Source organism: Aeromonas sp. PS2Canimalfood6 (assembly GCF_048276795.1).
GTDB lineage: Bacteria > Pseudomonadota > Gammaproteobacteria > Enterobacterales > Aeromonadaceae > Aeromonas > Aeromonas caviae.
On record NZ_JBLUXC010000009.1, the window covers coordinates 56505 to 109819 of the forward strand.

At 64.2% G+C, this 53315-nt stretch carries 45 protein-coding genes and 2 pseudogenes; 24 read left to right on the forward strand and 23 right to left on the reverse strand.

The genetic code is table 11. The features are described 5' to 3' along the window. Window positions 1–30: 30 nt before the first annotated feature. Both ACNPAA_RS06025 and ACNPAA_RS06030 read right to left on the reverse strand, forming a co-directional pair. A complete protein-coding gene (locus tag ACNPAA_RS06025; RefSeq protein ID WP_010673427.1) occupies window positions 31–468 on the reverse strand; it encodes a PliI family lysozyme inhibitor of I-type lysozyme in 438 nt (145 codons plus the stop codon). Window positions 469–580: 112 nt separating this feature from the next. Beyond that, a complete protein-coding gene (locus ACNPAA_RS06030; RefSeq protein ID WP_368172420.1) occupies window positions 581–2611 on the reverse strand; it encodes a M13 family metallopeptidase in 2031 nt (676 codons plus the stop codon). A 129-nt stretch (window positions 2612–2740) separates the two neighbouring features. On the opposite strand from ACNPAA_RS06030, the gene tilS reads away from it, so the two are divergent. After that, the gene (gene tilS, locus ACNPAA_RS06035) at window positions 2741–4075 is read left to right on the forward strand and encodes a tRNA lysidine(34) synthetase TilS (RefSeq protein WP_417891645.1); all 1335 of its coding nucleotides are present in this window, start codon (window positions 2741–2743) and stop codon (window positions 4073–4075) included. A 42-nt stretch (window positions 4076–4117) separates the two neighbouring features. Here tilS and ACNPAA_RS06040 read toward each other — a convergent pair whose 3' ends face one another. After that, window positions 4118–5035, reverse strand: a complete 918-nt coding sequence (locus ACNPAA_RS06040; protein ID WP_417891646.1) for a GGDEF domain-containing protein — start codon at window positions 5033–5035, stop codon at window positions 4118–4120. A gap of 187 nt (window positions 5036–5222) precedes the next feature. On the opposite strand from ACNPAA_RS06040, the gene ACNPAA_RS06045 reads away from it, so the two are divergent. Beyond that, window positions 5223–7175: a monovalent cation:proton antiporter family protein gene (locus ACNPAA_RS06045; protein WP_042864254.1), complete on the forward strand. Its 1953-nt coding sequence runs from the start codon at window positions 5223–5225 to the stop codon at window positions 7173–7175. Window positions 7176–7202: 27 nt separating this feature from the next. On the opposite strand, the gene ACNPAA_RS06050 is transcribed toward ACNPAA_RS06045, so the two are convergent. The 5 genes and pseudogenes from ACNPAA_RS06050 to ACNPAA_RS06070 all read right to left on the reverse strand — a co-directional run bounded on the left by ACNPAA_RS06050 (window position 7203) and on the right by ACNPAA_RS06070 (window position 11018). Then, window positions 7203–8363: a patatin-like phospholipase family protein gene (locus tag ACNPAA_RS06050; RefSeq protein ID WP_048208164.1), complete on the reverse strand. Its 1161-nt coding sequence runs from the start codon at window positions 8361–8363 to the stop codon at window positions 7203–7205. Window positions 8364–8480: 117 nt separating this feature from the next. Further along, window positions 8481–9338 carry an alpha/beta hydrolase gene (locus ACNPAA_RS06055; protein ID WP_052814343.1) on the reverse strand — a complete coding sequence of 286 codons (858 nt, stop codon included), beginning with the start codon at window positions 9336–9338 and terminating at the stop codon, window positions 8481–8483. A 72-nt stretch (window positions 9339–9410) separates the two neighbouring features. Continuing rightward, on the reverse strand, window positions 9411–9992 hold the full coding sequence (locus ACNPAA_RS06060) for a TetR/AcrR family transcriptional regulator (protein ID WP_201888666.1): 582 nt from the start codon (window positions 9990–9992) through the stop codon (window positions 9411–9413). A 270-nt stretch (window positions 9993–10262) separates the two neighbouring features. Next, window positions 10263–10337: pseudogene (locus ACNPAA_RS06065) on the reverse strand (DNA-binding response regulator); the annotation flags it as partial. Between the two features lie 36 nt (window positions 10338–10373). Next, window positions 10374–11018 carry a response regulator transcription factor gene (locus tag ACNPAA_RS06070; protein WP_010673435.1) on the reverse strand — a complete coding sequence of 215 codons (645 nt, stop codon included), beginning with the start codon at window positions 11016–11018 and terminating at the stop codon, window positions 10374–10376. 158 nt (window positions 11019–11176) lie between these two features. Between ACNPAA_RS06070 and ACNPAA_RS06075 the strand changes: the two genes are divergently transcribed. Next, on the forward strand, window positions 11177–11803 hold the full coding sequence (locus ACNPAA_RS06075) for a glutathione S-transferase (protein ID WP_010673436.1): 627 nt from the start codon (window positions 11177–11179) through the stop codon (window positions 11801–11803). A 63-nt stretch (window positions 11804–11866) separates the two neighbouring features. On the opposite strand, the gene ACNPAA_RS06080 is transcribed toward ACNPAA_RS06075, so the two are convergent. From ACNPAA_RS06080 to ACNPAA_RS06100, 5 genes are all read right to left on the reverse strand, one after another. Next, a complete protein-coding gene (locus ACNPAA_RS06080) occupies window positions 11867–13990 on the reverse strand; it encodes an alpha-amylase (protein ID WP_052814339.1) in 2124 nt (707 codons plus the stop codon). A gap of 207 nt (window positions 13991–14197) precedes the next feature. After that, window positions 14198–15364: a hypothetical protein gene (locus ACNPAA_RS06085; RefSeq protein ID WP_052814338.1), complete on the reverse strand. Its 1167-nt coding sequence runs from the start codon at window positions 15362–15364 to the stop codon at window positions 14198–14200. Continuing rightward, entirely contained in the window at window positions 15364–15735 is a 372-nt protein-coding gene (locus ACNPAA_RS06090) for a GtrA family protein (RefSeq protein WP_010673439.1), read from the reverse strand. Before ACNPAA_RS06090 ends, ACNPAA_RS06085 begins: the two co-directional genes overlap by 1 nt. After that, the gene (locus ACNPAA_RS06095; protein WP_102948805.1) at window positions 15732–16790 is read right to left on the reverse strand and encodes a glycosyltransferase family 2 protein; all 1059 of its coding nucleotides are present in this window, start codon (window positions 16788–16790) and stop codon (window positions 15732–15734) included. The genes ACNPAA_RS06090 and ACNPAA_RS06095 overlap by 4 nt, the downstream gene beginning before the upstream one ends. 57 nt (window positions 16791–16847) lie before the next feature. Then, entirely contained in the window at window positions 16848–17393 is a 546-nt protein-coding gene (locus tag ACNPAA_RS06100; protein ID WP_104454569.1) for a hypothetical protein, read from the reverse strand. Between the two features lie 309 nt (window positions 17394–17702). Here ACNPAA_RS06100 and ACNPAA_RS06105 point away from each other — a divergent pair, with 309 nt between their 5' ends. The 4 genes from ACNPAA_RS06105 to ACNPAA_RS06120 all read left to right on the forward strand — a co-directional run bounded on the left by ACNPAA_RS06105 (window position 17703) and on the right by ACNPAA_RS06120 (window position 21092). Next, the gene (locus ACNPAA_RS06105; protein WP_417891647.1) at window positions 17703–18470 is read left to right on the forward strand and encodes a substrate-binding periplasmic protein; all 768 of its coding nucleotides are present in this window, start codon (window positions 17703–17705) and stop codon (window positions 18468–18470) included. Between the two features lie 91 nt (window positions 18471–18561). Continuing rightward, the gene (locus tag ACNPAA_RS06110; protein ID WP_045523555.1) at window positions 18562–20043 is read left to right on the forward strand and encodes a L,D-transpeptidase family protein; all 1482 of its coding nucleotides are present in this window, start codon (window positions 18562–18564) and stop codon (window positions 20041–20043) included. Between the two features lie 148 nt (window positions 20044–20191). Next, window positions 20192–20737 carry a DUF882 domain-containing protein gene (locus tag ACNPAA_RS06115; RefSeq protein WP_010673444.1) on the forward strand — a complete coding sequence of 182 codons (546 nt, stop codon included), beginning with the start codon at window positions 20192–20194 and terminating at the stop codon, window positions 20735–20737. A 103-nt stretch (window positions 20738–20840) separates the two neighbouring features. Beyond that, entirely contained in the window at window positions 20841–21092 is a 252-nt protein-coding gene (locus ACNPAA_RS06120) for a hypothetical protein (RefSeq protein ID WP_010673445.1), read from the forward strand. Between the two features lie 94 nt (window positions 21093–21186). On the opposite strand, the gene ACNPAA_RS06125 is transcribed toward ACNPAA_RS06120, so the two are convergent. Next, window positions 21187–21801 (reverse strand): trimeric intracellular cation channel family protein, encoded by a 615-nt coding sequence (locus ACNPAA_RS06125; protein WP_010673446.1) that lies wholly within the window; start codon window positions 21799–21801, stop codon window positions 21187–21189. Between the two features lie 134 nt (window positions 21802–21935). Continuing rightward, a complete protein-coding gene (cysZ, locus tag ACNPAA_RS06130; protein ID WP_010673447.1) occupies window positions 21936–22700 on the reverse strand; it encodes a sulfate transporter CysZ in 765 nt (254 codons plus the stop codon). Window positions 22701–22810: 110 nt separating this feature from the next. Between cysZ and ACNPAA_RS06135 the strand changes: the two genes are divergently transcribed. The 3 genes from ACNPAA_RS06135 to ligA all read left to right on the forward strand — a co-directional run bounded on the left by ACNPAA_RS06135 (window position 22811) and on the right by ligA (window position 29437). Beyond that, window positions 22811–26185 (forward strand): AAA family ATPase, encoded by a 3375-nt coding sequence (locus tag ACNPAA_RS06135; RefSeq protein ID WP_417891648.1) that lies wholly within the window; start codon window positions 22811–22813, stop codon window positions 26183–26185. A gap of 15 nt (window positions 26186–26200) precedes the next feature. Next, window positions 26201–27331, forward strand: a complete 1131-nt coding sequence (gene zipA / locus ACNPAA_RS06140; protein ID WP_053288151.1) for a cell division protein ZipA — start codon at window positions 26201–26203, stop codon at window positions 27329–27331. A gap of 99 nt (window positions 27332–27430) precedes the next feature. Further along, entirely contained in the window at window positions 27431–29437 is a 2007-nt protein-coding gene (gene ligA, locus ACNPAA_RS06145; RefSeq protein WP_417891649.1) for an NAD-dependent DNA ligase LigA, read from the forward strand. 57 nt (window positions 29438–29494) lie between these two features. On the opposite strand, the gene ACNPAA_RS06150 is transcribed toward ligA, so the two are convergent. After that, the gene (locus ACNPAA_RS06150) at window positions 29495–30463 is read right to left on the reverse strand and encodes an ABC transporter substrate-binding protein (RefSeq protein WP_417891650.1); all 969 of its coding nucleotides are present in this window, start codon (window positions 30461–30463) and stop codon (window positions 29495–29497) included. A gap of 439 nt (window positions 30464–30902) precedes the next feature. On the opposite strand from ACNPAA_RS06150, the gene nrdD reads away from it, so the two are divergent. The 4 genes from nrdD to ACNPAA_RS06170 all read left to right on the forward strand — a co-directional run bounded on the left by nrdD (window position 30903) and on the right by ACNPAA_RS06170 (window position 34396). Beyond that, window positions 30903–33020 carry an anaerobic ribonucleoside-triphosphate reductase gene (nrdD, locus tag ACNPAA_RS06155; RefSeq protein ID WP_052814900.1) on the forward strand — a complete coding sequence of 706 codons (2118 nt, stop codon included), beginning with the start codon at window positions 30903–30905 and terminating at the stop codon, window positions 33018–33020. A gap of 112 nt (window positions 33021–33132) precedes the next feature. After that, window positions 33133–33642 carry an anaerobic ribonucleoside-triphosphate reductase-activating protein gene (gene nrdG, locus ACNPAA_RS06160; protein ID WP_052815464.1) on the forward strand — a complete coding sequence of 170 codons (510 nt, stop codon included), beginning with the start codon at window positions 33133–33135 and terminating at the stop codon, window positions 33640–33642. A gap of 57 nt (window positions 33643–33699) precedes the next feature. After that, window positions 33700–33870 (forward strand): YqaE/Pmp3 family membrane protein, encoded by a 171-nt coding sequence (locus ACNPAA_RS06165; protein ID WP_010673454.1) that lies wholly within the window; start codon window positions 33700–33702, stop codon window positions 33868–33870. A gap of 133 nt (window positions 33871–34003) precedes the next feature. Next, window positions 34004–34396 (forward strand): energy transducer TonB, encoded by a 393-nt coding sequence (locus tag ACNPAA_RS06170; protein ID WP_234917507.1) that lies wholly within the window; start codon window positions 34004–34006, stop codon window positions 34394–34396. A 58-nt stretch (window positions 34397–34454) separates the two neighbouring features. Here ACNPAA_RS06170 and ACNPAA_RS06175 read toward each other — a convergent pair whose 3' ends face one another. The 4 genes from ACNPAA_RS06175 to slyA form a co-directional block, all read right to left on the reverse strand. Next, on the reverse strand, window positions 34455–34814 hold the full coding sequence (locus ACNPAA_RS06175; RefSeq protein WP_010673456.1) for an MliC family protein: 360 nt from the start codon (window positions 34812–34814) through the stop codon (window positions 34455–34457). Window positions 34815–34997: 183 nt separating this feature from the next. Further along, the gene (locus ACNPAA_RS06180; protein ID WP_010673457.1) at window positions 34998–36026 is read right to left on the reverse strand and encodes a DUF2955 domain-containing protein; all 1029 of its coding nucleotides are present in this window, start codon (window positions 36024–36026) and stop codon (window positions 34998–35000) included. A 10-nt stretch (window positions 36027–36036) separates the two neighbouring features. Beyond that, complete coding sequence (locus ACNPAA_RS06185) at window positions 36037–37092, reverse strand: HlyD family secretion protein (RefSeq protein WP_201921559.1); 1056 nt, start codon at window positions 37090–37092, stop codon at window positions 36037–36039. Between the two features lies 1 nt (window position 37093). Then, window positions 37094–37567: a transcriptional regulator SlyA gene (gene slyA, locus ACNPAA_RS06190; protein ID WP_010673459.1), complete on the reverse strand. Its 474-nt coding sequence runs from the start codon at window positions 37565–37567 to the stop codon at window positions 37094–37096. Window positions 37568–37825: 258 nt separating this feature from the next. On the opposite strand from slyA, the gene ACNPAA_RS06195 reads away from it, so the two are divergent. Together ACNPAA_RS06195 and ACNPAA_RS06200 are read left to right on the forward strand one after the other, a co-directional pair. Then, window positions 37826–39391, forward strand: a complete 1566-nt coding sequence (locus tag ACNPAA_RS06195) for an ATP-binding protein (protein ID WP_010673460.1) — start codon at window positions 37826–37828, stop codon at window positions 39389–39391. A gap of 3 nt (window positions 39392–39394) precedes the next feature. Then, the gene (locus tag ACNPAA_RS06200; protein ID WP_039039279.1) at window positions 39395–40087 is read left to right on the forward strand and encodes a response regulator; all 693 of its coding nucleotides are present in this window, start codon (window positions 39395–39397) and stop codon (window positions 40085–40087) included. A 114-nt stretch (window positions 40088–40201) separates the two neighbouring features. On the opposite strand, the gene ACNPAA_RS06205 is transcribed toward ACNPAA_RS06200, so the two are convergent. Next, window positions 40202–41110 carry a LysR family transcriptional regulator gene (locus ACNPAA_RS06205; protein WP_202044281.1) on the reverse strand — a complete coding sequence of 303 codons (909 nt, stop codon included), beginning with the start codon at window positions 41108–41110 and terminating at the stop codon, window positions 40202–40204. Between the two features lie 99 nt (window positions 41111–41209). On the opposite strand from ACNPAA_RS06205, the gene ACNPAA_RS06210 reads away from it, so the two are divergent. Next, on the forward strand, window positions 41210–42193 hold the full coding sequence (locus ACNPAA_RS06210) for an aldo/keto reductase (protein WP_417891651.1): 984 nt from the start codon (window positions 41210–41212) through the stop codon (window positions 42191–42193). Window positions 42194–42307: 114 nt separating this feature from the next. Here the strand turns inward: ACNPAA_RS06210 and ACNPAA_RS06215 are convergent, their stop codons facing one another. Next, window positions 42308–43195: a DMT family transporter gene (locus tag ACNPAA_RS06215; protein WP_010673465.1), complete on the reverse strand. Its 888-nt coding sequence runs from the start codon at window positions 43193–43195 to the stop codon at window positions 42308–42310. 96 nt (window positions 43196–43291) lie between these two features. On the opposite strand from ACNPAA_RS06215, the gene ACNPAA_RS06220 reads away from it, so the two are divergent. Beyond that, window positions 43292–44086, forward strand: coding sequence for an AraC family transcriptional regulator (locus ACNPAA_RS06220; RefSeq protein WP_010673466.1), 795 nt, complete (start codon window positions 43292–43294; stop codon window positions 44084–44086). 51 nt (window positions 44087–44137) lie between these two features. Here ACNPAA_RS06220 and ACNPAA_RS06225 read toward each other — a convergent pair whose 3' ends face one another. Next, window positions 44138–45655 carry an aldehyde dehydrogenase family protein gene (locus tag ACNPAA_RS06225; RefSeq protein ID WP_042014628.1) on the reverse strand — a complete coding sequence of 506 codons (1518 nt, stop codon included), beginning with the start codon at window positions 45653–45655 and terminating at the stop codon, window positions 44138–44140. A gap of 290 nt (window positions 45656–45945) precedes the next feature. On the opposite strand from ACNPAA_RS06225, the gene ACNPAA_RS06230 reads away from it, so the two are divergent. The 6 genes and pseudogenes from ACNPAA_RS06230 to ACNPAA_RS06255 all read left to right on the forward strand — a co-directional run bounded on the left by ACNPAA_RS06230 (window position 45946) and on the right by ACNPAA_RS06255 (window position 53078). Beyond that, complete coding sequence (locus ACNPAA_RS06230) at window positions 45946–47622, forward strand: sigma-54-dependent Fis family transcriptional regulator (protein ID WP_417891652.1); 1677 nt, start codon at window positions 45946–45948, stop codon at window positions 47620–47622. A 283-nt stretch (window positions 47623–47905) separates the two neighbouring features. Then, window positions 47906–49192: a sensor domain-containing diguanylate cyclase gene (locus ACNPAA_RS06235; protein WP_053288159.1), complete on the forward strand. Its 1287-nt coding sequence runs from the start codon at window positions 47906–47908 to the stop codon at window positions 49190–49192. 68 nt (window positions 49193–49260) lie between these two features. Continuing rightward, window positions 49261–49670 (forward strand): annotated as a pseudogene (locus ACNPAA_RS06240) (VOC family protein). A 102-nt stretch (window positions 49671–49772) separates the two neighbouring features. Continuing rightward, the gene (gene phoB, locus ACNPAA_RS06245) at window positions 49773–50462 is read left to right on the forward strand and encodes a phosphate regulon transcriptional regulator PhoB (RefSeq protein WP_010673471.1); all 690 of its coding nucleotides are present in this window, start codon (window positions 49773–49775) and stop codon (window positions 50460–50462) included. Window positions 50463–50534: 72 nt separating this feature from the next. Then, on the forward strand, window positions 50535–51830 hold the full coding sequence (phoR, locus tag ACNPAA_RS06250; protein WP_161470785.1) for a phosphate regulon sensor histidine kinase PhoR: 1296 nt from the start codon (window positions 50535–50537) through the stop codon (window positions 51828–51830). 273 nt (window positions 51831–52103) lie between these two features. After that, the gene (locus tag ACNPAA_RS06255; RefSeq protein ID WP_039039286.1) at window positions 52104–53078 is read left to right on the forward strand and encodes a PstS family phosphate ABC transporter substrate-binding protein; all 975 of its coding nucleotides are present in this window, start codon (window positions 52104–52106) and stop codon (window positions 53076–53078) included. Window positions 53079–53315: the final 237 nt, after the last annotated feature.

The following is a 53315-nucleotide window of genomic DNA, read 5'->3' on the forward strand; positions in this document are numbered from 1 at the left end:
AAAACGCCCCGTGATACGGGGCGTGGGGGGTCAGTCGCGGGGGGTCTTGAGGGCCTCAATCACATCGTCACTGGGGGCCAGTCCCTCCACGTGGTTGAAGCTCTCCAGCCCCTCCTGGGGATTGATGGTGAGGGCGTCGGCGCTCAGGTAGCTGCCGCTGCCGGCGCTCTCCACCACGACGATGACTTCAGGCTGCTTGTCGCCGTTGAGATCCAGCAACTTGATCTCCTTGATGCTGCCATCGCGCGGCAGCACCTTGCCGTCGATGAACTGATCCAGCGGAAACTGGGGGTTGGCACCGGAGTAGAGGCGCACGTCGTAGCTGCCGGTGGAGGCGGGCTCGCCGCGCCCTTCGCTGACGGTCACCACCTGGCCGGAGGGGAGCGTCAGCTGCTTGAAGAAGCCATCCGCCGCCTGGCTGGCGAGGGGCAGGGTGAGCAGGCCGAGAGTAAGGAATAAGGCTTTCATGGAGAGGACCCTTGTTGCTGCTTATGTGTCTGTGACGGGCAGGGGACGCTTCCCTGCCACGTCGGAAGCGGGCAGGGGGCCGCTGGTCGGCCGCCCCCTGCCCGGGTTGTCATCACCATATCTTGACCCGTTTGGCCGGGTCCAGATAGAGCTTGTCGCCGGGCTGGATCTTGAACGCCTCGTAGAAGGCGGGGATGTTCGGTACCACGCCGTTGACCCGGTATTCCGGCGGCGAGTGGGGATCCGAGGCGAGCAGCATCTGCATCAGCTCGGGGCGATACATGCCCTTCCACACCTGGGCCCAGCCGAGGAAGAAGCGCTGCTCGCCGGTAAAACCGTCCAGCACCGGGGCCTCCTTGCCATCCAGGGAGAGCAGGTAGGCCTTGTGGGCGATGGTGAGGCCGCCGAGATCGCCGATGTTCTCCCCCAGGGTGAACTGGCCGTTGACGTACTGGCCCTTGATGGGCTCGAAGCGGTTGTACTGGGCCACCAGCCGGCTGGTGCGAAAGCGAAACTCCTTGAGATCCGCCGGCGTCCACCAGTCGCGCATCACGCCGTCACCGTCGGATTTGGCCCCCTGATCATCAAAACCGTGGCCCATCTCGTGGCCGATCACCCCGCCGATGGCGCCGTAGTTGACCGCATCGTCCGCCGTCATGTCGAAGAAGGGGGGCTGCAAAATGGCGGCCGGGAAGACGATCTCGTTGTTGCTCGGGTTGTAGTAGGCGTTCACCGTCTGGGGCGACATGTGCCACTCGTCCCGATCGACCGGCTTGCCGAGGCGCGCCAGGTTGTCAGCGTATTCGAAGGCGCGGGCCCGCTGCAGGTTGCCCACCAGATCGTCGGGGCGAATGGTGATGGCGCTGTAGTCCTTCCACTTGTCCGGGTAGCCTATCTTGGGTCTGAACTTGGCGAGCTTCTCGAGGGCCTGGGTCTTGGTGGCCGGGGACATCCAGTCCAGCTCCTGGATGCTCTGGCCGTAGGCGGTGCGCAGGTTCTCCACCAGCTGCTCCATACGGGCCTTGGCCGCAGGCGGGAAGTAGCGCTCGACATAGAGCTTGCCCACCGCCTCCCCAAGATTGTTGTCCAGTACCCCGAGGGCCCGCTCCCAGGGGGCGCGCTGCTTGGGCGTGCCGCTAAGAGCGGTGCCGAAGAAGGCAAAATTCTGGGCATCGGTCTGGCTGTCGAGGTAGGGGGCGTAATCGGTGATGAGCTGCCACTTGAGGTAGGCCTGCCAGTCAGCGACCGGGGTCTGCTGCATCACCTCGTTCAGGGCCGAGAGGTAGGTGGGCTGGCCGATGACCAGGCTCTGTTGCCCCGCAAGGCCGGCCTGGGCCAGGTAGGCGTCCCAGTCGATGGCGGGGGCGAGGCGCCCCAGCTCGCTCACCGGGCCCTTGTTGTAGTTCTTCTCTCTGTCTCGCAGGGCCACGTTGTCCCACTGGATCTGGGCGAGCCTGGTCTCGAGGGCCAGGATGCGTTTCGCCTTGCCCTGGGCATCCGTCTCACCGAAGCGGGCCAGCATGGCGGCGATGTGTTGCTCGTACTTGTGCAGCAGCGCCTGGCTGTTGGGGTCGCGCTTGAGGTAGTAGTCCCGATCCGGCAGGCCGAGGCCGGCCTGGTAGAGGTAGACGGCATAGCTGTCAGGGGCCTTGGCGTCGGCGTCAATCCAGAAACCGAAGGGGGAGCCGCCACCGGTGCGGGCGCTCTGGGCGAAGGCGCGGGCGAGATCCTGCGGCGTGCTGATCTGCTCTATCTCGCTCAGCATCGGCAGCAGGGGCGTGGTGCCCTTGGCGTTGCGGGCGGCCTGATCCAGATAGCTCTGGTAGAGGTCGTGGATCTGCTGGGCCGGGGTGCCGGCGGCGGCTTTGCCATCCAGCCCCTCCACCAGCACCCGCACGTCCGCCAGGGATTTGTCCCGCAGCAGGTAGAAGGCGCCGTCGGCGGGCCTGTCATCGGGGATCTTGGCCGTGGCGAGCCAGTGGCCGTTCACGTAGCGGAAGAAGTCGTCACCAGGCTTGACGCTGGTGTCCATGTTGGCCAGCGCAAGGCCGGAGTGTTTGTCCGGTTGGCTCGGTGCCTGACTGCAACCGGCCAGCAGGGCCAGCCCGACGAGGGTGGCCAGGATGTGTTTCTTGTTGTTCATTATGGTTTTATTCCAATTCGGGTTATATGGCTTCCTTGCCCACGCAGGGAGCGATTCACTCTAGCAGCCGGGTTAGCGCTTGATAAGCCCGACTCTGCTAAGATCGGCCTGGTCGTATTGGGGAAGCCTATGATTTCTCGTATTTATTCTCGTTTTTGTCAGACCCTGCCCGCGCCGGAAGGTTCCCGCGGTCTGCTGGTGGCTTTCAGCGGCGGGCTCGACTCCACCGTCTTGCTGGTGCTGGCGGCCCGTTTTGCCCGCGCCCACGGCCTCGCCCTGAACGCCCTGCACGTTCATCACGGCCTGAGCCCACATGCCGACGACTGGGTGGCTCACTGCGAAGGGGTGTGCCGGCAACTGGCGGTGCCCCTCATCGTGGAGCGGGTGCAGCTCTGTCGAGGCAACGGGGAGAGCCTGGAGGCCCAGGCGCGGGCGGCGCGTTATGAGCGACTCGCCGCCCACCTGGGGGAGGGGGAGTGGCTGCTCACCGCTCACCATCAGGACGATCAGCTGGAGACCCTGCTGCTGGCGCTCAAGCGGGGTACCGGTCTGCGCGGACTGGCGGGCATGGTGGCGAGCCAGCCTTTTGCCGCAGGCCATCTGTTGCGCCCCTTGCTCGACATGAGCCGGGCCGAGCTGGCGGAAGCCGCGCAGTCACTTCCTTATGGCTGGGTTGAGGATGAGAGCAACGAGGACCCGAGCTATGACCGCAACTTCCTGCGCCAGCAGATCATCCCCCTGCTCAAGGACCGCTGGCCCGCCATGGCCCGGACGACGGCGCGCACCATGGCTCTGTGCGCCGAGCAGGAGGCGCTCATCAGCGAGCTGGCCGAGGCGGACTGGCAGGCGGTGGGTGAGGGAGAAGGGCTGCGCATTGACGGACTCCTCTCCCTCTCCCCCGTGCGGCGCAACAACCTGCTGCGCCACTGGATCCGCCGCCAGGGGGGGGAGATGCCCTCTCGCGAGCTGCTGGGCCTGCTGTGGCAGGAGGTGGCGCTGGCGCGCGATGACGCCAACCCCAGGCTGAGCCTGCAAGGGTTGGCGTGCCGCCGCTATCAGGGGCGCCTGTACCTGGTGGCGCCGGATCTCGCCCCCCGCGAGGAGGTGCTGCCCATCCGGATGGAAGAGACGCTCACTCTGCCGGACGGGCTCGGGCAGTTCAGGCTCTGGAGAACGGATGGCGAAGGGTTGCGGACACCGAGCGGGGACGAGCCGCTCTCGGTGCGTTTTCAGGTCGCCCCCGGCGTCATGCTGAAACCGGTGGGGCGGGTGGGCAGCCGGCGGCTCAAGAAGCTGCTGCAAGAGTACGGGGTGCCCTCCTGGCAGCGGGGGCGCATTCCCATCCTCTACTACGGTGAACAGGTGGCACTGGTGGCCGGGCTCTTTGTCTGCGACGGATTTCTGGCGCCAGAAGAGGGGGTGGCGTGGGAGTGGCGGCCCCCCGTCACCCCGGATGCGGATTGACATCGCAGAGTGACAGGGGGCCGGGAGGTGAAGGGTGATGCCCTATTCGGGCAGGCCGGAGCCCCCGGCTTTCTTGCGGGCGTAAAGATGAGTATCGGCCGTCTCGTAGAGGCGCTGCACATCCATGCCCGACTGCCAGCTGGCGGCTCCCAGGCTGCACCCCACCGAGAAGGCGCTGAGGCTGTGGAGCACATGTTGCAACCGCAGCCAGACCGGGCGCCAGGCCTCGGGGTCCGCGGGTTGCAGCAGCAGGGCAAACTCGTCCCCGCCGAGGCGAAACGCCTGATCCGTCCCGCGAATGCACCCCTGCAGCAACTGGGCGAAGCGGCTTAGCACCAGGTCGCCCACCGGATGGCCCCAGGTGTCGTTCACCTGCTTGAATCTGTCGAGATCCAGCAGCACCAGCACCAGGCCGTGGGGTTCCCGGCTGTGTTGCTCCACCGCCCGGCCGATGGCTTCGTCGAAGTAGGCGCGATTGCCAAGCCCGGTCAGGTGGTCGAGCCGCACCTGCTGCTCCAGCCGATCCAGCCGCAAGTAGAGGGGCAGGGGGAGGCTGAACAGCTGATGATATTGCTCAAGCAACCGCCTCTGGCCGTCGCTCAGAGGGTGCTCCAGCTCGTAGTGCAAGTGGCCGAGCAACTGCTCGTGTCGTCCCCGCAGCTCGAAGCGATAGGCATGCAGGGTCAGCCTGGCCTGGGGCGGGTGCGAGATGAGGGGATGGGGCTGGCCACAGTCGAACTGGAGCGAGTGGATCCGGACAATGTTTGCCACCCGCTCGGCAAAGATTGCCAGCAGGGCGTCAAGATCCCGTTGCCCCAGCAACTGCTCGATCTGCTGATAGCGGTCCTGCCCGGTCAAGGGCGCAAGCCGCTCCATCTGCTGTACCCACTGCTCTATGCCATGTCCGAAGCCGTTCAATGACGATGTGTTTTCCACGTTACAGCCCTTACACCTCTCCATTCATTGCACAGGCTCTTGCAAGCCCTGTGCCTAAAATATGTCCGATGAAAAACAAGGGGGCTGGCTAGGCTTAACGGGATGAAACGGGAGGGGAAATCCCTGCCGCTGAGCGAGTGGCGTGCCATATGGGGAGCGGGCGCTGTGCTTGCAGGGAAGAGGGTGCCGGGCAGATGAAGGAGAGGGATGGGTGTACGCCGATGTGTTGATCCTGCTGATCTTCGCCGTTGTGCTGGTGGCCATTTTCCGGCGCCTCGGCCAGCCGGTGATCCTTGCCTATCTGTTTGCCGGCATGCTGCTCGGCCCCCATGGCGTGGCCATCGTCACGGGTCAGGCCATGATGCAGACCATAGGGGAGCTTGGCATCGTGTTCCTGATGTTCTCCCTCGGGCTCGAGTTCTCCCTGCCGCGTCTGCTCGCCATGCGCAAGCTGGTGCTGGGGGTCGGCAGCCTGCAGGTGCTGCTCACCTCACTGCTGTTTTTCGGGCTCGGCTGGTGGTGGGGGCTGAGCCTGGCCCAGGCGCTGGTGGTGTCAGGCACCCTGGCGCTCTCCTCCACCGCCGTGGTGATCAAGCAGCTCGGCGAGCTCAAGCAGCTCCATACCCGGCGAGCCCAGCTCGGGGTGAGCGTGCTGCTGTTCCAGGATCTTGCCGTGGTGCCCCTGCTGGTGATGATCCCCATCCTGGCCCAGCCCGAGGTGCAGGGCAGCGCCCTGCTGGCGGAGGTGGCCTGGGCCTCCCTCAAGGGGTTGTTTGCGCTCTCCGTGCTGCTGGCGGTGGGGAAGTGGCTGCTGCCCATGCTGTTTTTCGAGGTGGCGCGCGCACGTTCAGACGAGCTCTTCGTACTGAGTGCCCTGCTGGTTGCATTGCTGGCGGCCTCCCTGACCCAGTGGATGGGGCTCTCCATGGCGCTCGGTGCCTTTCTGGCGGGTATGATGCTGGGGGAGTCCCACTATCGTCATCAGCTCGAAGTGGACATCAAGCCGTTTCGCGACGTGTTGATGGGGCTCTTCTTCATTACCATCGGCATGACCATGGACTGGGCGCTGGTGGCGGACGCCTGGTGGCAGGTGCTGGCCTGTGTGACGGGGCTCATCCTGTGCAAGTCGCTGCTCATATTGCTGGCGGGCCGCCTGATGGGGGAGCGCAAGCGCGACGCCATGGCCGCCGGCATCATGTTGAGCCAGGTCGGGGAGTTCGGTTTTGTGCTGCTGGCGCTGGCGAGTCATCACGGCTTGCTGGATCACCAGCTGGTCTCTCTGCTCATCGGCATCGGTGTCATCTCCATCGCCCTCACCCCCTGGCTGGTGTTGCGGGCGCTGGGACTTGCCCACTCCCTCACCGACAGTGCCCTGCTCTCTCGCGCCGAGGTGGCCCAGTCGGGCCTGAGCAAACACCAGCACGTCATCATCGCCGGGTTCGGACGCACCGGCCAAACCTGTGCCCGCTTTCTCAAGCTCGAAGAGATCCCCTTCCTGGCCCTGGATCTCGATCCCGAGCGGGTGAGCGAGGCGAAGCTCGCGGGGGAGCAGGTGGCGTTCGGCGATGCCAGCCGGCGCGACATCCTGCTGGCGGCCGGTCTGTTGCGGGCGCGGCTGGTGATCATCACCTTCGACGATCGCAAGCGGGTCGATGCCATGCTGACGCTGATCCGGGAGCTGGCGGGGGAGATCAAGGTGCTGGTACGCACCCGGGATGACAGCTTCCTCGAACACTACAAGCAGGCCGGCGCCTTCGAGGTGATCCCCGAATCCCAGGAGGGAGCCCTGATGCTGGTCTCCCATCTGCTGCTCAACTGCGACATTCCCATCGGCCGGGTGATCCGGCGCATGGAGCACGAGCGCAGCAGCCAGTATCGCTTTCTGCACGGTTTCTACTGGGGCGGCAAGAGTGCGGGCAATCTGGAGACGGATCAACTGCTCGAGCGGCTGCATCCCGTGCTGCTGCACGACCAGGCCTGGGCGGTGGGACACAGGGTACGGGATCTCGCCCTGGGAGAGGTGCGCATCAAGGCGATTCATCGCGGGGAGCGCAGCCTGGATCCCAGGCGCGAGCTGGTGCTGGCGGCGGGAGATACCCTGGTGCTTTTCGGCACGGCCGTGGCCATGGAACAGGCCGAGCAGCGCCTGCTGGAGGGACGCTAGGATCTCCTTGCCATGGGATAAGGCCCCTCAGGCCTCTTCGCGAAACTGCTCCTGCCTCCCGCTGCCCGGCAGGTCGAGGAAGGCCTCGATGCGCTGGCGGTGATCCAGCGCGTCCTGGTATCCCAGCTTGATGAGCCGCTGGCAATAGCCGGGGTCAAACATCAGGAAGCTGGCCAGGCTGCTGCTCTCTTCGCCGTTGACCCCGAGCACCCGCAGCAGACGGCGCAGCTGGGTCGGCAACCGTGGGAGGTATTCGAGGGCGATGAGGTCGAGATCCTGGCTGGGGCGGATCACGCAGGTCTCCACCTGGCGCAGTTTCAGCCGACTGCGCTCCCGTGCCGGAATGAGGGAAAGGGTCTGGTTGATGCGCCCGAGCCGCTCCAGATCCGAATTGAGGGTGTCGGAGAAGACGGTGTTGAGCAGATGGCTCGCGATGTTGGAGCTGGTCAGGTGCCCCTGGCGGGGCGTCGGGTTCTCCCTGTGAGGGGAGTCCAGGGTCACCAGCAGGATCCGCTCCGCCCCCAGGTGGATGGCGGGGCTGAGCGGGCTTAGCTGGTGGATGGAACCATCCCCGTAGACGCGATCGCCGATGGGGGTGGCGGGAAAGACAAAGGGCAGCGCCGACGAAGCCAGCAGATGATCCGAGGTGAGCAGGGTTCGCAGGCCACGTCGTCTGGCGCGCTCCCAGGGCTGATGTTCGGCCCGCCCCTGGAAGAAGGTGGTGGAGAGGCCGTCATCGTAGTCGGAGGCCGTGATGGCGATGGCCTCCAGGCTGCCGTAGAGGATGTTGTCATCGATGCGGTGATAGTCGATGAGCTGATCCAGCAGACGGCGCAGGGGGGCGTTGTCAAACAGGTGAAAGGCTCGGTTGCTCTGGGGGGTGATGAGGCCGGCCGAGCCCTGATAGAGGGTGCGCCACAGCAGTTGGCAAGGGTGGAAGTCGAAGATGTGGTGGGTCTCGAATCGTCGCCAGACCCACTCCAGCTTGCGCACCCCCAGATGGAAACAGGAGGCGTAGCACGCCAGCGCCGTGATGTTGAGAGCCCCCGCCGAGGTGCCGCACAAAATGGGGAAGGGGATGCCGATGTTGCGGGGGTAGAGTTCGGCCACCGCCTTGAGTACGCCGACCTGATAGGCGGCGCGGGCACCACCACCAGTCAGCAGAAGAGCAGTATTGGGTCTGGCCATGAGGGTGCGCCTTATCGTGATCGCCAGGGCGGGTTGCCACCGCGCAATTCAACTATAAGACGTTGTATACCGGATAAAAATGGGCCGCACGCTCAATTTTTGCGGCCCGTTTCATTTTCAGTTTGCCAAAGGCGTCTGGCTCAGTTGATCGAAGGCGGCGAAGGCTGGAGGGCTTGCCAGAATACGGCCATGGCCGAGCCCCCGGGTGCTCACCAGCCGGGTTCTGCCATCCTGGGCCGCGCGCAGGGAGTCCCGGTGGGGGGCGAAGCGGTCTTCCTCATCGTGAACGATGAGGGCGGCGCCGCTGCGCCGGGCGAGCCGGCCAAGGGGGTCAACCGTGCTGAGCGGGTGCTGGTATTCGTGTTCTATCTCCTTGACCACCGCATCGAACAGCCGGATGGAGTAGCCGGAGCGCGCCACCATGCCGTAGAGCTGGGGCACGTAGTCGAGCACCGGGGAGATGAGCAGCAGCGGCAGCGTATCGATTGCCGGGTGACGGCTGCTGAGGGTGACGGCGCCCCCCATGCTGTGGGTGATGACGCCCTGGACGGGGCCGACCCGCTCGAGGAGCTCGTCGAAAGCGCGCACGAAGCGGGGCAGGTGACCCCTGTTCCCTTCGCTCCGGCCGTGGGCGGGGTGATCGTAGGCGAGGGCCGTATAGCCCTGGGCGGCGATGTGGCTCATCAACGGATAGAACTGGCTGGCACTGCCTGACCAGCCGTGCATCAACAGCCAGACCGGCCCCTGCCCGAGCCGGTAGCTCATCAGGGTCCCTTCACTGGTGTGGATGGCCTGCTCGACCAGGCCAGCTGGGGCTGCGACGCCCCGGGTCGCCCGCTGCGGGGTGAGCAGCAGCTTGCTGGCGGTGCGCTTGGCGTGGGTGGGCGCGAGCACGTGATGCAGGCGGGTGCCGAGGCCCAGCAGCAACTTGCTTGGGCTGAAGCGGCGTGTGTTGAAGTAGATCTTGCTGCTCATGGTCATCCTGTGTCTTTTGTGTGCGAACGATCGTGCTTTTTTGCGAATTTTTAAAAAGAAGAGCCCGTCGGGTCAGCGCCAGCTGGTCAGCAATTGTTCCACCTCGGGCCAGAAGTGGCGGGCCGGATCCTCGCTGAGCGCCAGGGCATGGAACACCTGATCCCCGAGATAGAGGCCATAGAGGCGATAGACGGCGCGCCAGGGATCGAGATCGCTGCGCCACTCCCCGCTGGCTTGCCCCTGCACTACCTGGCGTGCCAGGTAGTCGAGCCAGAAACGGACCAGCTCGCGTGCCGCCTGCTGGACCTCACCCTCCTGGGCGGAGGTCCAGGCATCGAGGAACATGCAGCGGCCGGCAAAACTCTGGTTCCAGGCCAGCCAGGCCTGCAACAGAGCGAGCAGTTTCTCCTGCTGGGTGGCGTACCCCTGTTGGCGCACCGGCTGGATCACCCGCTCCCGAAATACCTCGGCGGAATGGGTGAGCACGGCGATCTGTAGGTTGTCACGGGACTGGAAGTGGGCGAACAGACCGCTTTTTGACATCTCGCAGGCCGTTGCGAGGGAGCCTATGGTGAGGCTCTCCAGCCCCTGCTGGCTCGCCTGCTCGAATGCAGTCTGCAAAATGGTGTCGCGGGTCAGACGTCCCTTGCTCATCCGGCTCTCCTCTCTCTGGGCTGGCAGCATAAAGTACGACCGTGCTAATTGTCGAGCCGCAAATGGTGCAGGGAGGCCGTTTCCGGCTGCCGCGGGGGGCCAGAGAGTCTTCTGGGAGGCGGTTGTGGCTGGCTTGTTACGAGCCAGCCGGGGACGAGCTCAGTCGTCCTTGATGCCCATTTGCTGCAGGGCGATGACTGCCTGGGTGTGGTTCTTGACCCCGAGTTTGCGGAAGGCGGAGTGATATGGGCTCTGATGGTGACAAGGTGCTCAACTGTCCTTGATATCCATCTGCTGGAGGGCGATGACCGCCTGGGTGCGGTTCTTGACCCCGAGTTTGCGGAAGGCGGAGTGATATGGGCTCTGATGGTGGCAAGGGGCTCAACTGTCCTTGATATCCATCTGCTGGAGGGCGATGACCGCCTGGGTGCGGTTCTTGACCCCGAGTTTGCGGAAAATCGCGGTGATATGGGCCTTGATGGTCGCCTCGGAAACGTTGAGCTCCCAGGCGATCTGTTTGTTGAGGCTGCCATCCCGCAACATGATGAGCACCTTGTATTGCTGGGGGGTGAGGCTGGCCAGCTTGGTGGCGAAATCGGGCCCTTCGCTGGGCTCGGGATGGAGGGAGATCCCCTCGGGCACCCAGTTGTCCCCCCCGATCACCGTATTGAGGGCGCTGACCAGCTCTTTCATGGGGACGGACTTGGGAATGAAGCCGAGCGCGCCCAGGCGCAGCACCTGCTGGATGATGGCGGGATCCTCGGAGGCCGAGACCACGACGATGGGGAGATCCGGGTGATGTCCGCGCAGATAGGCCAACCCCTCGAAGCCGTTGGCCCCCGGCATCTTGAGATCCAGCAGCAGCAGGTCGACGTCGGGATGTTCATCGAGCAGGTGGCTCAGGCTGTCGATGGAGTCAGCCTCCAGCAATCTGGCGTCGTCGATGGCCATGTGCACCGCTTGATAGAGGGCGCCCCGAAACAGGGGGTGGTCATCTGCGATGACGATGGTAAATTGGCTGTCCATAGCTCACATTGTTGCTAACCGATTGTTTTGAAAAATCAAACTAGCACTGCTACCCAAGTGGGTCAAACCCGCCAGTACGCAAATGTGAGGTGGTCATCGGATGTCGTGCCACGGGGCCGGCGGGATGGCCAGTAAACAACCCATGCAGGAGGCAATCGATGGGATCCCTGGTTTTGACGGTGGGCACGGGCTCCACCTGGGCAATGAGAACGGCGCTGGTGCTGGCCATGAGCGGGCTCAAGTGGCAGGAGCAGGTCTTCGATCTGGAAGATGCCAAGGAGCTGCAACGGCTCAAGCGCACGGCCCCCGCCGGCCTGGTGCCCTGGCTCGACGACGGTGAGCTGCGTATTCACGACTCTCTGGCCATCGCCGAATATCTCCACGAGTGTTGCCCGGAGCGCCACCTTTATCCGGTGGACAAGGCCGAACGGGCCCTGGCCCGCAGCCTGTGCGCCGAGCTGCACGCCGGTTTTCGTCAGATCCGCACCCTGCTGCCCTTCTTCCTGGGGGCGCCCACCCAGAGTGAACCGCCGGTGGAGGTCATCGACGAGCTGGCCCGGTTGCAGACTCTCTGGTCCCAGGCGCGGGGGCCCTTCTATTTCGACGAGGCGAGCATTCTGGATGCCTTCTATGCGGTGATGGCCTATCGACTGGCAAGCTATGGCATTTCGCTGCCCGGTCAGGCTGGCGCCTATCAGCAGGCCTTGCTGGCCTGGCCCCTGTGGCAGGAAACCCTGCTCAGGGCGAGGTTGCAGTGGCCAAAGGCGGCCCGCCAGTCTGATTGATGCGGGCGTCTGCAAGACAAAAAAGGGGAGCCATCGGCTCCCCTTTTTATTCAGGCCAGGTCGCTATTTCTGCCGACCCGCGAAGACCACGACCACTTTGTCTTCTCCTTTCTCCCGCACGAAGCCATAGGGGACATCGGAAATCTTCTTGTGGCTGCCCGCCGCGATGGCAGGGTGGGCGGCACGGAACTGGCCGAGCCGTTGCCAGTGCTTGACCAGCTCCGCCTTCTCGCCACTCGCCAGCTCCTGCCAGTTCATGTCCGAGCGCACGCTCTGATCGAACACGCCCCCATCCTTGGCCAGTCCCCGGCCGGACTCGTCGCCATAGTAGATCTGGATGCCCCCCGGCAGCAGCATGAAGCTGTTGGCCACCCGCCGTTGCAGCGCCACGTCCTGATAGTCGCCGAAGAAGAGCTTGGTGTCGTGGGAGCTGATGTAGCTCAGCACGTTGAACTCGGGATCCTGGTTGATGCGGCTGGCATAGCTCGCATAGGTGGGCTCTGCCCCTGCCATGCACTGGGCCTGGGGCAGGGCGAATTCACGCTGGTAGTCGAAGTTGATCAGGGAATCGAAGCCGTGCTGGTACCAGAAGTCCTTGGCGACCCCGTGATCCCACACCTCGCCCACCATGTAGAAGGGAAGGTCATCGAGGGCCTTGCCCGGGTTGGCGGCCTTCCACTCCTTGAGCGCGTCGGTGCCCGCCTGCTTGAGCCTGGCCCAGACCGCGGGCTCCAGGTGCTTGACGGTGTCGGCACGGAAGCCGTCGATGCCGAAGCGGCGCACCCAGTCGGTGTGCCAGGCAATGAGGTAATCGCTCACGGTGGCGTTGGGCAGGGCCTTGGCCCTGGTGTCTTTTTTGGCAGCGAGCAGCGGTGGCAGCCCCACCGATCTGGTGGATTCGGTCAGGAAGTCCGGCAGTCCCGCCACCGAGCCGGTGACGTCGTCGGTGCCGGGTTGCGGGTAGCCGGGCAGGCCTGCGCGCACCCAGTCAGGGCCCCACCACTTGTCCCAGTGGGATGACTGGTAGTCGATGAACTGGTTGTAGCCATGCCAGTTGAGGCCGCCGCTTGGGCGCCATTCGTTCCAGCGACTCGGCAGCTTGCCGGTGTTCTGGGTGAGATCGGTGAGCCCCAGATCCTGCAAGTCGGCGAGGGTGGCGTAGCCTGCGTGGTTCATCACCACGTCGAGGATGATCCGCATGCCGCGCTTGTGGGCCTCGTCCACCAGGGTTTTCAGGCTCTCTTCGTCGCCGTAGTTGGGGTCGATTTTGGTGAAGTCGAGCGCCCAGTAGCCGTGGTAGGCGTAGAAGGGGAAGTTCCCCTGTTCGCCACCGCCGATGAAGCCGTGGACCTGTTCCACCATGGGGGTGATCCAGATGGCGTTGATGCCGAGTTGCTTGATGTAGTCGAGCTTCTCGGTCAGCCCCTTGAAGTCACCGCCATGCCAGGTGGCCACTTCGTCCTGACCATCCTTCTGACGACCGAAGCTGTGATCATTGGCAGGATCGCCGTTGTGGAAGCGGTCGGTCAGCAGAAAATAGACGCTCGCCTGATCCCAGCTGAAGGGAGCAGGCTTGGCGGCCTTGACCGGCTCGAGCAGCAGCAGGCCGCCGCTCTCCTTGCTCGGTGTCAGGGTGATCTTGCCGCCCTTGACCACGGCTTCCTGTCCCGAGTAGGCATCCCGCAACCGTGTGCCGTCGGGCCAGACTCCCTTGAGTGATGTCGTGACCGGGCCGCCATCCCAGCTGATGCAGGGCTCTTCCGGAGGCTGGCGTTTGAACTCGCTCTTTTTGGTTGCCCGCAACACCTTGAGGCTGGGGGTATCGGGGTTGAAGGTGAACTCGTAGTCCCCCGCCAGCATCACCCTCAGATTGAAGTCTGTCCCCTTGCTGCACTTGTCCATGGGCTGGGCGGTGCCGAAGGGAAGGGGCTTGGCCTCGGTTGGCCCGAAGCTGGTGCCGCAGCTGTTGCCCGCATCGCTGATGCGGATCTGGTGGCTCCCCTTGTCCAGTCTGTGGGTCAGGGTGACGGTGCCCTTGTCCAGCGTCAGCGCCTCGGCTACCGGTTTGCCATCCACATGGAGATAGACCTCGGGGGCGGCCATCGCCTGACCGATGAACAGCGGTGTGGCGAGCACGGCCAGCCACAGGGGTGATGGGCGAAGAGCGGGGCGCGAAGAGAGACGCATAAGCCATTCCTTGAGCAGAGTGTGAGGAGCAGGATCCGTTGAGGCACTCATTCTAGGGCGCGCTGGGGCAGGCTTGGACCGGTAAAATACCGATTTGTGACGTCAGTTCAAATGGTTACGTTTTCAAGAATGGAAAAGTGTGAACCGGGTGTCGCGGCCATGAAAAAAGCCGGTCAGTTGACCGGCTTGTAGGCATTCGGGGTGGCGTCACACGGTGAAGAACTTGAAGTTGACGAAGGCCACCGCGATGAAGGAGGCAACCATGCCGCTGATGCAGAGCACCGCAGGGCGGATGGCAGGCCAGCGATGGGCCAGCAGCACGATGGCCAGCAGGGTCGGATAGAGGCCGAACATGTAGCGGGGCATGGCGTTGAGTCCGGTCATCAGGGGGATGGTGCAGCAGATGAACATCAGGGTTGCTTCGGCCCAGCGTTTCTGGCTGAACAGGTAGCCATTCAGGCACCAGCCGAAGATCACCATGATGGAGAGATAGGCCTTGCGCCCCCCCAGCTCGAAGCCGCTCAGCCACCAGTCCAGGGGGCTGTCCATATAGCGGCCCCAGGCCACCTGGATGTGCTTGAAGGCCAGGGCATCCCCGGTGAGGTGATAGAGATAGACCATGTAGGAGAAGAGGCCGAGGGGAATGAGCCAGAGGGTGAACACCACCTTGAAGGCCCGCTCGGTGAAGCGGAAGAACTCGCGCCAGCCGTAGGCCTGCAGGGCCAGGATCAGCACCGGGAACACCATCATCACCCCCAGGTTGCGGGTGGCGGAGATGAAGATGCCGAGGAAGGCGACCATGAGCCACTGTTCGCGGTAGGCGAACAGGAACATTCCCAGCATCAGCGCCATGAACATGGGCTCGGTATAGCCGGAGACGAAATAGGCGGAGAAGGGGGAGAAGGCCAGCAGCCAGACCCCGAAGCGGGCTGTGTCGTCCCCCAGCTTGAGCTGGTGCAGCACCAGCAGCATCAGGGGCAGGCTGATGAAGAAGGCGATGTTGGCCACCAGCATCAGGCCGATGAGGCTCTCCATGTCAAACAGGCTGGAGAGACCGCCGGCCAGCATGGGATAGAGGGGCATGAAGGCCCAGTTCGCCGCATTGCCCTTGCTCAGCCAGCGTGGATAGAGGTCGTAGCCATTCTCGATGATGCGCTGGAACCAGACGCAGTCGAACTGGCAGTAGGCTTGCAGCGGCCCGATGTCGGTGGCGCCATAGAGCTGGACGCCGAAATAGCCCATGCCATAGAGCGCCACCCGGCTCAGTACGAAGGCGGCGACGATCATCAGCCAGTCGCGGCCGCTGATGCGCAGTGACGGGCGATAGGGGAGTGCAGCCCCGGTTGACGGGGCGGTATTGGTCATATCATTCATCAGGCAAAAACCCAGATACGGGAGAGAACGTAGGTGAGCACGGTGACGGTCAGGGTAGCGATCACCACCGGCAACAGGCCGGAGAGACCGGCAAACAGCAAACCGCTCAGGATGAGATTACGCACCGCCAGAGAGAAGAGGGCAACCAGCAGGAACTTGCTGGCGGCACCTTGTTTCTGGAAGGTGATGTAGCGATGGCCGAAGAACGAGAACCAGAACGCCACGGCAAAGGCCAGGGTCGTGACCAGGTGCTCGGAGATGGCCGGCCAGGTATGAAACAGGGCGATGGAGGTACCCAGATCGACGAGGGTGGCCCCCCCGCCGACAAAACCGAAGCGAACCAGCCGCCAGAATTCCTCGCGGGAGATCATTGAGACGCCTGCTCCTGCTGATCATCAGCGGCTTTCGCGGCGGCCTTCTTGCCAGCGCCCTTCTTGCTGGCGGTGGGCACTTCCTGCTTCTGCTCTTCATCCTGCTTGGCGTACTGGCCGTAGACCCCTTCGATGAGGTAGACGGGGCGCTGTTTCACCTCGACGAACATGCGGCCGATGTACTCGCCGATGATGCCCAGCGACAGCAGCTGGATGCCGCCGAGGAACAGCATGACCGACATCAGGGAGGCGTAACCGGGCACGTCGATACCGAAGAAGAGCACCTGGGTGATGATCTTGAGGATATAGAGGAAGGCGATGAAGGAGACACCGACCCCGATGTAGCTCCACACCCGCAGCGGCCAGCTGGAGAAGCTCATCAGGCCGTCAAGGGCGAAGTTCCACAGCTTCCAGTAGTTGAACTTGGTTTCGCCGGCATGGCGGGCCGGGCGCTCGTAGGGAACGCCGACGGCGCGAAAACCGGCCCAGGCGAACAGCCCCTTCATGAAGCGGTTGCGCTCCGGCAACTGCTTGATGGCCTCGACCACCTTGCGATCGATGAGGCGGAAGTCACCGGCGTTCTCCGGCAGCTTGGTGCTGGTGGAGAGGGCGTTGAAGAAGCGGTAGAAGCCACCGGCAGTCAGGCGTTTCATCGGGGTATCGGCGCTGCGATCCACCCGGATGCCGTAGACGGTGTCATAGTCGCCGGTCTGCCACAGCTTGACGAACTCCAGAATGAGAGAGGGGGGATCCTGCAGGTCCACGTCCATGGGGACGATGGCGTCGCCCTTGGCCTGGTGCAGGCCGGCGGTCATGGCCGCTTCCTTGCCGAAGTTGCGGGCCAGGTTGACCAGGGTCACACGGGGATCCCGGGCGATGGCCTGCTCGACCACCTCACGGGTGCGGTCACGGCTGCCATCGTTGACGAACACGATTTCAAGCTGGTCTTTGAGCGGGGCCAGTTCGGTATCTATCGCGCTGATGAAGGCGTCTATGCTCTCTTCCTCGTTGTAAACGGGAACGACCAGAGAGAGTCGAAAATCGGCACGGGACATGGGAACTTCCTTATTGAAAGAATTATTTTACGGAACAGATACTTGGGGCATTCCGCTTCACTGAGCCACGGTCAGTCGCACGGACTGGACGTTGAGCGGTGTCGGGGCGGAGAGCGCCAGGAAGTTGGGACGCTTGGGATCGGCGGTCAGGGAGTCGCCCGGCAGGCTGAGGCGGATCTCGTTGATGCCCGCCTTGGCCAGCTTGACCGTGGTGGTGAAATCATGACCCAGCGCCACCTTGAGCAGGGTGCCAGCCTGAGGGCTGTTGATCCTGGCCTGGATGGTGAGCTGCTCCGGCTGGGCCTGCTGCTTGGGCAGCACGAAATAGAGACCGCCCTGACCGCTCAGCTCGGTGCCTTGCTCGCTGGGCTTCTTGGCCCAGCCTTCGCTTGAGAGGAAGCGGCTCGGCTTGGTCAGGTTGAGTTCGTTGCCAGGCTGGAGGGTCATGCTGGAGTTGTGCTCCCAGAAACGGGTCTTGCCTTCCAGGTAATAGAGCTTGTAAGCCAGGCTCACGTTGGGGTGAGCGGCCAGATAGAGGGTATAAAGGTAGAAACCGCTCAGTGCCAGGATGGCAGCCAGAAAACCGAACTTTTTGTAGGTCATATTACTCACTCGACGCCCGACAGATTGATAGGCAGATTTCGCGCATATGCTAATCCAATTGCAAAAAAAGCATAGTGGATCACAAAAATATATTTGCTCACATATTAACCCTCAATCACCCTGCTTACCAAGGGGCTTTGGGGTCGTTTGCTTCCTCTTCTTGATTGTGGCTTTTTCGGCGCCAACCTGTCTGCCGCCACCTGGGGCGCATCAGGCAAACGGCTGATATTGTGCTTTGTTGTGGCAGGATCTGTCGCCATTTCACCCGGGCAGAATTAAGATGGCCTGTCCCGTTGTCAAGGATGACCCATGAGACTCTTCTCTCTGTGTGTGCTCTGCTGTCTGCCCCTCCAACCGTTGTGGGCGCAATCGTTCTGCTCCTCCCCCCTTCGCGTCGGTTTCGATGACTGGCCCCCATACCACTATTACCAGCAAGAGGGAGCACGTCGGGAACTGCGTGGATTTGCGGTCGACTACCTCAATGCCGTGTCGAATCGGCTGGGTTGTCATCTGGTCTATGTGGAGCGTCCCTGGAAGCGGGGGTTGCACGATCTTGAGCGGGGTCGGCTGGACATCGTGATGGAGGCGTATTTTGCCGATGACAGGGCGCGTTATGCCTGGTTCTCCATCCCCTACAACCCGGGCCGGACATCGCTCTGGGTACGCAAATCCGGTACCGGGGAGGAGTCGGATCTGGCGAGCTGGCTGGCCCACGGGCATCGCCTCGGTGTGACCAGGGACTACTATTACGGCCCGGAAATCACCAAGGTTCTGCAGCGATACCGCAACCAGGTGAGCGAGGTCAACGATGTGCAAAACTATCGCAAGCTGCTGCTTGGGCGGATAGACGGTTTTCTCGGGGATAGTCTGGCCACGCCCTGGGGTCTGAAGAGAGAGGGGCTGTCGGATGTGGTCGTCCCCCACACCATGGCGATCCATGAGACGCCCACCTTTTTCATGTTGAGCAAGAAGACCCTGTCCGGGGAATTCGTAGCGCGGTTCAACGAGGCGATAGTGGCCGTCGGCGACAGCGGGGAGCAGGAACTCATCTGGCGTCGTTACACCTCCGTCCGCTAGCAAAGTCGTCGGCATTCACGCATCATGGGGTCCTGACCGTCGCGCCTGACAGGCCGAAATGAACCGATTTGAGGCAAGCGTGGTAAGAAGCATGGGTAAGAAGTATTGGTTGGCATTGGCGAATCTCATCTGGCTGGGCTGCTGGCCGGCCAGCATGGTTCATGCCAGCACGGAACAGGCGGTAGTGGCCAGTCCCAGCATCCAGCATGACTGGTATCAGAACGAGGTGGCCGAGCAGGCTCGTCATGAGCTTGAACAGCAGTTGCAGGAAGCGGTGCTGGCCCAGCTGCATCCGGATTTCTACCGCCTCTGGCAGCAGTTGCAAAAGACCCCGGCGGATCGGCGCGGTGCCCTCTACGATGAGGCCTTTGGCAAGCTGGCCCGGTTCCAGCAGGCCTGGCGAGGGATGGATCTGGTCGCGCGCGAACAGATGCAGACCCTCAAGCTGGATCTGAACCGCCCCCTGGCCCATGCCCCCCAGGGAGACAATCTGCTGGAGCAGGTCAGGCAACTCAGGCCACAGGTGGCGGAATACGACGCCGTGCGCGAAGAAGTGCGCAAGCTGCTGGCCATGCCCATGGCCAAGCACTGGCCCACTCTCTCCATGCCGACCCTGCGGGCCGGGGAGAGCTCGACCGAGCTCGGCCAGATCCGCTCCATCCTGAACGAACTGGGGGACAGTGCCCCGACTCACCAGGACAGCCTCTACGATCCCGAGACCGAACAGGCCATCAAGCAGTTCCAGCGCCGCCACGGCCTGACGGCCGACGGCATCATCGGCCGTCAGACCCGCAGCTGGCTCAATACCGGCCCCGAGGTGCGCGCCAGCCTGCTGGTACGCAACCTGTGGCGCCGTGATCTGGTGGATCACCTTGCCGGTCGCTATGTGCTGGTCAACATTCCGGACTACCGCCTGAGCGTGGTGGAGTCTGGCAGCGAGGTCTTCACCAGTCGGGTCATCGTCGGCAAGGAGCAGCGGGCCACCCCCATCCTCGCCAGCGAGATCCGCTCCATCGTGCTGAACCCGGCCTGGCACGTGCCGCGCTCCATCCTGAGCAAGGACATTCTGCCCAAGCTCGGGCGCGATCCTGCCTACCTGGATCGCGAACAGTTCGAGGTGATCGACGGCGAGGGCAATCCGGTGCAGTTCAGCGAAGATGGCTGGCACCATGCGCTGGCCTCCGGTTTCCCTTACCGGTTGCGGCAAAAGCCGGGGGATCACAATGCCCTGGGTCGCTACAAGTTCTATCTGCCCAACAACGATGCCATCTATCTCCACTCCACCCCGCGCAAGGCGCTGTTCGAGCAGGGGGCCCGTGCCTTCAGCTCGGGTTGCATCCGGGTGGAACACGCCGACGATCTGGCAGAGCTGCTGCTGGCGGACTCCCGCTATCAGCCGGACAAGGTGGCCAGCATCCTGAAAGAGACCCAGACCAAGTGGCTGCCCCTGAGCAACCCTATCCCGGTGTTTACCGTCTACTGGAGCAGCTGGATTGATGAAGAGGGACGTCAGCAACTGCGCAACGATATCTACGGATTCGACAGAGTCAGCTATCAAAGCCGCTTGCTGTGATCCTCGCCACAGAGTGAAAAGCCCGGCCCGTGCCGGGCTTTTTCATGGGTGAATGGGGTTTGACAGCGCTTTTTCTGGCAGGTAGTTTCGGCCCTTGTATCAAATTCATTCACCTGTGTGACTTCACCATGAGATGGACGGACAACGGATGCTGGGACAAGGGATAAGCCGACGCCGTCTGCTGCTGGGGGCGGGTTGCCTGATGGGGACCAGCCTGCTGTCGTTCCCTGCGCTGGCGAGCCGCAGCACTTCGGGACGGGAACTGAGTTTCTTCAACCTCAATACCGGCGAGCGGGTACGCGCCAGTTATTGGGAAGATGGCCACTATCTGAGCGACGGGCTGGCGGAGCTCAACCATATTTTCCGTGACTACCGTCGCAACGAAGTGTTCAACATCGACAGAAAGCTGTTCGATCAGCTCTTTCTGCTGCAACACAAGCTGGGGCGCCACGGCGAAATCCAGCTCATCTCGGGCTATCGCTCCCCGGCCACCAATCAGCAGAAGCGGCGCAAGAGTCGCGGCGTCGCCAAGCACAGCTACCACACCCTGGGGCAGGCGGTTGACGTGCGCATCCCCGGCGTGCAGCTGGCGCACCTGCGCAAGGCCGCCCTGAACCTCAAGGTGGGCGGTGTGGGTTATTACCCTTCCGACAACTTCGTACACTTGGACACGGGTCCCGTTCGCAGCTGGTGAGTCGGGATCGTCTCAAGAGTTGAGTGCCGATTGTGTCTTTTTGCCGCTGGCATTGAGGGGGACCAAGCTGCTAGGCTCTGGACTCCAGCCAGAGGAGAGAAAGATGAAGCAGATTGTGATCGGGGGGCTCATCGCCCTGTTGTTGACTGGTTGCGGCAAGCTCAACCGCGAGAGCTACGACAAGCTGAAAGTCGGGATGAGCTATGCCGAAGCGAGTGCCATCCTCGGCAAGGCCGAGCGTTGCGACGATGCTCTCGGCACCACGAGCTGTGTCTGGGGAGGGGAAGGCAAGAACATCAAGGTGCGTTTCATCGCCGACAAGGCGACCTTCTTCAGCTCGGAAGGGATCAACTGACCCTTTCCTCTCTTGCCGATGCCCAACAAAAAAGCGCCGTATGGCGCTTTTTTGTTGCTCGTTATCCGTGCGATATGGCCAGGAACTGGCGCGATCAATGGGTGGCGTACTGATAGTTGAAGGTGGGCAGTCCCCACTTGAAGCGTACCGCCAGGAGCCGCAGCACGAAGCCGATGCCGATGGCACCGAAAGCGGCCCAGTCGTTGGGCAGCCCATGGTGCAGCGCAAAGCAGTAGAGCGCGGCGGTGATCAGCGAGACGGCGGCATAGAGCTCGCGCTTGAACACCAGCGGGATGCGCTGGCACAGCAAGTCCCGCAGCACCCCCCCGAACACGCCGGTCACCACGGCCATGATGCAGGCGATGCCGGCCCCGTGGCCCATCTCGAGCGCCCGGGCAGCCCCGAAGATGGAGAAGACCACCAGCCCCAGGGCATCGAGCGCCAGGAACAGCTTGCCAAGGTAGCGCATCAGCGGGGCCGAGATGACCCCGGCCATGGCGGCGCCCGCCACCAGCAGCACGTATTCGGGGTGCTCGACCCAGAGCAGGGGATAGTGGCCCAGCAGCACATCCCGAATGGTACCGCCACCGATGGCCGTCGCCGAGGCGATGATCACGACGCCAAACAGATCCATCCGTCGCCGACCCGCTGCCAGCGCGCCAGTCATCCCTTCGGCCACCAGGCCGAGCAAGAAGAGTGCATGTAACATGAGATATCCCAGGGTGCGAGAAAGGCCCGCATCCTAACAACCCTGCGCTGGGGCGACAAGCTATCTTGGTTATGCATTAGATTAAGTAATGAAAAGGGGGCTTTCGCCCCCTCTTTTGATCATGATGACGCGGTTCAGCGTCCAAGTTGCTCGCTACGGTATTGGTCCACCCACATGGCGGTGGCGCCACAGATGGCCACCGGCATCACGAAGAGATTCACCACCGGGATGGCGGAGAAGAGGGTCACCAGGGCGCCGAAGCTCAGGCACTTGCCACGACGTTGCTTGAGGGCGTCGCGCATGGTGATGAAGCCGATCTTGTGGTTGTCGAACGGATAATCGACATACTGGATCGCCATCATCCAGGCGCTGAGCAGGAACCAGAGCACGGGTGCCAGGGTCTGGCCCACTACCGGGATCAGGAAGAGGATCAGGCAGCCGATGGCCTTGGGCAGATAGTATTTCAGCTTGGTCCATTCGCGGCCGAAGGTACGGGGCACATCTTTCACCACATCCAGCATGCCGGTGTCATTCATGGCTTCACCGGTGAGGATCTGTTCCACCTTCTCTGCCAGCAGGCCGTTGAAAGGGGCAGCTATCCAGTTGGCCACCGAGCTGAAGATGAAGGAGAAGACCACCAGTATGGTGATGAGGGCGATGGGCCAGAGCAGGTAATCAAGCCAGGAGAGCCAGCTCGGGATCTGCTGGTGCAGCCAGGCGAACAGGCCGTCCAGTTGTAGCAACAGGGCGTAGAAGGCACCGGCAAAGAGCACGAAGTTGACCAGCAGGGGGATCAGCACGAAGGTGCGGATGCCGGGCTGGCGGATGAGTGAGAACCCGCGCAGGAAGTAGTCTGCACCGCTGACCGAATCTTTGACCATGTGGGGTGATTGGCTCATGTGAGCTCCATCAGTGAATGGGGAAAGTGCCAGCATATTACAAACAAGCCTTTGATTTGGTAAAGTCGCCTGCCCGCCTCCTCTTTATTTCGTTACCCACATAGGCCGCCATGCGTCTGAAATTGATCAAACTCGCCGGTTTCAAGTCGTTTGTCGAGCCGACCCGCATCGAACTCAACGCCGACATGACCGCCGTGGTGGGCCCCAACGGCTGCGGCAAATCCAACGTCATCGACGCCGTGCGCTGGGTGCTGGGGGAGAGCTCCGCCCGCCATCTGCGCGGCGAGAACATGACCGACGTCATCTTCAACGGCTCCATCAACCGCAGCGCCCATGGCCGCGCCTCGGTGGAGCTGGTGTTCGACAATCCCCACAACCGGGTACCCGGCGAGTTCGGCCGCTTTACCGAGATCTCGGTGCGCCGCGAAGTGTTGCGCGACGGCTCCAATCACTACCAGATCAACGGCCAGAAGTGCCGCCGCAAGGATGTGACCGATCTTTTCCTCGGCACCGGCCTTGGGCCTCGCAGTTACGCCATCATCGAACAGGGCACCGTCAGCCGGCTGGTGGAGTCCCGCCCCGCCGATCTCAAGCTGTTCATGGAAGAGGCCGCCGGGGTCTCCCGCTACAAGGAGCGGCGCCGCGAGACCGAGCAGCGCATCCGCCATACCCAGGAGAACCTGGAACGCCTTGGCGATATCCGTAGCGAACTGGGCTCGCGCCTCGAACATCTCAAGGCCCAGGCCGAGACCGCCGAGCGCTACAAGCAGCTCAAGAGTCGCAGTCGCGCGGCCCGCAGCGAACTGATCGGCTCGGAACTGTGGGCGCTGGAGACACGTCTTGGCGAAGCCAAGACCGAACTGGCCCAGACTGAACAGGCGCTGGCGGCCCTCGATGCCAAGCGCACTGCAGACGAAGGGCGTCACGTCACCCTGTCGGTGGCCCGCCAGGAGGCGCAGGCCGAGCAGGCCAGCCGCCAGCAGCAGATTTTTCTCGGCGGGCAGGCTATCGCTCGCCTCGAGCAGCAGCAACTGCACCAGAGCGAGCTGGGCCGCGACTGGCAGGCGAGGCGGCAGTCCCTCGGTGAGCGTATCGACGGCCTCAAGGCCCAGCTGGCCGGCCAGCTGGAGCAACTGGGCGACAGCACGTTGCAGGGGGAGGTGGCGTCGGCGCGCCTCGAGCAGTGTGAGCAGTTGCTCACCGACCAGCAGAGCGTGCGTGCGGTAGCGGGCGATCGGCTCGAGCAGGCGCGCCAGCGTCAGCAGCAGTGGCAGCAGCAGCTGGGCCAGTTGCAGGGGCGGCTCAACCAGACCCGCGCCGAGGTGAACGGTCTGCAGGAGCTGCAGGCCAAGACCCGGCTTGCCCGCCTCAAGCTGGAAGACGAACAGGCCGGGCCCCTTGGCGGGGAGGGGGAGAACCTGCAACCGGCGCTCGATGCGCTGGCGGCGGAACTCTCGCTCTCCCGCGCCCGCCATGAGGAAGCCGATGCGGCGTGGCAGGCCGGTGTGTCGCGCCATGAAGCACTCAAGGCAGAGCAGGGTCGCCAGCAGGGCCTGCTGCGCGAGCTGGAGGCGCGCCTCGCCACCCTGGATCAGATCCTGGGGGAGCAGATGGCGGGCGCCACCCTGGCGGATCGGTTGCAGGTTCCCCCCGAGTGGGCCCGGGGGCTGGACAAGGTGCTCGGCCGCTGGCTCACCGCAATCCCGGCGGACGAGTGCAACCTGGCGCAACCCGGACTCTGGATTGGCCCGGCCCAGTCAGCCAGGGCCGGTACCCTGGCGGCGCAACTGGGGGGCGAGCACATTCCGGCTTTCCTCAATGCCATCTGGCTGGCAGAGAGCAGGGAGGAGGCGCTGTCCCGCCTGCACAGCCTCTCTGCCGGTGAGTCGCTGCTCACTCCCGCCGGAGACTGGTTCGGCCCCAACTGGGCGGATCTGGGGGAGGGCATGGCCCTGGGTACCCTGGCGCTGCTCGGTGAACGTGAGCGGCTGCACACCGAACTGGCCGCGGGTCGGGAGGTGCTGCACAGACTCGACGAGCAGCTTGCCGCCGCCGATGCAGCGCGGGCCCAGCAGCACAGTGCCCATGAGCTGGCTCAGCACACCCTGCGCGAGCAGGAGCTGCGGTGGCAGCAACTGCGCGAAGCCTGGAGTCTGCGCGAGGGGCAGCGCCAGGAGCGCTTGCAGCGCCTGGGCCAGCTGGGGGAAGAGCTGGCCCGGCTCGATAAGGAGCAGGCTGAGGAGGCGCAGCGGCTGGCGTCGGCCGGGGAGCGGCTTGAGCAGGATGACGCGGCCCTTGGCGAACTGCAGGAGCAGGGGGAGGTACTCGCCGAGGCGCTGCTGCTCGCCCAGGAGCAGGTGAGCGGGGCGGAGCGGGCGCTGGAAGAGGCGCGCCTTCGCCGGGAGCAGCAGCAGGCGGCCTGCCAGCGGCTACAACTGGAGCAGCAGAACCAGCGCCAGCTCATCACGCTGCGCGAGCAGGAGCTGGCCCGTCTCGGCCTGGAGTTGGCGGAACTCAAGGAGCCAGGGGCCGCTCCGAGTCAGGATCTGTCGCCCCTGCTGGTCGAACAGCGCAATCTTGAGGCGCAGCAACTGGCCTGTCACCAGCGGCTCGCGGAGCTGGATCGCCAGCTGACCGAGCTGGAGCAGGCCAGAAGCGCCGATCACAAGCAGCTGGTGAAAATTCAAGAGAAGCTGGCGACTCTGCGGCTCGAGCGCGAGCGCAACCTGACGCGCAGGCAGGGACTGCACGAGCAGTTCGAAGAGCTGGGCGTGCGCCTGGTGGACCTCGATCAGGCGGTGCTGATTGCCGCTGATCGCGGCAAGCTGCGCCAGGAGATCCAGACGCTGGAGGCGCAGGTGGAGGCGCTTGGCGCCATCAACCTGGCGGCACTGGAGGAGTATGAGGAGGCGAAAACCCGCGCAAGCTACCTGGAAAATCAGTGCCAGGATCTGGAGCAGGCCCTCGACACCTTGAGCCAAGCCATTAAAAGAATTGATAAAGAAACACAAATACGCTTCCGCGACACTTTCGATAAGGTCAATGAAGATTTAAAATCCCTGTTCCCAAAAGTGTTCGGGGGGGGCAGTGCCTGGCTTGAGCTGACCTCGGATGATCTTTTGGAGGCCGGAGTGAGCATCATGGCAAGACCTCCGGGCAAGAAGAATGCTACCATTGCCCTGCTTTCCGGGGGGGAGAAGGCGCTAACCGCCCTTGCGCTGGTTTTTGCCATCTTCAGACTCAATCCAGCACCATTTTGTCTGCTGGATGAGGTGGATGCACCGCTCGATGAAGTGAACGTCGGTCGCTTCTGTTCTCTTGTCAAAGAGATGTCGAGCACAGTACAGTTCGTTTACATCAGTCATAATAAGGTCTCCATGGAGATGGCCGAGCAGCTGGTTGGCGTCACGATGCAAGAGCCCGGGGTTTCGCGCATAGTGTCGGTCGATATCGGTGAAGCCGTCGCTTTGGCTGAGCAAAACTAGAAAGAGAAGCAGCTAATGCAGGAATTGCGTTACATCTTGGTTGCCCTGGGCGGTATTGCCATCGCGGCATTGCTCATTCACGGGTTGTGGAGCAACAGAAAGAATCGTCAGGCACCGATCAAGGAGAAACCCCTGGGTCGGATGGAGTCCAAGTCCCGTGAGCGTGACAACGACGCCTTCGACAGCGATGGCATCGGTCAGGTGCGTGTGGTGAGCGGTGGCCGTCGTGCCGAGCCCAAACTGCGTAGCGACGAGGCCCGTCAGCCCGAACCCCGCCGTGTCGCCCCCGTTCCCGCCTTCGATGATGAAGATGACGACGCTGATCTGCCGCCTCCCGTGGTGCGCAAGCCTGCCGCTCGCCCTGTCCCCCCTCAGCCTGTGTATGAGGAAGAAGAGGACTATGAAGAGCCGGTTGCCGCCCCTGTTGAAGAGGCCCCTGCTGCGCCGGTGCGCAAACCTGCCCAGGTGATCCGCCGTACCCCGGTACACCGTTCCCGTCCGCAGCGCGAGCCCATGATGCAGCCGCTGGACGAAGAGCCGCTGGTGGAGCCGGCCTATGCCCAGGCGCCGACCTTCGGTGCACGCGAGCCGGCACCGGTTGCCCAGCAGGCTCCCCGCTACGCCCAGCCGGCTTATGAAGAGCCCGCTTACGATGACGAGCCAGCCTATGAAGAGCCGGTTCACACAGCCGAGCCAGAACCCGCTCCGGCCCCGGTCGAGAAGATCTGGCAGGATGTCTATGTCATCAACCTGATGGCCCGTCCCGGCCACGATCTGCAAGGGGCGACCCTGCTCTCTTCCCTGCTGGCGCTGGGCTTCAAGTTTGGCGAGATGGACATCTTCCACCGTCACGAAGATCTGGGCGGCAAGGGGGAGGTGCTCTTCTCCATGATCAACATGGTCAAGCCGGGTACCTTCAACCCCTATCGCATGGAGCAGTTCAGCACCCCGGGTGTGTCCCTCTTCATGCAACTGCCCCTTCGCAGCAATGCCGCCTTCGCCTTCGAGCACATGTTGCAGGCCGCGGATCAGCTGGCGAGCGATCTCGATGCCATGCTGACCGACGCCTCGCGCAGTCCCCTCAGCGACGACGACATCGCCCGCTACCGTCACGAGCTGGCGGCCTACGAGGCCAGCCGCGACTGATGCGCCATGGGGCTTGAACAATGAAAAGTGCGGTACCCCGGTGCCGCATTTTTGTTTCTGCCCCAGACTGAATGTTCCATCACACTTCGAGACTTTTTCATGAGCGATATCCTCTCCCGCCACCGTCAACTGTGTGAGCTGCTGACCGAGTACGGCCATCAGTACTATGTGCTGGACAACCCCACGGTGCCGGACGCCGAATACGATCGCCTGATGCGCGAGCTGATTGCGCTGGAGGCCGAGCATCCCGAGCTGAAAACCCCGGCCTCGCCGAGCGTGCGGGTGGGAGGCCAGCCGCTGACCGCCTTCAAGCAGGTACGCCACGAGATCCCCATGCTGAGTCTGGACAACGTCTTCAGCAGCGAGGAGTTGCAGGCGTTCGAGCAACGCATTAGTGATCGCCTCAAGCGGGAGGTGAATTTCACCTTCTGTTGCGAACCCAAGCTCGACGGTCTGGCGGTGAGCCTGCTCTACGTGGCTGGCCAGCTGGTACAGGCCGCCACTCGCGGGGACGGCACCACGGGGGAGGAGATCACCGAGAACGTGCGCACCATCAAGGCCATTCCCCTGACCCTGCGAGGCCAGGGGTGGCCGGCGCGGCTGGAGGTGCGTGGGGAGGTCTTCATGCCCAAGGCGGGGTTCGAGGCGATGAACCGCGATGCGCTGGCGGCGGGGGAGAAGGTGTTCGTCAACCCGCGCAACGCCGCTGCCGGCAGCCTGCGCCAGCTCGATTCACGCATCACCGCCAGCCGCCCCCTCAGCTTCTATGTCTACGGCGTGGGAGTCGGTGGCGACGAGCTGGGGGAGTCCCACTTCGGTCGCCTCAATCAGCTCAAGGCCTGGGGTCTGCCGCTCAGCCCGGAAGTGAAGCTCAAAGAGGGTGCCAGCGGTTGTCAGGCGTTCCACGACGACATTCTGGCGCGTCGCGGGGATCTCCCCTACGAGATCGACGGCGTGGTCTACAAGGTGGACGACATCGCACTGCAAGGGGAGCTCGGCTTTGTGGCCCGCGCACCGCGCTGGGCCACCGCCCACAAGTTCCCGGCCGAAGAGGAGATGACGGCGCTTGAGAATGTCGAGTTCCAGGTGGGCCGCACCGGTGCCATCACCCCGGTAGCCAAGCTCAAGCCGGTGTTTGTCGGCGGCGTCACCGTTTCCAACGCTACCCTGCACAATGCGGACGAGATCGCGCGCCTTGGCGTCATGATCGGCGACACCGTGATCGTGCGCCGGGCCGGGGACGTGATCCCCCAGGTCGTGGCTGTGGTGGAGGCGCAGCGCCCGGCGGATGCCCGCGCGATCCTCTTCCCGACCGAGTGCCCGGTGTGCGGCTCGGCGGTGGAGCGGCTGGAAGGGGAGGCGGTGACCCGCTGCTCCGGCGGCCTGTTCTGCGAGGCCCAGCGCAAGGAGGCGATCAAGCATTTCGCCGCCCGTCGCGCCATGGATGTGGATGGCCTTGGCGACAAGATAGTGGAGCAACTGGTGGACAAGGGGCTGGTGAAGACCCCGGCGGACCTGTTCAGCCTCAACGCCATCCAGCTGGCCGGGCTCGATCGGATGGGGCAAAAATCGGCCCTCAACCTGGTGGCCGCCATCGATGCCGCCCGCAGCACCACCCTGCCCCGCTTCCTGTTTGCCCTGGGGATCCGCGAAGTAGGGGAGGCGACCGCCTTGAACCTCGCCAACCACTTCCTCACCCTGGATGCCCTGCGCGCCGCCTCGGTGGAGCAGTTGCTGGAAGTGGCTGACGTGGGAGACATAGTGGCCAAGCACGTCTACTACTTCCTGCGCCAGCCCCACAACATCGAGGTGCTCGACGCCCTGCTGGCCGCCGGTATCCACTGGCCGGTCATCGAGAAGAAAGAGGCAAGCGATCAGCCCTTTGCCGGCAAGACCTTCGTGCTGACCGGCACCCTCACCGCCTTGTCCCGCAACGACGCCAAGGCGGCGCTGCAGGCCCTGGGGGCCAAGGTGGCGGGCTCCGTGTCGGCCAAGACCGACGTGCTGGTGGCGGGGGAGGCGGCAGGCTCCAAGCTCGCCAAGGCCCAGGAGCTGGGGATCACCATATGGACCGAAGCCGAGTTGCAGGCGGCCATTCAGCCCTGAGGATGCACGTTTGAGCAGACAAACCCGGCCCATTGGCCGGGTTTGTCGTTGGTGGGCTCACTCGACGTAACTCACCTTGTCCTGCCAGGCATCGGGAGCCGTCAGGTGCCAGCGTGCCAGTTCGCTCTTGCTGAACAGATATTCCCCGCGGGATGCGGCGCGGGGGGAGAGGGCGCCGGGCGCCGTGCCCGAGAGGATGGCATTGGCCAGTTCGGCGGCTCTCTCTCCCTGACTGTGGCCGTCGAGCACCAGGCCGCCGATGGCGGCTCCCCTGCCCACCGCAAAGGCCCAGAAGCAGAACAGTGGCACCGGGCTGTTGGCGCTGGTCCATGCCAGCACCTGTTGCTCGCTCACATGCTGGCCCTGCGCGTCGGTGAGAGTGTGGTAGAGGCCGAGGAAGAGCGCCTGATAGCCATTTTCCCGGCTGGCGAGCACCGCCTCCTGCCAGCGCCGGTAGTCGGTGAATTGCCGGCTGCTCACCCGGGTCTGGCCGACCCGCAGCTCGCTGCGGGCCTTGAACTCGTGGGCGACGGCGGTGCGGGACACCTCGCTTTCGTCAAACAGCACCAGGGCACGCTCCAGCCCTCCCATCAACTGACTCATCTCGCTGATGCTGCGCTTGAGCAGGGGGCGTTCCAGGACGCCGGTGATCAGGGGGTGGCCGACCAGCCCCTTGGGGCGCGGATTCTCGTTCATGCCGAGAAACACCACAGGGGTGCCCAGGGCGGCGATGGGTCGGGCGAGGGCGTTGATGGCGTTGTCATCCCCCAGGATCACCAGCGCTGGCTGGTGGGTCCGGTAGGCGGCCATTCCCTTGGCGAGCAGTTCGTCACGGGTCTGGCCGGGCTGGCGCTTGGTGTCCAGATAGAGATAGCCGAGGTGATGCGCCTGCTTGAGGTGTTTCTCTAGGCCGGCACTGTAGCTCTGATCCCACTGGTTGCTCTGGTGATAGCTGCTGATCACCAGGATCTCGGCGGCCAGCAGCGGGAGGGAGAGGAGGGAGAGCAGGAGCAAGACCTTGGTCACGTGTGTTTTCCGCAAGGGACAGACTGTTCCCCAGTATGTGCTCTCCCGCTCTCTGGCGCCTCGGTCAATTGTTGTCGGAAGGCGTGCCCCTCTCTTTTTATCCCTTGCCGGGCGGGAGCCCGCATCCCGTCTGGGGTGAGCAAAAAGAGCTCCCTTTGGCGCTGATTGTGAACTGCCCCACTCCTTCTAAAACCTGTTCTGGATCAAGAAACAGGGTACCGCTTTGGTGCCTAATAGACCCCACATATAGGTGTAAGCATAAAAAAAACACCCATATATAGTGTCATAAAGCTGTGCATAAGTGGTCGCCCTCTCAGTGTCAGCCCAGGTGTTTCAAGCCTTGGCTGACCTTGTTTGCGCCGGGGACGGGCGTGGAGAAGGGGACTCAACGAGGGTGAGCCGAGGGTGGCCACCAGGTCTTTCAATACGGGGAAAATCGATGAAACCGGTAGTGATCAAACGCGATGGATGTCGTGCACCATTCAATGGCCAACTGATCCGCGATGCGGTCAGCCGAGCGGCGGCAGCGGTCAATCAGGCCAGTCCGGCGCTGGCAGAGCGCATTGCCGCCGCTGTCAGCCAGGAGCTGGAGGGGCGAGGGGAGGTAGACATCCACGAGATCCAGAACCGGGTCGAGAACCACCTGATGGCCTCCGACGACAAGGCCATCGCCCGTGCCTACATCGAATACCGTCACGACCGGGATCAGGCCCGCGAGGCCAGGGGTCGTCTGGCCCAGGAGATCCGCGGCCTGGTGGAGCAGACCAACGCGGCCCTGCTCAACGAGAACGCCAACAAGGACTCCAAGGTGATCCCGACCCAGCGTGACCTGCTGGCGGGCATCGTCGCCAAGCATTACGCCATCAGTCACATGCTGCCCCGTGACGTGGTGCAGGCCCACGAGAGCGGCGACCTGCACTTCCACGATCTTGACTACTCCCCCTTCTTCCCGATGTTCAACTGCATGCTGATCGATCTGCAGGGGATGCTGACCCACGGCTTCAAGATGGGCAACGCGGAGATAGACACTCCCAAATCCATCAGCACCGCCACTGCGGTGACCGCCCAGATCATCGCCCAGGTGGCGAGCCATATCTATGGCGGCACCACCATCAACCGCATCGACGAAGTGCTGGCACCCTATGTGGCCATCAGCTGGCACAAGCACCGGGAGGTGGCCGAGGAGTGGGGGATCAGGGACGTGGATGCCTATGCCATGGCCCGCACCGAGAAGGAGTGCCACGACGCCTTCCAGTCCCTCGAATACGAGGTCAATACCCTGCACACCGCCAACGGTCAGACGCCGTTTGTCACCTTCGGCTTTGGCCTGGGGGACAGTTGGGAATCGCGCCTCATCCAGCGCGCCATCCTTGGCAACCGCATCGCCGGCCTTGGCAAGAACAGGAAGACCGCCGTCTTCCCGAAACTGGTGTTCGCCATCAAGGATGGCCTGAACCACAAGCAGGGGGATCCCAACTACGACATCAAGCAGCTGGCGCTGGAGTGCGCCTCCAAGCGGATGTACCCGGACATCCTCAACCACGACCAGGTGGTCAAGGTCACAGGCTCCTTCAAGACCCCCATGGGGTGCCGTTCCTTCCTCGGTGCCTACGAGGAGAATGGCGAGCTGGTCCACGAAGGGCGCAACAACTTAGGTGTCGTGAGCCTCAACCTGCCGCGCATTGCCCTGAAATCCCGCGATGAAGCGGACTTCTGGGACAAGCTGGATGCCGCCCTGCGGGTGGCCAAGACAGCGCTCATGTACCGCATCAAGCGCCTGGACGGGGTCAAGGCCCGGGTCGCCCCCATCCTCTACATGGAGGGGGCCTGCGGGGTGCGCCTCAAGGCCGATGACAACATCAGCGAGATCTTCAAACATGGCCGCGCCTCCATTTCGCTGGGTTACATCGGGGTACACGAGACCATCAACGCCCTCTATGGCACAGACGTCCACCTGTTCGACAGCGAGACCCTGCGCCAGAAGGCCATCGCCATCATCGCGCGGCTCAAGGCGGCCACCGACGAGTGGAAGGAGGAGACCGGCTACGGCTTCAGTCTCTACTCCACCCCGAGCGAGAACCTCTGCACCCGTTTCTGCCGCATCGACGCCAAGGAGTTTGGCGTGGTGGCCGGGGTGACCGACAAGGGCTACTACACCAACAGCTTCCACCTGGACGTGGAGAAGCAGGTGAACCCCTACGACAAGCTGGACTTCGAGGCGCCCTATCCGCCCATCGCCAGCGGCGGCTTCATCTGCTACGGCGAGTACCCCAACATCCAGCACAACCTGGAGGCGCTGGAGAATGTCTGGGACTACAGCTATGACAAGGTGCCCTACTACGGCACCAACACCCCCATCGACGAGTGCTACGACTGCGGCTTCACCGGCGAGTTCGAGTGCACCTCCAAGGGCTTCACCTGCCCGCGCTGCGGCAACCACGACCCGGCCAAGGTGTCGGTGACCCGCCGGGTGTGCGGCTATCTCGGCAGCCCGGATGCGCGCCCCTTCAACGCGGGCAAGCAGGAAGAGGTGAAGCGCCGCGTCAAGCATATGTAAGCGGGCAGACCCCACCCCAGCCCTCCCCTTGGCAGGGGGGGGGCAAAGAAGCTCCTCCCCCTTTCGAAGGGGGAGGTTGGGAGGGGGTTGGCCGTTAACCCGGAGAACTCGAATGCACTACCACCAGTACTACCCGGTCGATGTGATCAACGGCCCCGGCACCCGCGCCACCCTGTTCGTGTCGGGTTGCGAGCACCAGTGCCCCGGTTGCTACAACCAGAGCACCTGGCGGCTCGATGGGGGCAAGCCGTTCGATGAGGCGATGAGCGATCGCATCATTCACGATCTCAACGACAGCCGCATCAAGCGGCGCGGACTGTCGCTCTCCGGCGGCGATCCGCTCCACCCCGCCAACGTGCCGCATGTGCTGGCGCTGGTGAAGCGGGTGCGGGCCGAGTGCCCCGGCAAGGACATCTGGTGCTGGACCGGTTATCTGCTGGCCGATCTCAGCCCGGCCCAGCGGGAGCTGGTGGCCTTGCTGGACGTGCTGGTGGATGGCAGGTTCGAGAAGGCCCTGGCGGATCCCGGTCTGCTCTGGCGTGGCAGCCGCAATCAGATGGTTCACGACCTCAACGCCTGGCGGAAAGGAGGAGAGCGGATCCCCTGTCTGGTTTGCAGTTGAGGCTTTGGGTGTTTATGGTTAGGCCAACCCCAAGCGCTGTTTACACGAGGAATCCCGATGAACAATCTGCTCAAGATCCTGCTGGCCATCTTTCTCCCCCCGGTCTGCGCCTTTATCCAGGTAGGCTTCAGCCTCCATTTCCTCATCAACATAGTGCTGACCTTGCTGGGCGGTCTGCCCGGCATGGTTCATGCCCTCTGGCTGGTGGTAAGCGACAAGCGCGCCTGAGCCGTGAGAGATCACAAGGCCAGCCCTCCGGGGTTGGCTTTTTTTTGCCTGCCAGATGGGGGCTTCCCGGATGAGCCTCGCTGTCTGACACTGGCTGTCCGCTCAAGGATCCGAGCGGTTTGACGAAGAGGGAATGTCAGTGCGTGTGAAAGGGTTGTTGCTGTGGGCCGCCCTGGCCCTGCTCGGGGGCTGTGCCAGCCCCACCGCCAAGCTGAATCAGCCTCCGGTGGATGTCACCTGGGAAACGCTGCCCGAATACTGGGTGCTGGTGGGGGATGCCATCACTTTTAACCCGGTCGGGGGGCTGCCGGCGAAGAGGCCGGTCAAGGGGTATGTGACCCTTCGCTACCTCATCGATTCCAATGGCACGCTGTTCAGCCCAGAGGTACTGGAGTCCCGGCCTCCCGGCGTGCTGGATCTCATCGCCATCTCCGGGCTGGCGCAGCTGCGCTACCGGCCATCGGAGCAGAATCAGCAAGCCATTCCGGCTCGGGTTGTGGCCCGATTTGAAGTGGAAGTGAAATGACAAACACCCCGGCCAGGCCGGGGTGTTTCGTGTGGGCTCTGTGCCATGACGGCGCGGATCACTGCTCCTTGCAGTCGTTGTAGCGGCTCTGCCACTCCCCGGCGTCATCACGCATCTCGACGAACCCCTCCTTGCCCTTGTTCCACCAGACCACCTCGTGATCGTCGGTATAGCGGGCGCCGGAGGCGGAAACCGCCTGTGGCAGGGTGTAATCCTTGCCATCGGGGAGGGAGAGCTTGACGAAGTTCAGGCTCTCGTCCGAGAGGGAGAAGTAGCGAACCTGCACTTTCTGGTTCTGTTCACACAGATAGGTGACGGGATCGCCGCCGGTCACTCCCAGCTTGCCGCTGCCCAGATCGCAGCCGCCGAGCAGGGTGATGGCGCCCGCCCCCAGTAGAAAGAGCTTGGCGTGTTTCATGTTTGATCCTCACAACGGTGTCATATGGCCTTGAGCCTAACAGGATGAGGCACAACTGCAACCTCGTGGCGGGAGCCCTGCGTCGGGATGCGTCCGTCTCCCTCTGGTCCGTGGGGCAGGCAAAAAAACGCCCCGGCAGGCAAGCGGGGCGAAAGGGAGCCGTCCAATGGCTGCAGAAAAGGGTCAGTGGCCGAACCGTGTCGCCTCGAAGCGATTGAGCAGCCGGTGGATGAGGTAGCAGGCGAGCAGGGTGACCACGATGGCAAAGAGGATGCTGCTCACCCGATAGAGGGCGCTGAACACCAGGTCGTTGCCCGGGGTCAGGTACTGGCCGAACAGGATGCCGAGGGTGGTGAGGGCACCGAAGCCGACTCCGGAGCCGCTTGCCTCCTTCACATGGGCATAGCTGAACAGCATGGCGCCGAGCCAGAGCACCGGGGTCACCAGCAGCAGCAAGCCGGACCAGTCATAGAGCACCAGTTGCCCCAGGATGCCGAAACTCACTCCCAGCAGGGTGCCCATGGCCCGCTTGCGGGCATAGTCCAGGGCGCCGTTCCAGTGCATGGGGAAGAGCAGCAGCAGGGTGGTGGCCTGGGCAGACATGGAGTCGCGCAGATCGAAGATCTGGAACACCAGGAACGAGAGGGTCGCGATGGACGCCCCCAGCAGGGCTTCGTGGCGCATCCGGTGCGGCGCCTTGGGGGAGGGGGCCGGCCTGGGGCGCTCCTCCACGTCCGGAATGAGGGCCGTCATCAGATAGGCGATGAGCACCGACAGGACGCTGGCCCAGAGGTTGCTGAAGATGAGGTCGTTCAGATCAATCCCGGGGTAGCTGGCAAAGTGCAGCATGATGCTGAGGCTGAGCACCCCGTTGGCACCGAACAGGAACAGGCTGCCCCGGGACATGGCGGCGAAACGGTAGAGGAAGAGCAAAAAGACCAGGGGGGTCATGAGCCCCGGGTGGCCGCCGAACAGGCCGCCGAGCAGCCCCACTTCCAGACCGCACATGGCGGCGGAGGCGATGAGCTGGCGGGCGGCGTGACCGTTCATCACCGGCACCAGGCCGAGCAGCAGCACCGGGGTGACGGTGAAGAAGACCCCGTTGCTCCAGCCGAAGATCTTGCACAGCACAAACCCCAGGGTACAGCCAAAGGCGATGCGCAGACACTGGCGCAGTTCGTTGGGGGTGAGGGGTCTGTGCCACAGGTTCATGGTCGTCATCTCAATAGATGTAGTGCAGCAGGCTGAGCAGACGGATCTGGCCGCGGGCCAGCAGCCCGGTCAGGGTGTTGTCCGGCAGCAGCTGCACCGTGGCGCGGGCCCCGGCCGGCAGGTGGGCGGGCAGTTGCTCCAGGGTCAGGTGCAGGCGCAGGCGCTGGGCATCGCGCACCCAGCGATCGGACTCGACGGGGTTCGCAAGCTGGCCGTTGGCGTCAAACTGGCCGGCGCTGACCCCGGCATCCAGGCTGGCGACGCGGGCAGGATAGAGGCGACCGGGCTCGCCGTCGAAGGCGACGAGGGCCTGACTGCCGGCGCTGACGTGGCGCAGGCTCTTCTCGCGAAAATCGGCGATCACGTCCACCTGCTCGGAGACCAGGGCCAGCAGGGGGGAGCCCGCATTGGCCACGCTGCCAGGCTTGAGCTGCAGGTTGGTGATGATGCCGTCCTGGCTCGCATGAACCCGGCTGTAGGCGAGGTTGAGCTCGGCCTGGGCGAGGCGGTTGCGGGCCTGGCGCAGCAGCAGGTTGTCTTCCCCTGGCAAGCCGCGGTTGACGCGGGCCTGCTCTACCCGGGCCTGGCTGCCGAGCAGGTTGGCACGGGCGGTGCGGGCGGCGCTGTCGGCGTCATCTTTCTGCTGTTCAGAGACCATGTGACGGCGGTAGAGGGCGTCGATGCGCGCCGCTTCCCGCTGTTTCTGGTCGGCCTGGGTGCGCAGCGAGCTGTACTCCGCCTCATAGGCGGTCAGGGTCGCGTCCAGCTGGCGGTTCTGCTGCCTGGCCTGATCCAGGGCGAGCCTGGCCTGATCCACGGCGAGCTGGAAGGGCTCCGGGTCGAGGGCGAACAGCAGATCCCCCTGCTTGACGTGCTGGTTGTTGGCGACGGCGACCTCGACCACCTTGCCGCTGACCTGGGGGGCCATCCGGGTGACGCCCCGGGTGGCCATGGCCTGGGGGGTCAGGGGCATCTTGATGTCGGCCAGCAGAAAGTAGCCAAACACCAGGACGAAGCAGACGATGGCCCACTTTATCCAGCGCTTGAATTGTTGATCCGGTGTCATCTTATTCTCTCTCTTCATGCTGTGCGGCTATCTTGCCGAGGGCGTTGGCGGAGATGCGGTGCACAATGTCTTCAAACTGGGCCAGCTCCTGCTGGCTGATGCCGGTGAGCAGCTCCCGGCGCACGGCGATGATGCGGCCCTCGATCTGATCGAGCAGCGCCTTGCCCGCCGGGGTCAGGGTGACGATGCGGGCCCGCTTGTCCTGGCTGCAGCAATGGCGCTCGATCAGCCCCTGCTCCTCGAGCTGACCCAGGGTCCGCATCAGGGAGGGGAGCTCTATCTCCAGGGCCTCGGCCAGGGTCTTCTGGCTGAGGTGGCCGCCGAGGCGGCTGAGTTTCCACAGGGCGGTCCAGCGGGGATGGGTGAGCCCCAGAGGTGCCAGCTCGAGATCGGCCACGGTGCGCCAGAGCCGGTGCAATCGCCCCAGCTGCTCGGCGAGGGAGAGTTCTCGCAACATCTCCAGATCCTTTTTCATGACGGGCACCTCAATTACTTAGCTTGCGAAGCATTATATTTATTTCGCAGGCTAAGTAAATAGTGTGATACAGCTCACGTTCAGGTTTTTTGCCCGGGCCGTGGTGTTTAAGTTTTTATATGGCTTTGCGGGCCAGCTAACCGACAACGGCCGGGGGAGGCGCTAGAGTGGCCACCTTTGAGGTGCGCCAGGCTGGCCACTGACCCGGCCGGGGGACACCCTCACCCTGGGCTTTCCTGTCCGCTGCAAGGTTGAACGATGAAACTGCGCCACCAGCTAGTCACCCTCTCGCTTGGCTTGTCACTGCTGCTGATCCTGATCCTGGGCTGTCTGCTCGCCCTCTTCATGCGCCACCTGCTGGAGAACAACCTGAAGGAGAAGGGGAGCGATCTGGCCCGGGTGCTGGCGGCGGACAGCCGGGTGGTCCGGGCCCTGGAGAAGGGGAGCGATCCCGGGCTGCGGGATTATGTGCAGGGGATCTGCAGCCGCACCGACGCCGCCTACATGGTGGTGACCGACGAACATGCCAGGCGCCTGAGCCACCCCTCCCCCGAGCTGGTGGGCCAGACCTTCCGGGGGGAGGACATCTGGCCTGCACTCCAGTCGCGCGAGAGCTACTGCTCCCGGGACGTGGGCACCCTGGGTCCCGCCATCCGCTGCTTCGCTCCCGTAGTGGGGCCCGATGGCCAGGCCATCGGTGCAGTGGCGGTGGGTTATCTGATGCGCACCGTGGAGGGCACCTATCAGGAGCGGATCGCCCTGCTGGTCGGCGCCATCGCAGCGGTGCTGGGGTGCGGCCTGCTGCTGGCGCTCTGGGTGCAGCACCTGCTGCGCCGCACCCTGCTGGATCTGGAGCCGGAGACCATCGCCAATCGCTTCGCCCAGCAGGATCTGGTGCTGGAGGGGATCTCGGAGGGGATAGTGGCCCTGGACAACCAGCACAGGATCACCATGCTCAACAGCGCCGCCTTCTATCAGTTGCGACTGCCCGGCACCGGGCGCCACGCCCTGCTGGGCCGCTCCCTGGCGGAGCTGGCCCCCGGCCTCGTGCCCACGTTGCAGCAAGGGGGAGCGGTCAGGTTCACCGTGCAGGGGGATGACTTCGTCGGCCACTGGCAGGAGCTCAGCGGTCGCGAGCCGGGGCGCATGCTCATCTTCAGCCGGCCAGACGGCACCGGCAGCCTGGGCATGCAGGTGACCCACCTGCGCCAGTACGGCGAGATGCTGCGCATCCAGACCCATGAATTCGCCAACAAGCTCAGCAGCCTCTCCGGCCTGCTCCAGCTCGGCCACGTGGATCAGGCGGTAGACCTCATCCAGCAGGAGAACGAAGCCTGCCAGAACATGTTGCAGGATCTGCTGCGGGTCATCGAGAACAAGCCGGTGGCCGGGCTCATCCTCGGCAAGTTCAGCCGGGCGCGGGAGCTGGGGGTGGAGCTGGTGCTGGATGCGGGGTCGGCCCTCGGGGAGTATCCGGCCGAGGTGTCGGCGGATCTCATCACCTGCATCGGCAACCTGCTGGACAACGGCATTCGCGCCGCCTGGGGGAACCGCGAGCACGCCGCGCCCAGGGTGCTGCTCTCCCTCGATGATCTGGGGCGGCGGCTGGTGATCGAGGTGGAGGACAGTGGCGAGGGGGTGGACGAGGCGCTGGCGGATCACCTGTTCGACTACGGTGTCAGCCGCCAGACCGGGGATCACGGGGTCGGCCTCTTCCTGGTCAAGAAGACGGTGGCCAGGCGGGGGGGCGTGATAGAATGGCGCCGCACCGCCGAGCAGACGACCCTGTTCGGTATCTATTTGAATAAAAACCAATTGGTGTAAGTCATGAAGCCAATCTTCACGCTGATTATCGAGGATGACGAGCGGATAGGCGCCATGTTGGGGGAGCTGGTCTCCTCCACGGCCGGGTTCTCCCTGATGGGGCGGGCCGGCACCCTGGCCGAGGCGGATCGCCTGATGGCGGGGAGCGAGCCCCGCTTGCTGATGGTCGACATCTCCCTGCCCGATGGCTCGGGCCTGGAGTGGGTGAGCCGGCTGCGCAGCCACAACCGGGAGGTGATGGTGATGATGGTGACCGCCTCCTGCGACGTGGAGACCATACAGCAGGCCCTCAACCTGGGCGTGCAGGACTACGTCATCAAGCCGCTGCGGCTGTTTCGTATCCAGCAGAGCCTGGAGGAGATCCTGGTCCTCCATCGCCGCCTGTGCGAGCCGGGGGAGCTGGCCCAGAGCGACCTGGACCGCCTGATGGGCAAGGCGCGCAACCAGGGGCGGGAGGCGCGGGAAACCCCCAAGGGGATCGACGCCATCACCCTGCGCCAGGTGCTGGATCTGCTGGCGGGGGAGCCGGACAACACCTTCTCCACCGACACCGTGGCCCTGCGCCTCTCCCTGAGTCGCACCACGGCCCGCCGCTACCTGGAGTTTCTGGAGTCAGAAGATCGGCTGGACGTGGAGCTCAACTACGGCCAGCGTGGCCGCCCGGAGCGGCGTTACCACTGGCGCCGGGAGTCGTGACCCCGCCGCTGGCACAACGCCGAAGAGGCCGCGCACATCATGCTGCGCAGGCCGCGCAGACAAAAGGGAGCCTTTGAGCTCCCTTTTGTTTTGCCCCGATGCGACCCGGCCCCTCTATCTGGGGTCGCCCGAGAAGGGGTGCAGGGCGGAGCGGGCGCGCTCGAACAGGGCGATGAGGTGATCCGCCACGGCCCGCACCCGCCGGGAGTGGGCGAGATCGCTGTGGAGCACCAGCCAGATGGGCTGATCCACCCCGAGCTCCGGCAGCAGGCAGACCAGATCCGTCTGGCGGGCCAGGTAGTGGGGCAGCACCGCGAGCCCCAGACCGGCCTGGGCGGCGGCGAGCTGGGCCGCCAGGGTGCCGGTCTCCACCCGGCAGGGGCGGCCGCGCAGCATGCGGGTCATCCATCTGGCGGCGGGCAGGTGGCTCTGGGTTTCGTTCCAGCCGATGAAGTCATCCTGATCGAAGCTGGCGGCATCCACCCCGGGGCTGCGGGCATCCAGGTAGGCGCCGGTCCCGTAGAGGCCAAAGCCCAGGGTGCCCAGACGCCGCAGGGTGAGGTGGCCGGCATCGGGCTTGACCATGCGCACCGCGAGATCGGCATCGCGCCGGTGCAGGTTCACCGTCTGCACCCCGGTGACCAGCTCCACCCTCAGCTCGGGGTGCTGGGCAAAGAGCGTCGGCAGGGAGGGGATGATAAGGGGATTGGCCAGGTTCTCGGCGGTGGCGAGGCGCACTGTGCCGGCCACCTGTCCCTGCAACTGCCCCGCCTCGCCAAAGGCCAGCCCCGCATGTTCCAGCGCTTCGGCTCGCTCAAGCAGGGCCTCCCCGTCGTCGGTCAGGCGATAGCCCTGCTGGTGGCGGCTGAACAGGGGGAGGCCGAGGGCCGCCTCCAGCCTGTCCAGGCGCCGGGAGACGGTGGCCACTCCCATGCGCAGGGCGTGGGCGGCACCGCTCAGGGTGCCGCTGCGGGCGATGGCCAGGAAGACGCGGGCGTCGTCCCAGAGCAGGGGATCGTGCATGGTGTTTCCATAATCGGAAGATAGATTGCCAGTTATCTCTATATCTCATTCATTTTCGGAAGACCATACTCCCCTGCAACTTGTCAGGGAGAAAATGCGATGCAACGACGAACACTGGGAGCCAACCTGCAGGTCTCTGCCCTGGGGCTGGGCTGCATGGGGATGAGCGAATTCTACGGGCCGCGGGACGATGAGACGTCTTTGCGGGTGCTGGCGGAGGCGGTGGAGCGGGGCATCGACCTGCTCGACACCGCCGACATGTACGGCCCCCACCACAACGAGGCGCTGATCGGGCGTTTTCTCGCGACCCGGCGGGGGCAGGTGAAGGTCGCCACCAAGTTTGGCATCGTGCGCCAGCACGGGGAGTACAGGCGTACCCTCGACAACAGTGCCCGCTATGCGCGCCAGAGCTGCGAGGGCTCCCTGCGCCGCCTCGGCATCGAGCAGATCGATCTCTACTATGTGCACCGCCTCGATCCGGCCCATCCCGTCGAGGAGACCATGGCCGGGCTGGCGCAGCTGGTGCAGGAGGGCAAGATAGCCCGCATCGGTCTGTGCGAGGTGAGCGAGGCCACCCTGAGGCGCGCCCATGCCGTGCACCCGGTGGCGGCGGTGCAGACCGAATACTCCCTCTGGACGCGGGAGGTGGAGGCGGCGGTGCTGCCCGCCTGCCGGGAGTTGGGGATTGGTCTGGTGGCCTACTCCCCCCTGGGGCGCGGGTTTCTGACCGGGTGTTACCAGCAGGAGGCGGTGTTCGAGGAGGGGGATTTTCGGGCCGGTCTGCCGCGCTTTCAGGGGGAGAACCTCGCCACCAACCGCACCCTGGTGCAGGCGGTCATGGCCCTGGCGCAGCAGAAGGGATGCTCGGCGGCGCAGATAGCCCTGGCCTGGCTGCTGGCGCAATGGGAGGGGATAGTGCCCATCCCCGGCACCCGGCGCCTGACCCACTTGGCGGATAACCTCGGCGCCCTCTCGGTGCGCCTCTCCCCAGCAGAACTCGGGGCCCTGGGACAGGCCATCCGGACCCTGCCGGTGGCGGGGGAGCGCTACACCCCGGAGGGGATGAAGGGGGTGAGCGCATGAGCGGCCCGCACTCAGCCCGCCCCGGGTTGGCCTGCTCGCTCCGTTGAGGGCACCACCTGGGCGGGAAAATGACAAAGGGAGCCGAGGCTCCCTTCTTTCATGGTGCTGGCGGGCTCAGGCCCCTTCCGGCAGAGGACGGCGTACCCTCGGCTTGAGCTGGGAGAGCATGACCCCGGTCAGGATGAGGCCGCCCCCCAGCAGGTGATAGCCGTGGATGGGCTCCCCCAGGGTGATGACAGCGATGAGGGCCGTGCACAGGGGCATCAGGTTCATGAAGACCGAAGTGCGCTCCGCCCCCAGGGTGGCGAGGCCGCGCATCCAGCAGTAGGCGGCGAAGATGGAGGAGGCGAGCCCGGCGAACAGCACCATGCTCCAGCCCTGGGCGGGAATGGCCAGGGAGTCGGCAGAGAGGGCCACCGGGATGAGCAGCAGCACCGCCAGCAGGATCTGCAGGTAGAGGTTGAGCCAGGGGCCGAACGGCAGTTGCCAGCGGCGGATCAGCAGGCCATAGAGGGCATAGCTGGCCGCCCCCAGCAGCATCATGCCGTCGCCGGGGTTGATGCCGCTGTGCAGCAGTGCCAGGGGGTTGCCCTGACCCAGCAGCCAGAGCACCCCGAACAGGGAGAGGCTCATGCCGAGCAGCGCCTGCTTGCCCGGCTTCTGGCCAAAGCAGCAGGCCCCGATGAGCAGGGTGAGCAGGGGCAGCAGGGAGCCGATGACCCCCATGTTGGTGGCCGAGGTGCTGTGGGCGGCGTAGTAGGCGAGGCACTGGTAGAGCACCATGCCGAGCAGGGAGAGCACCAGCAGCTTGCCGAGCCAGGGGCGGATGTCGGCCCGGCGGCGCCAGAGCTGCGGCAGGCAGAAGGGAGAGAGCGCGAGGGCGGCGATCACCCAGCGATAGAAGGAGATGGCGGCGGGATCCAGCACGCCGGCGGCGGCCTTGGAGACCACGGTATTGGCGGCCCAGATCAGGATGGCGAGCAGGGGGAAGAGAAAAGGCATAGGCACTCCTTGGTACGATGGGGAGAGTCTAGCCTTGTCTTGAACGAGGCAAGTAGCGTAAATAAGACATGTCATAACCGCTTTGGGACAATCTACATGGGCACCCTCACCCTGGCCGAGCAGGATCGCCTGCTGGCCGACCCCAACCCCCTCTACTTTCGCTACAGCCAGATCCAGGGGGGCAACGCCTGCGCCGAGCACGCCCACCCCTGGGGTCAGCTCAGCCTCATCAGCCTGGGGGTCATGGTGGTGGAGGTGGGGGGAGAGCGGCTGGTGGCGCCTCCGGACTACCTCATCTGGGTGCCGGCGGACCTGCCCCACACCGCCTTCAACGAGCAGACCCTGGATTACACCTCCATCTACGTGAGCCACGCCTTGGCACCGCGCCTGCCACGGGAACCCCAGCTGCTGGCCCTCACCCCCTTGCTGCGGGCCCTGCTGGAGGACTTCACCCAGCGCCGGGTCGGGCACATGGAGGATGAGTGGGATGCCCGTCAGGGTGAGCTCTTCATCGAGAAGCTGGCCCGCACCCGTTGCCAGCCGAGCTACCTGCCCCAGAGCCGGGATCGCCTGCTGGCACCCTTGCTGGCGGCATTGCAGGCGGCGCCGGAGGACAACCGCACGCTGGTGGAGTGGGCCAGGGCGCTGCACACCACGGAGCGCACCCTGGCGCGGCGCTGCCAGAAGGAGCTTGGCATGAGCCTGGGCCAGTGGCGCACCCGGCTGCGGCTGGTGAAGGCGCTGGACTGGCTGCGGGGCGAGATGCCGGTGCAGGAGATCGCCTGGCGCCTCGGTTATGCCTCCACCTCGGCTTTCATCGCCATGTTCCAGCGCGAACAGGGCTGCGCCCCCCAGCGCTATCGCCAGCAGCTGGGCCAACCCGTGGCCTGAACCGCATGAAAAAGGGCGCCCGCAGGCGCCCTTGTGGATCACGGGATGGGCTTAGAAGAAGCCGAGGGGGTTGATGTCGTGGCTCACCAGCAGGTTCTTGGTGTTCTGGTAGTGGTCCAGCATCATCTTGTGGGTCTCGCGACCGATCCCCGACTTCTTGTAGCCGCCAAAGGCCGCATGGGCCGGGTAGGCGTGGTAGCAGTTGACCCAGACCCGGCCGGCCTGGATGCCGCGCCCCATGCGCCAGGCCAGGTTGCTGTCCCGGGTCCACAGGCCGGCCCCCAGCCCGTACTGGGTGTCGTTGGCAATGGCCAGGGCATCCGCCTCGTCCTTGAAGGTGGTGACCCCGAGCGCCGGCCCGAAGATCTCCTCCTGGAACACCCGCATCTTGTTCTGGCCCGAGAAGATGGTGGGCTGGATGTAGAAGCCCCCCTCCAGCCCGCTCACCTTGGCCGGGCCGCCGCCCAGCAGCATCTTGGCCCCTTCGCCGCGGCCGATCTCCATGTAGCTCAGGATCTTGTCGAACTGCTCGCGGGACGCCTGGGCCCCCACCTGGGTCGTGGTGTCGAGGGGGTTGCCCTGCACTATGGTGCGGGCGCGGGCCAGCACCCGGTCCATGAAGTCGTCATAGATGCTGGCCTGCACCAGGGCGCGGGAGGGGCAGGTACACACCTCCCCCTGGTTGAAGAAGGTCATCAGCATCCCTTCCACCGCCTTGTCGATGTAGCTGCTCTCGTGCTGCATCACATCGGCGAAGTAGATGTTGGGGGACTTGCCGCCCAGCTCCACGGTGGAGGGGATCAGCTTGTCGGCGGCGCAGCGCAGGATATGGGCGCCCACCTCGGTGGAGCCGGTAAACGCCAGCTTCTGGATCCGGTTGCTGGTGGCGAGCGCCTGGCCCGCCTCGGCGCCGAAGCCGTTGACCACGTTGACTACGCCAGGGGGCAGTATGTCCTTGATGAGATCCATCATCAGCATGATGGTGACCGGGGTCTGCTCGGCGGGCTTGAGCACGCTGCAGCAGCCGGCCGCCAGTACCGGGGCCAGCTTCCAGGCGGCCATCAGCAGGGGGAAGTTCCACGGGATGATCTGGCCGACCACCCCGATGGGCTCCTTGAAGTGGTAGCTGACGGTGTTCTGGTCCAGCTCGGCGGCGGAGCCCTCCTGGGCGCGGATGCAGCCGGAGAAGTAGCGGAAGTGATCCACCACCAGGGGCAGGTCGGCGGCCAGGGTCTCGCGCACCGCCTTGCCGTTCTCCCAGGTCTCGGCGACGGCGAGCACTTCAATGTTCTGTTCGATGCGATCGGCGATGCGCAGCAGCAGGTTGCTGCGCTCGGTGACGCTGGTCTTGCTCCAGCTGGCGAACGCCTTGTGGGCCGCGTCCAGGGCGAGCTCGATGTCGGCGGCGTCGGAGCGGGCCACCTCGCAGAACACCCGGCCATCCACCGGCGAGATGTTCTCGAAATAGCGGCCGGCGCGCGGCGCCACCCAGTCGCCACCGATGAAGTTGTCATAACGGGATTTGAAGCTGACCAGGGCACCTGCCTGACCGGGAGCGGTATAAATCATCTCATCATCCTTATGTGTGTGTGGTCCTGACCGGCCTGGCGGGCAGTCCGGTTGCTTCCTGTCATCGCAAGGGGCGTGCCAGCGGGTGGCGCTCTACACAAAAAGGTTGCAAAAACGTTATCAAACGGGGTGCCAAGGGGTATCTTGGTTAACCAGTGCCCCCCTGGACGGCCCCCGAACTGTGCCGTTTCTGAACATCGGGTGTGACACTGTGCCGTTTGTGAACAGGAGACGTGATGAAGGCGCTTCCCCAAGGCGGCCCTATTCGCGAGTGTGTAGAAGGAGGTGTGATGAGCGAGTTGCCTCAATCCGGTGCCAGCCCAATCCAGCGCTCCTGGGAGCGCTGCCTGCATCAGGGGCTGAGCCGCCAGCAGAGCGCCGAGCTGGACTTGCTGCCCCAGGGGGAGCTGTCGGCTCGCCAGGAGCAGCACAGGACGCTCATCGCCTGCTTCCAGCGCTTCGTGCTGCCGCTCTTTGGCCAGTTGCTGGCGGGCAGACCCTGTCGTCTGCTGCTGTGTGACGGCGAGGGGGCCATCCTCGCGGTGAGCGGAGACGATCGGTTTGCCCGCCATGCCGAGCGCATTTTTTTGCGCAGCGGCGCCCGCTGGGGGGAAGCGAGCAAGGGCACCAACGCCATCGGCACCGCGCTGGCCGAGCAGAGCGAGGTGCAGGTGCTGGGGGCGCAGCACTTCTTCGCCCAGCACAGTTTTCTCAGTTGCAGCGCCTGCCCCCTGCTCGGGCCGGACGGGCAACTGCTCGGCGTGCTCGACATCTCCACCGATGCGGCCCACCACGGCGGCGACATGCTGGGCACCGTGCGTCTCCTGGCCATGACCCTGGAAAACGCCCTGCTGGCCCGCCAGCCGGGCTGGCTGGTGGATCTCGATCCCCAGAGCCTCTGGTCTGCCCGCCTGCTGCTGGGGGAAGGGGGCGAGCTGCTCGGGGCCAACCGGGCCGGTCGGCTCTGGCTCGGCCAGCACCCCTTCGACGGCCAGCAGTTGCTGCGCGAACGCCGCGGCCTGCGGCTGGCGCCGGAGGCGGGGGAGCGCGCCGCCAGGCTTCCCCTGCCGAGCGCGGTTGAGGAGGGGGGATCGCAGGCGCAGCAGGTGCCGCTCAAGATGCTGGAGCGGGGCATCTCATTGCTCATCGAGGGGGAGACCGGCAGCGGCAAGGAGCACCTGGTGCGCACCCTGCACGCCAGATCGAGCCGTCGGGCGCGGCCTCTGGTGTGCGTCAACTGCGGCGCCCTGCCGGCGGAGCTGGTGGAGGCCGAGCTGTTCGGCTACGTGGGGGGGGCCTTCAGCGGTGCCCGCAGCCAGGGCAGCCAGGGCTATCTGCGCGCCGCCCACGGCGGCATCCTGATGCTGGATGAAATTGGCGAGCTGCCGCTCCAGGCCCAGACCCGGCTGCTGCGGGTGTTGCAGGAGCGCGTCGTCACCCCGGTGGGCAGCCACAGACCCGAGGCGGTGGATTTCTGGCTGGTCAGCGCCAGTCATCGGGATCTGGCGGCCATGGTGGCGGCCGGCACCTTTCGCGAAGATCTCTACTACCGCATCTGCGGCTGGCGCCAGCAACTGGCACCCCTGCGGGCCTGGTCGGTGCCCGAGCGTCAGGGGTTGATCCTGAACCTGCTCGCCCAGATGGACCCGGCGCTACAACTGAGCCGGGAGGCGGAGCAGCGGCTGCTGGCTCACCCTCTGCCCGGCAACGTGCGCCAGCTCAAACAGGCGCTGGAGGTGGCCTGTGTACTGGCAGAGGGGCAGGGCTGGATTGAACCTGCCCATCTGCATCTGCCCGCCGTGGAAGGGGGAGCGAGCTCACCTTTGGGAGGGAGTACCCTGCGCGAGCAGAGTCGGCAGCGGGTGCAACAGACCCTGGCAGAGTGCGGCGGCAACGTGAGCGAGGCGGCGCGCCGTCTTGGCATCAGTCGCACCACCCTCTATCGGGCGCTGCGGGAGGAGGGGTGAAGGGTGTCGCGCCGTCCAGCGCTTGTGTAGACTGCGAAGGCAAGGACGTTTTTTCGTTATGTTTCCATCGCAGGGAGTGCGCAATGACCCATCTCACCACCGACGAGGCCCCCCGCCTCTCTCCCGGCTGCTGGCCGATGCCGCTTGCGCCCCATGGGGCCCGTGCCGGTTAGTCGGCACCCGTCTGCGCCCGGTGCGGCGCGTGTAATAACCTTGGATCTGGATCAGCGCGGTTCGGCGCTTCAAGGTGTAGGGTAAAAGCCCTTTTTCAGGTGTGATGCCGATGATCCCTTCCTATTCCCGCATGACGACGCTGTTGTTCTGGTGCCTGCTGGCGGCGAGCCTGCTGGCCATGGTGTTATTCGAATTCGGACCCGAGCGGCGGCTCGACATCCTGAGCCAGGCCGGTTTGTCCGTGCGTGCCCAGGATGACAGGGCCCACAAGGGCTCCTCCGTCGCCACCCTGAGTCAGGGGGGCGACAGACCCGCCATCCAGTGCACCCTGCGAAGCCAATATGCCTATCCTTTCTGCGAGCTGGTTCTGACCCTGACCGATCCCGAGCAGGGGCTGGATCTCTCCGGCTTCACCGGGGTGCGGGTGAGGCTGGATGTAGAAGGGCAGGGGGTACAGGCCTGGCGCCTTTATCTGCGCAACTACGATCCCGTCTACTCGACGCGGGAAGACGAGAGTTCCCACAAGTTCAACGAAGTGCTCTTCACCGCCAGGGATTTTGGTCGTGAGCAGGATGTCCCCCTGAATGTCTTTGCCCCCAGCTCCTGGTGGGTGCAGCAGTACGACATTCCGCTGGTCCAGCAGGGGCCGGATCTGCACCATGTTTACGCCATCGAGATCGCCTCCGATGACAAGATGCTGCCGGGGGAGCACCGGTTGCGGCTCGAGCGGCTGGAGTTCTATGGCCGCTGGTGCAAGCCGGGGGACTTCTATCGCTATCTGCTGCTGGGGTGGCTTGTCTACGGCGTGCTGCTCTTCCTGGTCCAGAACCTGATGTTCGGGGATCGGCTGCGCAAGGCCAGGGAGGCGCGCCTCGCGGCTGAAGCCCTGAGTGCGAGCCTGTGCGAGCAGAACCGGCGCACCGAGGAGGAGGCCCGTTACGATCCCCTGACCGGGGCCCTCAATCGGCTCGGCGGCGAAAAGCTGCTCGGGGAGCTCGGCGAGATGCCGCTCTCCTTCATCTACATCGACATCGATCACTTCAAGGGGGTCAACGACGGTCACGGCCACCCGGTGGGGGACGAGGTGCTCAAGCACATGGTGAGCGAGCTGCTGCGCCATTGCGACAGCCTGTGCCGACTGGTGCGCTGGGGCGGGGAGGAGTTCGTGCTGGTCTGCCTCCATTACGACGAGGGACGGGCCGCCGCCCTGGCGGAGCGGCTGAGAGGGGCGCTGGAGGGGTACAGGCACTGGCCGCTGGGGCTCGGTATCACCGCCTCCTTCGGGGTGGCCGAGCGGCGCAAGGATAGCCTGGAGCAGGCGCTCAAGCGGGCCGACGAGGCGCTCTATCAGGCCAAGCAGAATGGTCGCAACCGGGTGGAGGTGGCGCCCGACTGATCCGGCGCTGGAGCCCATGGCCGGGCGGGGCTATCATGCGCCCCATCATTTATCCGAGGAGAGATGCCATGGCACAACACATTGGCGCCCTGACGCTGCTGGTGGCGGATTACGACGAGGCCATCGCCTTCTTCACCCGGGGAATGGGCTTCGAGCTACTGGAAGACACCCCCTCGACGAGCCGGGCAAACCGGGCAAACGCTGGGTGCGGGTCGCTCCCAAGGGGGCTCCCGGCTCCGCCCTGCTGCTGGCTCGCGCGGCCAACGAGGAGCAGCGCGCCGCCATCTGTCGCCAGGGGGGCGGTCGGGTCTTCCTGTTCCTTGAGACCGACGACTTCTGGGGCGATTACGAGCGGATGCTGGCCTATGGTGTTCATTTTTGTGAACAGCCGCGCCTCGAACCCTACGGCACCGTGGTGGTGTTCGAGGACATCAGTGGCAATCGCTGGGACCTGCTGCAACTCGCTGCTGCCAACTGAATCTGAAAACGTTTATCATCCCGCCCGTCATAAAGTCATAAAAGTGTCACAGAAAGTTCTAATAATTGGCGCACCCATCTTCACAGAGGAGAGAGAAGGGATATGGCTAAGCGAATTCTGGTGGTCGAGGACGAGGCACCGATCCGCGAAATGCTCTGCTTCGTGCTTGAGCAGAAGGGATATGAAACAGTAGAAGCAGAAGATTACGCCGATGGACTGGCAAAGGTGCGCGAACCCTACCCCGAACTCATCGTGCTGGACTGGATGATGCCAGGTGGCAGCGGTATCCAGTTCCTCAAGCAGCTCAAGCAGGATGAGATGACTCGCCAGATCCCGGTGGTGATGCTGACCGCCCGGGGCGAGGAAGAGGACAAGGTGCGCGGGCTCGAGGCCGGTGCCGACGACTACATCACCAAGCCCTTCTCCCCCAAGGAGCTCACCGCCCGCCTGCACGCCGTGATGCGCCGCGTCTCTCCCACCTCGGTGGACGAGGTGATCGAGGTGCAGGGGCTCAAACTGGATCCCGTTTCCCACCGGGTCAGTGCCGAGGAGAAGGCCCTCGACATGGGGCCGACCGAATTCAAGCTGCTGCACTTCTTCATGACCCACCCCGAGCGGGTCTACAGCCGCGAGCAGTTGCTCAACAACGTCTGGGGTACCAACGTGTATGTCGAGGACAGGACGGTGGACGTGCACATTCGCCGCCTGCGCAAGGCCATCGAAGAGACGGGGCACGACAGATTGATCCAGACGGTGCGCGGGGCCGGCTACCGCTTCTCGACCCGTCTCTAGGTCAGGGCCAGTGCCGCCAGCGCCTGCCGGCGGGCATTGGACCCGGCTCTTTGCTGCCTCTAGGAGATCTTAATGTTGCAACCTTACGCCTGGCGGCGACAGTTGTGGCGAATGGCGTTCTTCTACAGCCCCTTCGTCTTGGTAGGTTGGTTAATCGATCATCTCGTTCTCTGCCTGCTGGTGGCCACTGTGGTGCACCTGGTCTGGCACTACCGCTTCCAGAAGCGGCTGTCGGACTGGCTGTGGCACGATCGCAGCCTGGTGCCGCCCCACGGCAGCGGCAGCTGGGAGCACATCTTCAACGGCATCTACAAGTTGCAGCAGCGTCACCGGGCCCGGCGCCGGGAGCTGGCGGGCCTCATCCGCCGCTTTCGGGAAGGGGCGGAGGCGCTGCCCGATGCGGCCGTGGTGTTTCGCACCGACGGCAGCATCCTCTGGTGCAACCGGCTGGCGGAGCAACTGCTCGGCTTTCGCTGGCCCGAGGATGCCGGCCAGCACATCGGCAACCTGATCCGTCACCCCGCCTTCGTCGCCTATCTGGGCAAGGGGCAGTATGACGAGCCATTCGAGATGCACTCCCCCATCAACGAGGAGAAGTTCCTCGAATTTCGCATCATGCCCTATGCGGAGGATCAGGCCATGCTGGTGGTGCGGGATGTGACCCGGCTGCGCAGCCTGGAGAAGACGCGCAAGCACTTCGTCTCCAACGTCTCTCACGAGTTGCGTACCCCCCTCACCGTGCTCAAGGGGTATCTGGAGATGACCGAGGAGCTGCCGCCCCCCGCCATGTGGGCCAAGGCGCACAAGGTGATGATGGAGCAGACGATCCGCATGGACAATCTGGTCAACCAGCTGCTCACCCTGTCGCGCATCGAGGCGGCGCCCACCGTGGATCTCTCCCATCTGGTGGACATGCCCGCCATGCTGGGGCTGCTGGAGCAGGAGGCGCGGGCGCTCTCCGGCGAGCGGGCCCACGAAATCGTCTTCATGGTCCAGCCCAATCTGCTGGTGCGCGGGGATCAGGATCAGCTGCGCAGCGCCGTCTCCAACCTGGTCTACAACGCCATCCACTACACCCCGGCGGGGCGCAAGATCACCGTGGAGTGGCGCAAGCAGGGGAGCATGGCGCTGTTTGCGGTGCAGGATGAGGGGGAGGGGATCCCCCCCGAGCATCTGGCACGGCTCACCGAGCGGTTCTATCGGGTCGACAAGGCCCGCTCGCGCCACACCGGAGGGTCCGGGCTCGGCCTTGCCATCGTCAAGCATGCCCTGAGTCATCACGATGCCCATCTCGATATCGAGAGCCGGGTCGGTGCGGGCAGCCGCTTCAGCTTTCTCATTCCCGCCCGCATGGTGCTGGTGAAATAATATTTTGTGTCAATGTGTTAGCAACGATAGAAGGGCTGCATCGCAGCCCTTTTTTCATCCGGGCCACTCTCGGCCCATGTCATCAAAGTGTCATATAAATTCCATAAATTTGTCACTGCCAGGCCAGATACTGGCGCCGTCTTAAAGAACGGACCTTCTGTAACACTGGAGAAGGAGTGGTGCTGGCCCACGGATCATTGCGATCGGGTGTCAACCACGTATAGACGTCAACCTGACGATTGCCTTCTGCAACCTTGGACTTGGAGAGATTGGATGAAACTCAACAAACTGGCTGGTGTCATCGGATTCACCGCAGCAACCCTGTTTTCTGTCAGCGCTCTGGCTGCCGGTGTGGATAAAGACCTGCCGGAATACACACCGACCAGCGGCATCTCGGGCAACCTGTCCTCTGTCGGCTCGGACACTCTGGCCAACATGATGACCCTGTGGGCCGAAGAATTTAAGCGCATGTATCCCAACGTCAACGTGCAGATCCAGGCCGCCGGTTCTTCCACCGCACCGACTGCCCTGACCGAGGGCGTCGCCCAGTTTGGCCCCATGAGCCGCGCCATGAAGGCCGGTGAAGAGGAGGCATTCGAGAAGCGCTACGGCTACAAGCCGACCGCCATCCGCGTCGCCGTCGATGCCCTGGCCGTGTTCGTCAACAAGGACAACCCCATCAAGGGGCTGACCATGTCGCAGATCGACGCCATCTTCTCCAGCACCCTCAAGTGCGGCGAAGCCAAGGCGGCCACCAAGTGGTCTGATCTGGGTCTGGACGGCAGCTGGTCCGGCAAGGATCTGCAACTGTTCGGTCGCAACTCCGTGTCCGGTACCTACGGTTACTTCAAGGAACACGCCCTGTGCAACGGTGACTTCAAGAGCGGCGTGAACGAGCAGCCGGGCTCCGCCTCCGTGGTACAGTCCGTCTCCTCCTCCCTGAACGGCATCGGCTACTCCGGTATCGGCTACGTCACCTCCGGCGTGCGCGCCGTTCCGCTCTCCAAGGATGGCAAGACCTTCATCGAGGCGAGCTCCGACAACGCCATCACCGGCAAGTACCCGCTGTCGCGCTTCCTGTACGTCTACGTGAACAAGCATCCGAACAAGCCGCTCTCCCCGATGGAGCAGGAGTTTGTGAAGATGATGCTCTCCAAGGCGGGCCAGACCATCGTTGCCAAGGACGGCTATGTGCCGGTCCCGGCCAAGGTGGTTCAGGCCGACCTGAAGAAGCTGGGCATCATGTAACAGAACATGCCCTTGCAGAAAAACGAGCCCCATGCGGGCTCGTTTTCATTGGTGCGCCCCAGGATCTTTTTGGTCGCAGGGCGCAGCGCCCGGCTTGCGCCGGGCGGCGGCATTTCCTAAATAGCTGTTCCGAATAGTAGATCACCGGAGGAAGGGAACTCAGTCCAGTTTGTGCGATCTGATTAGTCGCTAAACAAAACAAGCCACACCCAAAGGACTGAGTTGATGCCTATCCTA

Coding starts and splice junctions, on each gene's coding strand:
- ACNPAA_RS06220 (WP_010673466.1), top strand. CDS start 43,292: ATGGGCACCCTCACCCTGGCCGAGCAGGATCGCCTGCTGGCCGACCCC.
- ACNPAA_RS06175 (WP_010673456.1), bottom strand. CDS start 34,814: ATGAAACACGCCAAGCTCTTTCTACTGGGGGCGGGCGCCATCACCCTG.
- ACNPAA_RS06230 (WP_417891652.1), top strand. CDS start 45,946: ATGAGCGAGTTGCCTCAATCCGGTGCCAGCCCAATCCAGCGCTCCTGG.
- ACNPAA_RS06115 (WP_010673444.1), top strand. CDS start 20,192: ATGCTGGGACAAGGGATAAGCCGACGCCGTCTGCTGCTGGGGGCGGGT.
- ACNPAA_RS06040 (WP_417891646.1), bottom strand. CDS start 5,035: ATGGAGAGGTGTAAGGGCTGTAACGTGGAAAACACATCGTCATTGAAC.
- ACNPAA_RS06210 (WP_417891651.1), top strand. CDS start 41,210: ATGCAACGACGAACACTGGGAGCCAACCTGCAGGTCTCTGCCCTGGGG.
- ACNPAA_RS06085 (WP_052814338.1), bottom strand. CDS start 15,364: ATGAATGATATGACCAATACCGCCCCGTCAACCGGGGCTGCACTCCCC.
- ACNPAA_RS06105 (WP_417891647.1), top strand. CDS start 17,703: ATGAGACTCTTCTCTCTGTGTGTGCTCTGCTGTCTGCCCCTCCAACCG.
- ACNPAA_RS06100 (WP_104454569.1), bottom strand. CDS start 17,393: ATGACCTACAAAAAGTTCGGTTTTCTGGCTGCCATCCTGGCACTGAGC.
- ACNPAA_RS06165 (WP_010673454.1), top strand. CDS start 33,700: ATGAACAATCTGCTCAAGATCCTGCTGGCCATCTTTCTCCCCCCGGTC.
- phoR (WP_161470785.1), top strand. CDS start 50,535: ATGTTGCAACCTTACGCCTGGCGGCGACAGTTGTGGCGAATGGCGTTC.
- ACNPAA_RS06135 (WP_417891648.1), top strand. CDS start 22,811: ATGCGTCTGAAATTGATCAAACTCGCCGGTTTCAAGTCGTTTGTCGAG.
- cysZ (WP_010673447.1), bottom strand. CDS start 22,700: ATGAGCCAATCACCCCACATGGTCAAAGATTCGGTCAGCGGTGCAGAC.
- zipA (WP_053288151.1), top strand. CDS start 26,201: ATGCAGGAATTGCGTTACATCTTGGTTGCCCTGGGCGGTATTGCCATC.
- ACNPAA_RS06095 (WP_102948805.1), bottom strand. CDS start 16,790: ATGTCCCGTGCCGATTTTCGACTCTCTCTGGTCGTTCCCGTTTACAAC.
- ACNPAA_RS06030 (WP_368172420.1), bottom strand. CDS start 2,611: ATGAACAACAAGAAACACATCCTGGCCACCCTCGTCGGGCTGGCCCTG.
- ACNPAA_RS06055 (WP_052814343.1), bottom strand. CDS start 9,338: ATGAGCAGCAAGATCTACTTCAACACACGCCGCTTCAGCCCAAGCAAG.
- ACNPAA_RS06235 (WP_053288159.1), top strand. CDS start 47,906: ATGATCCCTTCCTATTCCCGCATGACGACGCTGTTGTTCTGGTGCCTG.
- slyA (WP_010673459.1), bottom strand. CDS start 37,567: ATGAAAAAGGATCTGGAGATGTTGCGAGAACTCTCCCTCGCCGAGCAG.
- ligA (WP_417891649.1), top strand. CDS start 27,431: ATGAGCGATATCCTCTCCCGCCACCGTCAACTGTGTGAGCTGCTGACC.
- ACNPAA_RS06080 (WP_052814339.1), bottom strand. CDS start 13,990: ATGCGTCTCTCTTCGCGCCCCGCTCTTCGCCCATCACCCCTGTGGCTG.
- ACNPAA_RS06110 (WP_045523555.1), top strand. CDS start 18,562: ATGGGTAAGAAGTATTGGTTGGCATTGGCGAATCTCATCTGGCTGGGC.
- ACNPAA_RS06090 (WP_010673439.1), bottom strand. CDS start 15,735: ATGATCTCCCGCGAGGAATTCTGGCGGCTGGTTCGCTTCGGTTTTGTC.
- ACNPAA_RS06070 (WP_010673435.1), bottom strand. CDS start 11,018: ATGGACAGCCAATTTACCATCGTCATCGCAGATGACCACCCCCTGTTT.
- nrdG (WP_052815464.1), top strand. CDS start 33,133: ATGCACTACCACCAGTACTACCCGGTCGATGTGATCAACGGCCCCGGC.
- ACNPAA_RS06170 (WP_234917507.1), top strand. CDS start 34,004: ATGTCAGTGCGTGTGAAAGGGTTGTTGCTGTGGGCCGCCCTGGCCCTG.
- nrdD (WP_052814900.1), top strand. CDS start 30,903: ATGAAACCGGTAGTGATCAAACGCGATGGATGTCGTGCACCATTCAAT.
- ACNPAA_RS06195 (WP_010673460.1), top strand. CDS start 37,826: ATGAAACTGCGCCACCAGCTAGTCACCCTCTCGCTTGGCTTGTCACTG.
- ACNPAA_RS06255 (WP_039039286.1), top strand. CDS start 52,104: ATGAAACTCAACAAACTGGCTGGTGTCATCGGATTCACCGCAGCAACC.
- phoB (WP_010673471.1), top strand. CDS start 49,773: ATGGCTAAGCGAATTCTGGTGGTCGAGGACGAGGCACCGATCCGCGAA.
- ACNPAA_RS06050 (WP_048208164.1), bottom strand. CDS start 8,363: ATGGCCAGACCCAATACTGCTCTTCTGCTGACTGGTGGTGGTGCCCGC.
- ACNPAA_RS06125 (WP_010673446.1), bottom strand. CDS start 21,801: ATGTTACATGCACTCTTCTTGCTCGGCCTGGTGGCCGAAGGGATGACT.
- ACNPAA_RS06120 (WP_010673445.1), top strand. CDS start 20,841: ATGAAGCAGATTGTGATCGGGGGGCTCATCGCCCTGTTGTTGACTGGT.
- ACNPAA_RS06205 (WP_202044281.1), bottom strand. CDS start 41,110: ATGCACGATCCCCTGCTCTGGGACGACGCCCGCGTCTTCCTGGCCATC.
- tilS (WP_417891645.1), top strand. CDS start 2,741: ATGATTTCTCGTATTTATTCTCGTTTTTGTCAGACCCTGCCCGCGCCG.
- ACNPAA_RS06060 (WP_201888666.1), bottom strand. CDS start 9,992: ATGAGCAAGGGACGTCTGACCCGCGACACCATTTTGCAGACTGCATTC.
- ACNPAA_RS06215 (WP_010673465.1), bottom strand. CDS start 43,195: ATGCCTTTTCTCTTCCCCCTGCTCGCCATCCTGATCTGGGCCGCCAAT.
- ACNPAA_RS06180 (WP_010673457.1), bottom strand. CDS start 36,026: ATGAACCTGTGGCACAGACCCCTCACCCCCAACGAACTGCGCCAGTGT.
- ACNPAA_RS06185 (WP_201921559.1), bottom strand. CDS start 37,092: ATGACACCGGATCAACAATTCAAGCGCTGGATAAAGTGGGCCATCGTC.
- ACNPAA_RS06075 (WP_010673436.1), top strand. CDS start 11,177: ATGGGATCCCTGGTTTTGACGGTGGGCACGGGCTCCACCTGGGCAATG.
- ACNPAA_RS06200 (WP_039039279.1), top strand. CDS start 39,395: ATGAAGCCAATCTTCACGCTGATTATCGAGGATGACGAGCGGATAGGC.
- ACNPAA_RS06225 (WP_042014628.1), bottom strand. CDS start 45,655: ATGATTTATACCGCTCCCGGTCAGGCAGGTGCCCTGGTCAGCTTCAAA.
- ACNPAA_RS06025 (WP_010673427.1), bottom strand. CDS start 468: ATGAAAGCCTTATTCCTTACTCTCGGCCTGCTCACCCTGCCCCTCGCC.